General features: G+C 70.4%; 38 protein-coding genes, 1 tRNA gene, 2 pseudogenes and 1 riboswitch. Of the genes and pseudogenes, 10 read left to right on the top strand and 31 right to left on the bottom strand.

The genetic code is table 11. The features are described 5' to 3' along the window. Positions 1 to 68 precede the first annotated feature (68 nt). The gene (locus J7F03_RS39300; protein ID WP_214958005.1) at positions 69 to 452 is read left to right on the top strand and encodes a hypothetical protein; all 384 of its coding nucleotides are present in this window, start codon (positions 69 to 71) and stop codon (positions 450 to 452) included. 392 nt (positions 453 to 844) lie between these two features. On the opposite strand, the gene J7F03_RS39295 is transcribed toward J7F03_RS39300, so the two are convergent. Further along, positions 845 to 2,230, bottom strand: coding sequence for a cystathionine beta-synthase (locus J7F03_RS39295; protein ID WP_214958009.1), 1,386 nt, complete (start codon positions 2,228 to 2,230; stop codon positions 845 to 847). Between the two features lie 157 nt (positions 2,231 to 2,387). Between J7F03_RS39295 and J7F03_RS39290 the strand changes: the two genes are divergently transcribed. The 3 genes from J7F03_RS39290 (at position 2,388) to J7F03_RS39280 (ending at position 5,927) form a co-directional block, all read left to right on the top strand. Then, positions 2,388 to 3,503, top strand: a complete 1,116-nt coding sequence (locus tag J7F03_RS39290) for an SGNH/GDSL hydrolase family protein (RefSeq protein ID WP_214958004.1) — start codon at positions 2,388 to 2,390, stop codon at positions 3,501 to 3,503. A 67-nt stretch (positions 3,504 to 3,570) separates the two neighbouring features. After that, complete coding sequence (locus J7F03_RS39285; protein WP_214958003.1) at positions 3,571 to 4,791, top strand: acetyl-CoA C-acetyltransferase; 1,221 nt, start codon at positions 3,571 to 3,573, stop codon at positions 4,789 to 4,791. Positions 4,792 to 5,105: 314 nt separating this feature from the next. Beyond that, the gene (locus J7F03_RS39280) at positions 5,106 to 5,927 is read left to right on the top strand and encodes a hypothetical protein (RefSeq protein ID WP_214958008.1); all 822 of its coding nucleotides are present in this window, start codon (positions 5,106 to 5,108) and stop codon (positions 5,925 to 5,927) included. Here J7F03_RS39280 and J7F03_RS39275 read toward each other — a convergent pair. Next, on the bottom strand, positions 5,911 to 6,288 hold the full coding sequence (locus J7F03_RS39275) for a hypothetical protein (RefSeq protein ID WP_214958002.1): 378 nt from the start codon (positions 6,286 to 6,288) through the stop codon (positions 5,911 to 5,913). The two genes, J7F03_RS39280 and J7F03_RS39275, sit on opposite strands and share 17 nt — an antisense overlap. 101 nt (positions 6,289 to 6,389) lie before the next feature. Here J7F03_RS39275 and J7F03_RS39270 point away from each other — a divergent pair, with 101 nt between their 5' ends. Beyond that, positions 6,390 to 6,620, top strand: coding sequence for a DUF4287 domain-containing protein (locus tag J7F03_RS39270; RefSeq protein WP_214958001.1), 231 nt, complete (start codon positions 6,390 to 6,392; stop codon positions 6,618 to 6,620). Between the two features lie 165 nt (positions 6,621 to 6,785). Here J7F03_RS39270 and J7F03_RS39265 read toward each other — a convergent pair whose 3' ends face one another. Further along, positions 6,786 to 7,643, bottom strand: coding sequence for a Bax inhibitor-1/YccA family protein (locus J7F03_RS39265; RefSeq protein ID WP_214958000.1), 858 nt, complete (start codon positions 7,641 to 7,643; stop codon positions 6,786 to 6,788). Positions 7,644 to 7,853: 210 nt separating this feature from the next. After that, positions 7,854 to 7,935 (bottom strand) — tRNA-Leu (locus J7F03_RS39260). A gap of 451 nt (positions 7,936 to 8,386) precedes the next feature. On the opposite strand from J7F03_RS39260, the gene J7F03_RS39255 reads away from it, so the two are divergent. Both J7F03_RS39255 and J7F03_RS39250 read left to right on the top strand, forming a co-directional pair. Beyond that, entirely contained in the window at positions 8,387 to 9,151 is a 765-nt protein-coding gene (locus tag J7F03_RS39255; protein ID WP_214958007.1) for an ABC transporter ATP-binding protein, read from the top strand. Between the two features lie 53 nt (positions 9,152 to 9,204). After that, positions 9,205 to 11,757: an ABC transporter permease gene (locus J7F03_RS39250; RefSeq protein WP_214957999.1), complete on the top strand. Its 2,553-nt coding sequence runs from the start codon at positions 9,205 to 9,207 to the stop codon at positions 11,755 to 11,757. 104 nt (positions 11,758 to 11,861) lie between these two features. Here the strand turns inward: J7F03_RS39250 and J7F03_RS39245 are convergent, their stop codons facing one another. The 11 genes and pseudogenes from J7F03_RS39245 to J7F03_RS39195 form a co-directional block, all read right to left on the bottom strand. Beyond that, positions 11,862 to 13,178, bottom strand: coding sequence for a cyclopropane-fatty-acyl-phospholipid synthase family protein (locus tag J7F03_RS39245; RefSeq protein WP_214957998.1), 1,317 nt, complete (start codon positions 13,176 to 13,178; stop codon positions 11,862 to 11,864). Positions 13,179 to 13,358: 180 nt separating this feature from the next. Next, positions 13,359 to 14,744: an NAD(P)/FAD-dependent oxidoreductase gene (locus tag J7F03_RS39240; protein WP_214957997.1), complete on the bottom strand. Its 1,386-nt coding sequence runs from the start codon at positions 14,742 to 14,744 to the stop codon at positions 13,359 to 13,361. A 429-nt stretch (positions 14,745 to 15,173) separates the two neighbouring features. After that, positions 15,174 to 15,299, bottom strand: coding sequence for a DUF397 domain-containing protein (locus J7F03_RS39235; RefSeq protein WP_374104455.1), 126 nt, complete (start codon positions 15,297 to 15,299; stop codon positions 15,174 to 15,176). 65 nt (positions 15,300 to 15,364) lie between these two features. After that, positions 15,365 to 15,796 (bottom strand): annotated as a pseudogene (locus J7F03_RS39230) (DUF5753 domain-containing protein); the annotation flags it as partial. 323 nt (positions 15,797 to 16,119) lie between these two features. Beyond that, a complete protein-coding gene (locus tag J7F03_RS39225; protein ID WP_214957996.1) occupies positions 16,120 to 17,073 on the bottom strand; it encodes a Ppx/GppA phosphatase family protein in 954 nt (317 codons plus the stop codon). Next, entirely contained in the window at positions 17,070 to 17,621 is a 552-nt protein-coding gene (locus J7F03_RS39220) for a DUF501 domain-containing protein (RefSeq protein ID WP_214957995.1), read from the bottom strand. Before J7F03_RS39220 ends, J7F03_RS39225 begins: the two co-directional genes overlap by 4 nt. Before the next feature lie 69 nt (positions 17,622 to 17,690). Continuing rightward, positions 17,691 to 18,179, bottom strand: a complete 489-nt coding sequence (locus J7F03_RS39215; protein WP_214957994.1) for a septum formation initiator family protein — start codon at positions 18,177 to 18,179, stop codon at positions 17,691 to 17,693. 122 nt (positions 18,180 to 18,301) lie between these two features. Beyond that, positions 18,302 to 19,588: a phosphopyruvate hydratase gene (eno, locus tag J7F03_RS39210; RefSeq protein ID WP_214957993.1), complete on the bottom strand. Its 1,287-nt coding sequence runs from the start codon at positions 19,586 to 19,588 to the stop codon at positions 18,302 to 18,304. 296 nt (positions 19,589 to 19,884) lie between these two features. Beyond that, positions 19,885 to 20,577, bottom strand: coding sequence for a transglycosylase family protein (locus J7F03_RS39205; RefSeq protein WP_214957992.1), 693 nt, complete (start codon positions 20,575 to 20,577; stop codon positions 19,885 to 19,887). 2 nt (positions 20,578 to 20,579) lie between these two features. Then, a riboswitch (cyclic di-AMP (ydaO/yuaA leader) is annotated at positions 20,580 to 20,751 on the bottom strand. Between the two features lie 275 nt (positions 20,752 to 21,026). Further along, positions 21,027 to 22,064, bottom strand: a complete 1,038-nt coding sequence (locus tag J7F03_RS39200; RefSeq protein ID WP_308380147.1) for a transglycosylase family protein — start codon at positions 22,062 to 22,064, stop codon at positions 21,027 to 21,029. Positions 22,065 to 22,206: 142 nt separating this feature from the next. Then, entirely contained in the window at positions 22,207 to 23,517 is a 1,311-nt protein-coding gene (locus J7F03_RS39195; RefSeq protein ID WP_214957990.1) for a cytochrome P450, read from the bottom strand. A 121-nt stretch (positions 23,518 to 23,638) separates the two neighbouring features. Here J7F03_RS39195 and J7F03_RS39190 point away from each other — a divergent pair, with 121 nt between their 5' ends. Then, positions 23,639 to 24,850 carry a globin domain-containing protein gene (locus J7F03_RS39190; protein ID WP_308380148.1) on the top strand — a complete coding sequence of 404 codons (1,212 nt, stop codon included), beginning with the start codon at positions 23,639 to 23,641 and terminating at the stop codon, positions 24,848 to 24,850. 36 nt (positions 24,851 to 24,886) lie between these two features. On the opposite strand, the gene J7F03_RS39185 is transcribed toward J7F03_RS39190, so the two are convergent. Both J7F03_RS39185 and J7F03_RS39180 read right to left on the bottom strand, forming a co-directional pair. Further along, positions 24,887 to 25,876, bottom strand: a complete 990-nt coding sequence (locus tag J7F03_RS39185) for a nucleoside triphosphate pyrophosphohydrolase (protein WP_214957988.1) — start codon at positions 25,874 to 25,876, stop codon at positions 24,887 to 24,889. Between the two features lie 28 nt (positions 25,877 to 25,904). Then, on the bottom strand, positions 25,905 to 26,525 hold the full coding sequence (locus J7F03_RS39180) for a SurA N-terminal domain-containing protein (protein WP_214957987.1): 621 nt from the start codon (positions 26,523 to 26,525) through the stop codon (positions 25,905 to 25,907). A 192-nt stretch (positions 26,526 to 26,717) separates the two neighbouring features. Between J7F03_RS39180 and J7F03_RS39175 the strand changes: the two genes are divergently transcribed. Continuing rightward, positions 26,718 to 29,084: a YfhO family protein gene (locus J7F03_RS39175; protein WP_214957986.1), complete on the top strand. Its 2,367-nt coding sequence runs from the start codon at positions 26,718 to 26,720 to the stop codon at positions 29,082 to 29,084. On the opposite strand, the gene J7F03_RS39170 is transcribed toward J7F03_RS39175, so the two are convergent. The 11 genes and pseudogenes from J7F03_RS39170 to J7F03_RS39120 form a co-directional block, all read right to left on the bottom strand. After that, the gene (locus J7F03_RS39170; protein ID WP_251073160.1) at positions 29,077 to 29,523 is read right to left on the bottom strand and encodes a hypothetical protein; all 447 of its coding nucleotides are present in this window, start codon (positions 29,521 to 29,523) and stop codon (positions 29,077 to 29,079) included. The genes J7F03_RS39175 and J7F03_RS39170 overlap by 8 nt on opposite strands. Positions 29,524 to 29,711: 188 nt before the next feature. Further along, positions 29,712 to 31,310 (bottom strand): phosphodiester glycosidase family protein, encoded by a 1,599-nt coding sequence (locus tag J7F03_RS42535; RefSeq protein WP_214957985.1) that lies wholly within the window; start codon positions 31,308 to 31,310, stop codon positions 29,712 to 29,714. Next, entirely contained in the window at positions 31,307 to 32,029 is a 723-nt protein-coding gene (locus J7F03_RS39160; protein ID WP_214957984.1) for a peptidase inhibitor family I36 protein, read from the bottom strand. Before J7F03_RS39160 ends, J7F03_RS42535 begins: the two co-directional genes overlap by 4 nt. A 231-nt stretch (positions 32,030 to 32,260) precedes the next feature. Beyond that, a complete protein-coding gene (locus J7F03_RS39155) occupies positions 32,261 to 32,938 on the bottom strand; it encodes a hypothetical protein (RefSeq protein ID WP_214957983.1) in 678 nt (225 codons plus the stop codon). A 459-nt stretch (positions 32,939 to 33,397) separates the two neighbouring features. Beyond that, entirely contained in the window at positions 33,398 to 33,850 is a 453-nt protein-coding gene (locus J7F03_RS39150; RefSeq protein WP_214957982.1) for an SUKH-3 domain-containing protein, read from the bottom strand. Beyond that, entirely contained in the window at positions 33,847 to 44,457 is a 10,611-nt protein-coding gene (locus J7F03_RS39145) for a LamG-like jellyroll fold domain-containing protein (protein ID WP_251073159.1), read from the bottom strand. Before J7F03_RS39145 ends, J7F03_RS39150 begins: the two co-directional genes overlap by 4 nt. Before the next feature lie 234 nt (positions 44,458 to 44,691). Continuing rightward, positions 44,692 to 45,297: a BMP family ABC transporter substrate-binding protein gene (locus J7F03_RS39140; protein WP_214957980.1), complete on the bottom strand. Its 606-nt coding sequence runs from the start codon at positions 45,295 to 45,297 to the stop codon at positions 44,692 to 44,694. Then, positions 45,294 to 45,551, bottom strand: coding sequence for a hypothetical protein (locus tag J7F03_RS39135; protein ID WP_214957979.1), 258 nt, complete (start codon positions 45,549 to 45,551; stop codon positions 45,294 to 45,296). Before J7F03_RS39135 ends, J7F03_RS39140 begins: the two co-directional genes overlap by 4 nt. Before the next feature lie 278 nt (positions 45,552 to 45,829). After that, positions 45,830 to 47,338, bottom strand: a complete 1,509-nt coding sequence (locus J7F03_RS39130; protein ID WP_214957978.1) for a serine/threonine-protein kinase — start codon at positions 47,336 to 47,338, stop codon at positions 45,830 to 45,832. Continuing rightward, complete coding sequence (locus J7F03_RS39125; RefSeq protein ID WP_214957977.1) at positions 47,335 to 47,964, bottom strand: hypothetical protein; 630 nt, start codon at positions 47,962 to 47,964, stop codon at positions 47,335 to 47,337. The genes J7F03_RS39130 and J7F03_RS39125 overlap by 4 nt, the downstream gene beginning before the upstream one ends. A 189-nt stretch (positions 47,965 to 48,153) precedes the next feature. Then, positions 48,154 to 49,251: pseudogene (locus J7F03_RS39120) on the bottom strand (SAM-dependent methyltransferase); the annotation flags it as partial. On the opposite strand from J7F03_RS39120, the gene J7F03_RS39115 reads away from it, so the two are divergent. Beyond that, the gene (locus tag J7F03_RS39115) at positions 49,232 to 49,705 is read left to right on the top strand and encodes a hypothetical protein (RefSeq protein WP_214957976.1); all 474 of its coding nucleotides are present in this window, start codon (positions 49,232 to 49,234) and stop codon (positions 49,703 to 49,705) included. The pseudogene J7F03_RS39120 and the gene J7F03_RS39115 sit on opposite strands and share 20 nt — an antisense overlap. A gap of 196 nt (positions 49,706 to 49,901) precedes the next feature. On the opposite strand, the gene mfd is transcribed toward J7F03_RS39115, so the two are convergent. The 3 genes from mfd to J7F03_RS39100 all read right to left on the bottom strand — a co-directional run bounded on the left by mfd (position 49,902) and on the right by J7F03_RS39100 (position 57,110). Continuing rightward, entirely contained in the window at positions 49,902 to 53,447 is a 3,546-nt protein-coding gene (gene mfd / locus J7F03_RS39110) for a transcription-repair coupling factor (RefSeq protein ID WP_214957975.1), read from the bottom strand. A 316-nt stretch (positions 53,448 to 53,763) separates the two neighbouring features. Beyond that, positions 53,764 to 56,337 carry an ABC transporter permease gene (locus tag J7F03_RS39105; RefSeq protein WP_214957974.1) on the bottom strand — a complete coding sequence of 858 codons (2,574 nt, stop codon included), beginning with the start codon at positions 56,335 to 56,337 and terminating at the stop codon, positions 53,764 to 53,766. Further along, positions 56,334 to 57,110 (bottom strand): ABC transporter ATP-binding protein, encoded by a 777-nt coding sequence (locus tag J7F03_RS39100; RefSeq protein WP_251073158.1) that lies wholly within the window; start codon positions 57,108 to 57,110, stop codon positions 56,334 to 56,336. The genes J7F03_RS39105 and J7F03_RS39100 overlap by 4 nt, the downstream gene beginning before the upstream one ends. Positions 57,111 to 57,361 lie beyond the last annotated feature (251 nt).

The raw sequence follows: 57,361 nt of genomic DNA, 5'->3' as shown, positions 1-57,361 counted from the left end.
AACCCAATGTCAACGGCATTGGGGCTAGCCCCAGTGCGGCCGCGGGCGGCGGTTCCTAGGGTGGCGGCATGGAGTCCCAGGAGCTGAAGAAGGAACTCGACGCCACGCTCGACGCCCGGCGGGAGCTCGGGCCGGAGTACGAGGACGCGCTGGTGGACTCGTTCGTCGAGAAGGTCGACACGCAGGTCCGCCGCCGCCTCGCGGAGGAACGCCTGTCCGCGGCCCGCGGCGAGGTCCGCGGCACGGCGCGGTCCTCCGAGGACGGCAACTTCGGCGAACGCTTCGGCTTCGCGATCATCACCCTGGTGCTGGCCATCCCGCTCTCCGCGATCGGGGCCGCCCAGGCCCGCCTGAGCGGTCTGGTGGTCGTCTGGCTCGGCATCCTGGGCGTCAACTACGTCCACGCCTCCGGGTTCCCGCGCCGGCGCCGCACCGCGGACCCGCCGGTCTGACCGGTCGGGGTGCGCGGCGGCGCCGCGGAACCGCAGAGCCCCGGAACCGCCGAGCCGCCGCCGAACGCAGAGAATCCCCCCGGACCTGGTCCGGGGGGATTCTCTGCGTTCGGCGCGGGAACCGCCGCACCCCGGTTGCCCGGGGGCGGGACGACGGCGGTCCCCGCGAAGGACACGGGCCGGGTCAGGGCCGTCCGCGCGTCCGTGGCGACCACGCAGTCCGGGAGCCGCTCCGGAGTTGCGTCGACGCCGTTCGTGGTGCCGGCCGGTCCCGGTCTCCCGGGCTTCCCTGCCGACAACCACCACTGTGCCGGAGGCGTGTTAAGCGGGTGCTGCCGCCACGTGACGGGCCCGTACCGTTTGCGCGTCGGCCGCGCGCGGCACCGCAGGGGCTACTTCGCGCTCTTCGCCAGGAACGCCAGCAGGTCCTGACGGCTCACCACACCGGTCGGCTTGCCCTCGACCAGCACGATCGCCGCGTCCGCCTCGCCGAGCACCGCCATCAGCTCGGACACCGGCTCGCCGGAGCCGACCTGCGGCAGCGGCGCGCTCATGTGCTTCTCCAGCGGGTCGCCGAGGGACGCGCGCTGCGCGAACAGCGCCGCCAGCAGCTCCTTCTCGACCACCGAGCCGATGACCTCGGCCGCCATCACGTCGGGGTGACCGGCGCCCGGCTTGACGATCGGCATCTGCGAGACGCCGTACTCGCGCAGCACCTCGATGGCCTCGCCGACGGTCTCCTCGGGGTGCATGTGGACGAGGGACGGGATGCCGCCCGCCTTGTCCGCGAGCACGTCACGGATGCGGGCCGACGGGCCGGCATCCTCCAGGAAGCCGTGTCCGGCCATCCACTCGTCGTTGAAGATCTTGCTGATGTAGCCGCGCCCGCTGTCCGGGAGCAGGACGACGACCACGTCGTCCGGGCCGAGGCCCTCGGCCGCCTTCAGCGCGGCGACGACCGCCATGCCGCAGGAGCCGCCGACGAGCAGGCCCTCCTCCTTCGCGAGGCGGCGGGTCATCTGGAAGGAGTCCTTGTCGGACACCGCGATGATCTCGTCCGTCACGTCGGGGTCGTAGGCCGTCGGCCAGAAGTCCTCGCCGACGCCCTCGACGAGGTACGGGCGCCCCGAACCGCCGGAGTACACCGAGCCCTCGGGGTCGGCGCCGATGATCTTCACGCGGCCGTCGGACTTCTCCTTGAGGTACCGGCCGGTACCGGAGATCGTGCCGCCCGTGCCGACGCCGGCCACGAAGTGGGTGATCTTCCCGGCCGTCTGCTCCCACAGCTCGGGACCGGTGGTCTCGTAGTGCGAGCGGGAGTTGTTCGGGTTGCTGTACTGGTCGGGCTTCCAGGCGCCGGGCGTCTCGCGTACCAGGCGGTCGGACACGTTGTAGTACGAGTCCGGGTGCTCGGGGTCGACGGCGGTCGGGCAGACCACGACCTCCGCGCCGTAGGCGCGCATGACGTTGATCTTGTCCATCGACACCTTGTCAGGGCAGACGAAGATGCACTTGTAGCCCTTCTGCTGGGCCACGATGGCGAGTCCTACACCCGTGTTGCCGCTCGTGGGCTCCACGATGGTGCCGCCGGGCTTGAGCGCTCCGCTCTCTTCGGCGGCCTCGATCATCCGGACCGCGATGCGGTCCTTCACGGAGCCGCCGGGATTGAAGTACTCGACCTTGGCAAGGACGGTGGCCTGCAGGCCTTCGGTCACACGGTTGAGCTTCACCAGCGGGGTGTTGCCGACGAGGCTGATCATCGAGTCGTGGAATTGCACCATGTTCTCCAAGGAGGGGACTCCACGGGTTCTCCGGGAGGCACGGCCAGACTATGCGGAAAGGGATTGGCCGACCGGCAGTACAGGGCAGGTAGGTCGACAGGACCGTGGGACAGCGCAAGGAACCGGCCGTGAGGGCGAGGAGGTGGCTTGAAGGATGTCCAGAGCGAGGACGGCACGCCGGATCGCGGCGGGCGCGGCGTACGGCGGGGGCGGGCTGGGGCTCGTCGGGGCCGCCGCGGTGGGGCTGGTCGTGGCGGAGATGCAGTTCGCGAAGCGGACGGTCGGCACCGGGCTGGCGGACCCGCCGCGCGCGGACGGGCTGTACGGGAGCGAGTTCGGCGGGCCGGAACTGAGTCCGGGTCCGCTGCGGTTCGGCATGCTGGGCGATTCCACGGCCGCCGGGCTGGGGGTGCGGCGGGCTCGTCAGACCCCGGGCGCCCTGCTGGCCTCGGGGCTGGCGGCGGTGGCCGAGCGGCCGGTGGAGCTGCGCAACGTGGCGCTGTCCGGGGCCATGTCGGACGACCTGGACCGGCAGACGGGGCTGCTGCTGGACGGTGACGGGCCGGCCCCCGACGTGTGCGTGATCATGATCGGCGCCAATGACGTGACCCGCCGGATGCCGCCGACCCAGTCGGTGCGGCTGCTGACCTCGGCCGTACGCAGGCTGCGGCTCGCGGGCTCCGAGGTCGTGGTCGGCACCTGCCCGGACCTCGGCACCATCGAGCCGGTCTACCAGCCGCTGCGGTGGCTGGCCCGCCGGGTCTCGCGCCAGCTGGCCGCCGCCCAGACGATCGGGGTGGTCGCGCTGGGCGCCCGTACCGTCTCGATCGGCGACCTGATGGGGACGGAGTTCGCGGCGAACCCGCGCGAGATGTTCGGCCCGGACTCCTACCACCCCTCCGCGGAGGGGTACGCGACCGCCGCGATGGCCGTCCTGCCGACCCTGTGCGCGGCGCTGGGCGTCTGGCCCGAGTCGGACCGGCTGGACGTCTCGCGGGACGAGGACATGCTCCCGGTGGCCAAGGCCGCGTCGGCGGCCGCGGGGCAGGCGGGCACGGAGGTCACGGGCGCGCGCGGGCCGTGGGCCCTGCTCAAGCACCGGCGCAGGCGGCAGGTGCCGGGCGAGGACCTCACCGCCCCCGCGGACCCCGAGCACGCCGCACCGGCCGGCGCGGGCGGGGCCGCGGGGGCCGGGAAGGCGGGAGGTGCCGGCGGGGAGGCCCCCCAAGGGCCGACCAGAGCGACCGGAGTCACATCCCAAGGGCAGTGATTTCGACGGTACGGGGCGGTAACTTCGCATGCGGTCCCGGTACGACACCACCTCCCTTGGAGCCCCGATGCCCGAAGCCGTCATCGTTTCCACCGCCCGGTCGCCGATCGGGCGCGCCTTCAAGGGATCCCTCAAGGACGTCCGCCCGGACGATCTGACCGCCACGGTCATCCAGGCCGCCCTCGCCAAGGTCCCCGGCCTGGACCCCCGCGAGATCGACGACCTGATGCTGGGCTGCGGCCTGCCGGGCGGCGAGCAGGGCCACAACCTCGGCCGGATCGTCGCGGTGCAGATGGGCATGGACCACCTGCCCGCCACCACGATCACCCGCTACTGCGCCTCCTCGCTCCAGACCTCCCGGATGGCGCTGCACGCCATCAAGGCGGGCGAGGGCGACGTCTTCATCTCCGCGGGCGTCGAGATGGTGTCTCGGACCGTCAAGGGCTCCTCCGACGGCCTGCCGGACACGCACAACCCGCTCTTCGCCGACTCCGAGGCCCGTACGGCCTCGGTCGCCCAGAGCACCGGCTCCGCCTGGCACGACCCGCGCGAGGACGGCCAGACCCCCGACGCGTACATCGCGATGGGGCAGACCGCCGAGAACCTGGCCCGCCTCAAGGGCGTGACCCGCGCCGACATGGACGAGTTCGGCGTGCGCTCGCAGAACCTGGCCGAGGAAGCCATCAAGAACGGCTTCTGGGCCCGCGAGATCACCCCGATCACCACCCCGGACGGCACGGTCGTCTCGCTGGACGACGGCCCGCGCGCCGGGGTCACCCTGGACGCCGTCCAGGGCCTCAAGCCGGTCTTCCGCCCCGACGGCCTGATCACCGCCGGCAACTGCTGCCCGCTGAACGACGGCGCCGCCGCGCTGGTCGTCATGAGCGACACCAAGGCCCGCGAGCTGGGTCTGACCCCGCTGGCCCGGATCGTCTCCACCGGCGTCACCGGCCTCTCCCCCGAGATCATGGGCCTGGGCCCGGTCGAGGCCTCCAAGCAGGCGCTGCAGCGGGCGGGCCTGACCGTCGGCGACATCGACCTGTTCGAGATCAACGAGGCCTTCGCGGCCCAGGTGATCCCCTCCTACCGGGACCTCGAGATCCCGCTGGAGAAGCTGAACGTCAACGGCGGGGCCATCGCCATCGGTCACCCCTTCGGGATGACCGGCGCGCGCATCACGGGCACGCTGATCAACAGCCTGCAGTTCCACGACAAGCAGTTCGGCCTCGAAACCATGTGCGTCGGCGGCGGACAGGGCATGGCCATGGTCATCGAGCGCCTGAGCTGAGCCGAGGCCGGCCGGGCCGATCGGGATCAAGGTCCGATGCCAGGCGCCGTACGGGATCCGCTTGGTCCCGTACGCCGTACTGACGTCGAATCTAATCCTGTCGCGGCCATTCTGTAACCAAATGTCCCCCAGGATGTGACCTTAGTCCTGGGGGATCTTCATTTTCGCAGGTCAGGCCGTATTCCAACGGGGGCGTCGGGACGAAAGGCCTGTCCAATTCATGACGTAATGCACTGCAGGCCATTCCCAGGTCGGGACAAGCTGATGTAGGAAGTCGGGGGATCGAATCAATCAGGAGTTAGTCAGTGAGCGCCATGCCTCTTGCCCTACTGCTGACCACGGCCGCTGCCACGGCCGTGGGCGCTGCTGCGCTGCACGCCGTCCACGGCCTGCGCAAGCAGGTCACCGCCCTGCGCGGTGAGCTCGCCGTGTCGCCGCACCCCCGCGGTGTGACCGTCCCGCACGCCCGCAGCGCCGTGGAGTCCCCCGCAGCCGAGATACGAGCCGCGGTCGCCGAGGCCCTGGCCGAGGAGCGCGAGCGCGAGCTCGCCGAGGCGCGGGCCTTCTGGGCCGCGCAGGAGGCCCGTGACGCCGCCGACGCCCCCTCGCTTCTGGGCGGCCTGTCCGGACTCGGCGAGGACGGCCCGGTCTTCCTGCCCCGGCAGGTGGACTTGGTCGGCCTGGAGCCGATCCTGGGCGAGGAGCTCGATGGGGCCGACGAGTACCCGGCCTACCCCGAGGACTCGGCCGAGCTCGCCGCCGCCCGCCGGCGCCACCCCTCGCACCCCGACTTCGTGCCCGCCCAGGCCTCGCACCCCGGCGCCGACCACGAGCGCACGGTCAACCGCCTGGAGGAGCTCGCGGAGGCCCGTACGGCCCTCGCGGACGTCCGCCCCGGCCCGCTGGGCACCCTCGACGTGTACGTCTTCACGGACGGCACCACGCTCTGCATGACCCCGGGACACCGGGAGACCGCCGAGCGGCTGGCCGAGGCCCTGCGCTCGGGCAGCGCGCCCATCCTGCTGGGCGGCTCGGGCATCTCCGGCGCCTACGCCCTGACCTTCTCCTGCGGCGACGCCGAGGACCCGGACAGCAACGTCTACATCCTCGCGGACCGCGTCATCGCATCGCTCTGACTTCCGCCAGCTCCACCAGTCGAACGGCCTCGTCCAGCACCTCGGACGGGGCCTTCGCGCCGTTCGCGCCCGCCTCGGATCCGGCGGCGCGCAGGGCCTCGGCGAGGTCCGCCCCGGCCACGGCCACCTGGTCCCCGACGACGAAGATCCCGGCGTCCGGCATCTCCCGCGCCGGAGCCGCCCCCGCGGCGTCCCCGCCGCCCTCGGCGGCCGCCTCCAGCCGCTGCGCCCGTACGGAGAGCTCCCGGGCCAGCTCCAGCGCCACCTGGGCGGCACCCTGCTGGAGCCGGCTCTGCGGCGCGGCCCGCAGACGGTCGGCGAAACGTTCCACGACGGTGGTCAGGGGTGAGGTATCGAGCACCCGGCCGACCTTACGCGCCGGTCTTGCACCATTGCCAACGGGCGAACTCTCCGGCACGGTGGCGTGAAGAGAACAGCACGGCGATACCTCCGGAGGCGCCCATGTCCGTAGAGTTCTCCGAGCAGACACACCGCAACATGATCGACAGAATCCCCCTGACCACCGGTCGTGAACTCTCCGACTGGCTCCGCACCGTGGACGACGGCCCCTCCCTCGTCCGGTTCGAGGAGAAGGTCAGCTGGCTGCGCGGGGCGCACGAGCTCTCGTACGGCCAGGCGAAGGCGATCATCCACGAGTACGACCTGCGCAGGGCCGCCCGCAAGTTCGGCTGAGCGAGCCCCTGCCCCGTCCCGTCCCGTCTCCGATCACGCCCGTCCGCACACCCCCGATCCCCTGCCGGCCCCCGACATGCGGGAAGGCCCCGCGAGCGCGTGCTCGCGGGGCCTTCCCCGTACGTCTTTCAGGCGGCGGCCGGTGCCGGTGGGCACCGGCCCGTACTAGTCGCCCTTGAGGATGGAGATCAGGCGCAGCATCTCCATGTAGATCCACACCAGGGTCATGGTGAGGCCGAAGGCCGCCAGCCAGGACTCCTCGCGCGGGGCGCCGTAGGCCACGCCGTCCTCGACCATCTTGAAGTCCATGGCGAGGAAGCAGGCACCCAGGATGATGCCGATGACGCCGAAGAGGATGCCGAGACCGCCGCTGCGGAAGCCCAGGCCGTCGCCGCCACCGAAGACGGAGAACAGCAGGTTGACGACCATCAGGAGCATGAAGCCCATGGCGGCGGCCATCACGAAGCCGACGAAGCGCCGGTTGACGTTGATCCAGCGCATCTTGTAGGCGATCAGCACGCCGGCGAAGACGCACATCGTGCCCATCACGGCCTGGACGACCGTGCCGGGGCCGAGCTGGGCGCTGACGGCCGAGCTGATGACGCCGAGGAAGACGCCCTCGAAGGCCGCGTAGGCCAGGATCAGCGCCGGAACCGGCTTGCTCTTGAAGGACTGGATCATCGCGAAGACGAACGCGATGAGCGCGGCGCCGACGGCGATGCCGTACGACTTGTTGATGTTGGCCGGGTCGACCGGAAGCGCGATCCAGGAGATGGCCGCCGTCAGGATGACCGTGCCGAGCGTCAGAGCCGTACGGCTCACGACGTCGTCGATGGTCATCGCGTTGCCGCGGACCGGCGCCTGCGGCATACCCGTGGCCGGGTCGGTCGCGTAGGGGTTGGTCGCGTACGGGTTGGTGGCGGTCCCGGCCTGGGCCTGGGGCTGCTGCGTGCCGAAGCCCGCGTAAGCACCGTTGTCGCGGCTGAACCCCCGTCGCGAGAAGACCGGGTTACTGCTCCTCATCTCACTCCTCCATGGCCACCGTGCGCGGCCTTGGAGTCAAGAGTAATGCGAACGCAAAGGAATCGCCCTACTGCTGGAGGAGGATCTTTGCCCGGTGGTACGGGGCGGGCCCGCGGGACGGCGGGGTGTCGTGGTGGGGCCTGTGGGACGGCGGGGGTGCCCGTGGCGCCCCCGCCGCCCGCGCGTTCCGGTCTGCGCGGAACGCCGTCGTGCCCGAAGCCGGACTTGAACCGGCACGACCCGAAGGTCAGCGAGGTTTAAGCTCGCCGTGTCTGCATTCCACCATCCGGGCAGGGCGTATCGGCCCCCTGGGAAAAGCCTTGAACGCGGTGCCGAGCCTATCGGGAACGTCTGTGCCCCGACCTGGGCATCTCGTCGATGTTGTCTGATTTTATTGGCGATTGATGGGCCGTCAGGGCGCAGAACACACGGTCGGCCCCCTCCGGGCGTCGATCATGGCCGCCGTGGGATTGACGGGATTTCGATGGCCCGCGCCACCCCGTTCGCCACCCCTGGAGCTCCGGCCGCCCCGGGGCCCCGACTGCGGCCTCCCCCTCCTCCGGCCGGACGCCCGTCATACCAAAGGAGGAGGCGGACACCTCCGCGGTCAGCCTCCAGTGGGCCCGAGAACGGGCACCGCGGCTGATCCGGAGCGGGGTGGGGCGCCGCGAGGATGGGGGAGTCCCGCCGATCGCGGACCGTGAGCCCGGTCCGCAGCCCAAGGAGCCGCTCCCGTGACCACCATGAACTACGCCCCGCACACCACTCAGGCCGTCGCCGCCCGCGCCACCGGCCTCTCCAAGGTGTACGGCCAGGGCGAGACCCAGGTGGTCGCCCTCGACAGCGTCACCGTCGACTTCGCGCAGGGCCAGTTCACCGCGATCATGGGCCCCTCGGGCTCCGGCAAGTCCACGCTGATGCACTGCGTCGCCGGCCTGGACACCTTCTCCGCGGGCTCCGTCCGCATAGGCGAGACCGAGCTCTCCACCCTGAAGGACAAGCAGCTCACGCAGCTGCGCCGGGACAAGATCGGCTTCATCTTCCAGGCCTTCAACCTGCTGCCGACGCTGACGGCCCTGGAGAACATCACGCTCCCCATGGACATCGCGGGCCGCAAGCCCGACAAGCAGTGGCTGGACTCGGTGATCTCCATGGTCGGCCTCTCCGACCGCCTCGGCCACCGCCCCACCCAGCTCTCCGGCGGCCAGCAGCAGCGCGTGGCGGTCGCCCGTGCCCTGGCCTCCCGCCCCGAGATCATCTTCGGCGACGAGCCCACCGGAAACCTGGACTCGCGCTCCGGCGCCGAGGTCCTCGGCTTCCTGCGCAACTCCGTGCGCGAGCTCGGCCAGACCGTCGTCATGGTCACCCACGACCCGGCCGCCGCCTCCTACGCGGACCGCGTCATCTTCCTCGCGGACGGCCGCATCGTCGACGAGATGCTGAGCCCGACCGCCGAGGGCGTGCTCGACCGCATGAAGGCCTTCGACGCCAAGGGCCGCACCAGCTGAGGGACGCCCCCTCCCCGTCCCCGCTGACCCCTTACCAACTGGACTCCTCCACCATGTTCCGTACCGCCCTGCGCAACGTGCTCGCGCACAAGGCCAGACTGCTGATGACGGTGCTCGCCGTCGTCCTCGGCGTCGCCTTCGTCTCCGGCACCCTCGTCTTCACCGACACCGTCGGCAAGGCGATGTCGAACCAGTCCGCCAAGAGCTTCGAAGGTGTCGCCGTCTCGGTCACCTCCTACGGCCCCTCCCGCAACGACGAGGGGGTCAGGGAGGGCGAGCCGGGCATCAGCCGGCAGACCCTCGACAAGGTCAAGGCGCTCAACGGCGTGGACGCCGCCTCGGGCCGCGTCCACGGCTTCGCCGCCGTGGGCGACCAGGACGGCAAGCTGATCGGCACCGGCTGGTCCAACACCGGCGCCAACTTCGTCCCGCTGAAGGACGGCAAGGACCCCCGCTACGCCTTCACCGAGGGCAGCGGCCCGGCCACCGCCGACCAGATCGCCCTCGACAAGGAGACGGCCAAGCGCGGCAAGTACCAGGTCGGCGACAAGGTCCGGGTGGCCGACAACGGCCCGGCCAGGGAGTACACCCTCGCCGGCATCTTCACCACCGAGGACGGCGCGGTCAACGCGGGCGGCTCGCTCGTCCTGTTCGACACCCCGACCGCCCAGCAGCTCTACCTGAAGCCCGGCTTCTACGACGAGCTCTCGGTCAGCGCCAAGGCCGGCGCCGACGCCGACAAGCTCCTCGCCGAGATCAAGCCCCTCGTCGGCAAGGACGCCAAGGCCCAGACCGGCGCGGCGCTCGCGGCCGAGCAGGCCGAGCAGATCGAGAAGGGCATGAGCAACATGAACCAGATGCTGCTCGTGTTCGCGCTCATCTCCCTCTTCGTCGGTGTCTTCCTGATCTACAACACCTTCACCATGCTGGTCGCCCAGCGCACGAAGGAGCTGGCCCTGCTGCGCGCCATCGGCGCCAACCGCGGCCAGGTCAAGCGCTCGGTCCTGGCCGAGGCCCTGGTCGTCGGCGTGATCTCCGCCGTCATCGGCCTGGTCGCCGGTATCGGCCTCGCCGTCGCGATGCGCTCCGCGATCGGGGCCTTCGGCGCCAAGATCCCGGCCGGTCCGCTGGTCGTCGCCCCCGGCACCATCGCCGCCGCGATCGGCATCGGTGTCTTCGTCACGATGCTCGCCGCCTGGCTGCCCGCCCGCCGCACCGCGAAGATCGCCCCGGTCGCCGCCATGGGCAGCGCCCACCTGCCGGCCTCCGCGAAGTCCCTGGTGCTGCGCAACAGCATCGGCGGCTCGGTCACCCTGCTCGGTCTGGTCGCCATCCTGGGCGGCGCGCTGACCGGCAAGGACGGCAAGATGATGATCGGCGCCGGCGCCTTCTTCACGATGATCGGCATCATCATCCTGCTGCCGGCGCTCTCCCGCCCGGTCATCGCGGCCGTCCGCCCGCTGCTGGAGAAGGTGTTCGGCGTCGCCGGCAAGCTCGCCGCGCAGAACGCGGTCCGCAACCCGCGCCGCACCGCCGTCACCGCCGCCTCCCTCGCCATCGGCCTGACCCTGGTCACCGCCCTGTCCGTGCTCGGCATCACCATGGGCAAGGCCATCGACCGGATGACGACGGACAACCTCAAGGCCGACTACAAGGTCTCCATGGGCGACACCTTCGGCAACCTGGACCCGTCCGTGATCCCGGCCCTGGAGAAGGCCCCGGGCGTCAAGGCGGTCTCCCCGCAGCAGGCCGGCGACTTGCGGATCGGTGAGGGCGAGGACTACCGCTCCGTGTCCGGCGTCAACCCGGCCACCATCGGGCAGCTCCTCAACTTCGACGTGGTCGGCGGGCAGCTCGACAGCCTCGCCAAGGGCGAGGTGGCGGTCGCCGAGAAGACCGCGAAGGACAGCGGCCTGTCGGTCGGCTCCACCCTGAAGGCCACCTTCGACGACAACCAGCAGGCGGACCTCAAGGTCGGCGCGATCTACAAGGACATGGAGGGCATGCTCTCCCCCTACGTGATCGACTACAACATCCTCAACAAGCACACCGAGGAGCCGTACCTGCGCGAGGTCTACGTCAAGATGGACGGCGGCGCCTCCGAGAAGGCCGAGAAGTCCCTCGTCGACGCCCTCGGCAAGAACCCGGCGATCACCTTCGCCAGCCAGCAGGACATCCGCAACGAGATGGGCGGCCTGATCAACACCGCCCTGAACATCATGTACGGCCTGCTCGCCATGGCCCTGATCATCTCGGTCCTCGGCGTCGTCAACACCCTGGCGATGTCCGTGTACGAGCGGACGCAGGAGATCGGCATGCTCCGGGCGATCGGCCTGGACCGCGGCAAGGTCAAGAACATGATCCGCCTGGAAGCCATCGTGATCTCGCTCTTCGGCGCGGTCATCGGTGTCGCCCTCGGCACCTTCATCGCCTGGGCCGTCGGCGAGACCATCAAGGGCTCGATCCCGAACTACGCCCTGGTCATCCCCTTCGATCGGATCGCGATCTTCATGCTGCTGGCCGGCATCGTCGGCGCCCTGGCGGCCATGTGGCCCGCCCGCAGCGCCGCCCGGCTGAACATGCTGACCGCGATCAAGACGGAGTAGCCGACAAGGCGCCACCCCGCCCCCGTACGAAGGCCAAGGGCCCCGCGACCTCTCCCGTCGCGGGGCCCTTCGCCGTTCCCGGGCCCGTTCCCGGGCCCGTGTGCCTAGCCCTGCGCCGCCCAGTCGCGGGCGCGCAGCGGCATCCCGGAGGCCGACCGGTTCCCGGTGCGCACGGCGAGCACCTGGTTGACCCCGAGCCGGTTGTGCTCGAAGCCGAGCGCCGAGGCCGCCATGTACAGCAGCCAGACGCGGGCCCGCCCGGGCGAGGTCAGCCGGACCGCCTCCTCCCAGTGCTCTTCCAGCCGCGCCACCCAGGCCCGCAGGGTGAGCGCGTAGTGCTCGCGCAGCGCCTCCACGTCGCGGACCTCGAAGCCGGCGCGCTCCAGCTCGCCGACGGTGGTGCCGATCGGGGACAGCTCGCCGTCGGGGAAGACGTAGGCGTCTATGAACTCGTCGATGCGGTACGCCTCCTCGTCCGGCTCGGGGCGGCGCGCGATCTGGTGGTTCAGCAGCCGTCCGCCGGGCCGCAGCAGCCCGTACAGGGTGTGGGCGTAGGTGCGGTAGCGCTCGGCGCCGACGTGCTCGGCCATCCCGATGGAGGAGATGGCGTCGTACGGGCCGTCCTGGACGTCCCGGTAGTCCTGCACCCGGATGTCGACCAGGTCGGCCAGGCCCTCTTCGGCGACCCGCTTGCGGGCGTAGGCGGCCTGCTCGCGCGAGAGCGTGATGCCGGTGACCCTGACCCCGTACTCCCGGGCCGCGTGCAGGGCCATGGAGCCCCAGCCGCAGCCGACCTCCAGGAGCCGGTCGCCGGGGCGCAGGGCGAGCTTGCGGCAGACCAGGTCGAGCTTGTCGCGCTGGGCGTCCTCCAGGCTCCCGCCGGGGGTCCAGTAGGCGCAGGAGTACACCATCGAGGGGCCGAGCACGTGTTCGTAGAACTCGTTGCCCACGTCGTAGTGGTGGCTGATGGCCCGGCGGTCGGTGCCCTTGGTGTGCCGGGGTCCTGCGCGCCGGACGGCCTCCTCCGGCGGCGGGGCGGGCGCCGGCCACGGCCGGGCCATACCCACGAGGGAGCGTACGGCGGCCCGCGCGTCGGGGTCGCGCAGCAGGGCGGCGGGTCCGGCGCCCTTGGCGGCCCGGACGGGTTCGGGGTCCCGCTCCCAGAGCAGCCCGCCGACTCGGTCGAGCAGGTCGAACAGGTCGCCCTCGACGGTCAGGTCCCCGGACACCCAGGCGCGGGCCAGGCCCAGTTCGCCCGGCTTCCACAGGATCCGGCGCAGGGCGCGCCGGTGGTTCAGGACCAGGGTGGGACCGCTGGTCGGGCCGGCCTCGCTGCCGTCCCAGGCCCGTATGCGTACGGGCAGGGGGGCGCCCATCAGGGTTTCGGCTAAGGCAGCCAGCCGCGGCGCGGCGTCGTTCATCGTAGGCACCTCCAGAAAGTTCCGACCGGACGGCCTACCCATTTCCGGTGCCGGTCAAGCCTGCGATGCGCATCCGGGTACGCCAAAGGGGCCGCCCGCACCACGGATGGCGGGCGGCCCCTTCGGGTCACGCTGGGTCCTGCTCTGGGTCGTTCTCTTCGTCCGGCCGGCCGGAGCCGGTCAGGAGGCCTTGGCCTTCTGCGCCGGGGCGCTCGCGGCGACCGGAGCGGGGGCCGGCTTGGCGGCCTCGTAGAACTCCTCGCGGGGGGTCTCCAGCGCGCCGAGGGAGACGACCTCGCGCTTGAGGAACATCGCGAGGGTCCAGTCGGCGAAGACGCGGATCTTGCGGTTCCAGGTCGGCATCGCCAGACCGTGGTAGCCGCGGTGCATGTACCAGGCGAGGCGGCCCTTGAACTTGATCTTCATCTTGCCCATGACGACGATCGCCACGCCCTTGTGCAGGCCGAGGCCCGCCACCGCACCCTTGTTGGCGTGCTCGTACTCCTTCTGCGGGAAGCCGCGCATACCGGAGATGACGTTGTCGCCGAGGACCTTGGCCTGGCGCAGCGCGTGCTGGGCGTTCGGCGGGCACCAGGCGTTCTCCACGCCGGCCTTGCGGGCGGCGAGGTCCGGCACCTGGGCGTTGTCGCCGGCGGTCCAGATGTAGTCCGTGCCCGTGACCTGGAGGGTCGGCGCGGCGTCCACGTGGCCGCGCGGGCCGAGCGGCAGGCCGTAGCGGGCCAGGACCGGGTTGGGCTTGACGCCCGCGGTCCACACGAGGGTGTTGGAGTCGACCTCGAGGCCGTTCTTCAGCACCACGTGGCCGTCGACGCAGGAGTCCATGGAGGTCTGCAGGTAGATCTCGATGCCGCGCGACTCGAGGTGCTCCTTGCCCCAGACGCCGAGCTTGGGCCCGACCTCGGGAAGGATCTTGTCGGCCGCGTCGACCAGGATGAAGCGCATGTCCTCGCGCTTGATGCTGGTGTAGTACTTCGCGGCGTCGCGGGCCATGTCCTCGACCTCGCCGATGGTCTCCGCACCGGCGAAGCCGCCGCCGACGAAGACGAAGGTGAGGGCCTTGCGGCGGACGTCCTCGTCCGTCGTGGACTCGGCCTTGTCGAGCTGCTCGAGTACGTGGTTGCGCAGGCCGATGCCCTCTTCGACGCCCTTCATACCGATGCCCTGTTCGGCGAGGCCGGGGATCGGGAAGGTGCGGGAGATGGCGCCGAGCGCGATCACCAGGTAGTCGAAGGGCAGCTCGTACGCCTCGCCGACGAGCGGCGTGACGACGGCGACCTTGCGGTCCTGGTCGATGCTGGTGACGCGGCCGGTGAGAACCTCAGCCTTGGGCAGCACGCGTCGCAGAGGTACGACGACGTGCCGCGGCGAGATGCTGCCTGCGGCCACTTCGGGGAGGAAGGGCTGGTAGGTCATGTACGAGCGCGGGTCGACGACCGTGACGGTCGCCTCGCCGTAGCGCATCTTCTTCATGATGCGCTTGGCCGCGTACAGGCCTACGTACCCACCTCCTACAACGAGGATCCTGGGACGCTCCGTGGTGCTCATGGAAACGAGTATCCAGCACCCCAAGGGGTGACGCTCGTGAGCCCCTTCACAAGGGTCTGGAGACCCTCTGCTACACTCCGCCGCCCACGTGACCGAGGTCATGGCGCGAGGGGGGAACCAGGGTGTAACGGGAGTCGTTGAACACCCGTCCTGAACTGGGCTCCGACCCCTTAAGCGGCGTAGACCACCCGGTTCGTGGATACCTACCGCCGGAACCTCGCGACGGCCTCCATTCGCACGAACGCGAGCAAAAAGAAGGCCCGAGGGGCTCTCGAGTCGCCCAAAAGGTCCCTCTGGAGCCCTCACGGGCATCTTTTCCTTGTGAAGAACTTCACGAAGTTCATGTGGAGGACGGGACCTAAGGCCTCCGTAAGGCCCTCCGAAGGCCCCAGAAGGCCCCCGCCCACCCTCCAGTCAGGCATTGAAGCCCTAGAGGGCGCCCTGCTTGAGACCATCGACCAGACCACCGAACGCGGCGTACGAGAGCAGCAGCGCGGGACCGGCCGGGACCTTGCTGTCGCGCACCGCGAGGACGCGCTCACCCGCGTCGACAATGCCGCATTCGACGCACTGGGCCCCCGTGTCGCTCCGCGAGGACTTCCACCAGGCCCGGAGGTCAGCGCCTCCGTGTGGACGACATCGAGGTCCTCGTGATCACCGAACCCCAGGATGGAGAAGCTGCCCAGCTGTCCGACGTGCGGCGGCGCCGCCGACGGCAGCACCTGGACGTTGATGTTGGGACGCTTGCCCATCGCCAGCAGGCGGCCGAGCTGCTCTCGCATCACATCCGGATCCTCGGTCCGCGTCCGCAGGGCGCCCTCGGCGATGACCGCCCAGAGCTTCAACGGCTCCTCCCGGGTGAGGATCGCCTGCCGCGCGAGCCGAACTTCGACCAGCGCGTCCACCTTGGCCTCGGCCGCCTCGGACATGGCCGTCGCCTTGATGATCTCCCTCGCGTACTCCGCCGTATGGAGCAGTCCGGGGATCGCGCCGAGGTGCCACGTCTTGGCGGAGTCCGCCTCGGCCTCCAGCGAGATCAGGTCTTCGTACACCGGGCTCAGGACACCGCGATACGAGTGCCACCATCCCCGCTGCGCGCCTTCTTTCGTCAGCGTCAGCAACGCGGCGCGCAGTTCGCCGTCCACATCGCGCCCGATCCCCTCGTAGAGGTCGAGCAGCTCGGTGATGTCCTGCCCCTTGGCCGCGACCTTGGCGGTCTGCCCTCGCCGTCAGCTGGTCCGTCGACCCCCGCCCGTTCGGCAAGGCCGTACGCGCCGAGCTGGTCTGGCAGGGCAGCACCGGCGCTCCATGACACCCGGCAGGGAACCCGAAGAGCCCGGCCCCTCGCGGGACCGGGCTCCGGAAACGACTGAAATTACTCGGCGTCGGCCGCGAGGGACCAGGCGATCCCGTCCAGGATGTCGTGCTCCGAGACCACGACCTCCGACGCGCCGACGCGTTCCATGATCGCCAGCAGGACCAGGGCGCCCGCTCCGATCACGTCGACGCGGCCCGGGTGCATCACCGGGATCGCCGCGCGCTCGGCGTGCGTCAGCGTCAGCATCCGCTCGCTGATCTCGCGGACCTTCCCGTACGGGATCCGGGAGTGGTGGATCGCCGCCGAGTCGTACTCCGTGAGGCCCAGCGCGATCGCGGCGACCGTGGTCACCGAACCGGCCAGCCCGACCAGGGTGCGCGCCTCGCCCAGCGGGACGCTCTCGGCGGCCAGGTCCAGCGCCGCCTCGATGTCGGCCCGTATGGCAGCGACCTGCGCCCCGGTCGGCGGGTCGGTGACGACCCCGTCCACCATCAGGTGGCGCTCGGTCATCCGGACACAGCCCACGTCGACCGAGCGGGCCGCCTGGACGTGCTCGACCCCGACCACGAACTCCGTCGAGCCGCCGCCGATGTCCACCACCAGGAAGGGGCGCTCCAGGTCGGCGCGGCCCGTCAGCTCCCCGGTGGCGCCGGTGAAGGAGAATTCCGCCTCCTGGTCGCCGGAGATCACCTCGGGCTCGACGCCCAGGATGTCCAGGACGCCCCGGACGAACTCGTCCCGGTTCTCGGCGTCCCGGGAGGCCGAGGTCGCCACGAAGCGCACCCGCTCGGCGCCGAGCTCCTTGATGACCGCCGCGTACTCGCGGCAGGCCGCGAAGGTGCGCTCCAGCGCCTCCGGGGCGAGGCGGCCCGTCTTGTCGACGCCCTGGCCGAGGCGGACGACGATCATCCGCCGGTCCAGTTCCTCGAGCTCGCCCGTGGCGGGGTCGCAGTCCGCGACCAGGAGCCGGATGGAGTTCGTACCGCAGTCGATGCCCGCGACCCGGGTCACGCGTCCGACTCCTTCGTGTCGTCCTTCTTCTCCCCGCACGGGGTGACGCAGGCGCCCTTGGCCCACCACTCGGGCAGCATCGCCAGGGCCTCGTCGCCGAAGGGGTTCACGCCCGGGCCCGCGGCCAGCGAGTGGCCGACGAGTACGTGCAGGCACTTGACCCGGTCCGGCATGCCGCCGGCGCTCGGGAAGCCCTGGAGCACCTCGATGGCGTCGCGGCGGGTGATGTAGTCCTCGTGCGCGGCCCGGTAGGCGTCGGCCAGCTCCGGGTCCACGGCGAGCCGGGCCTGCATCTCCTTCATCACGCCGTTGGCTTCCAGCGTGCCGATCGCACCGGCGGCGCGCGGGCAGGTCAGGTAGTACAGCGTCGGGAAGGGCGTGCCGTCGGGGAGCCGCGGGGCGGTCTCCACCACGTCCGGCTGCCCGCAGGGGCAGCGGTGCGCGATGGCGCGCAGCCCGCGCGGCGGGCGGCCGAGCTGCTGCTCGAACGCCTCGATGTCGGCGTCGGTCGGCTCGGTCCGGTCGGTTTGGGGCGGGGGCGTCTGCATGCCTGGAGGAAGTCTTTTCGTTCTCGTGGATGGGCTCGTCGTCGAGTACGTATTCAATCGGGTACGTCCTCAGTCGCCCGGGCGGTCGGCCTTGTCGACGCCGTCCCAGACGTTGGAGTACCAGGGCCGGTCGGTGGCGGCCTGTCCGCTGCGCCGGTGCTCGGCGGCCTCGGCCCCGGGGTCGTTCATGATGTAGCTGATCTCCCCCGGCCGGACGAAGTGCAGGTGCTTGCGCGCCTGCTGCTCCGCGTACGCGTTGTCCTGCCAGCGGGCCTTCTCGTCGCGCAGCCGTTCCAGCCGCTCCCGCGCGGTGGCGGCGGCCTTCTGCTGCTGCGCGATCTCCGAGCGCTGGGAGACGTACTGGCGCATCGGATAGGCGAGGGCGACGACCAGGGTACAGAGGACGAGGACGAGCAGGGCGGCCCGGCCGGTGAGCCGGCTGCGGCGGACCTGGCGGCGGGACTGGGAGCGGTAGACGTGCGCCGCGGTCCGCTCGCCCAGCTGCTTGAGCCTGGTCGCGGTCGAGAACGTGGCGAACCGGTCCCGGTTCCCGGCCATTGATCCGCCTCCCCTTGTACACGCGCTACGCAATACGTCCCCGCACACGGTACGGGACCGAGTGCGGGGACGTAGGGAGGCTAGCGCCCCCGAAGCCTGTTCAGCCGGTGATCAGCCGGTGATCAGCCCTTGAAGCGCGGGAAGGCGGAGCGGCCCGCGTACACCGCGGCGTCGTCGAGGATCTCCTCGATGCGCAGCAGCTGGTTGTACTTGGCGACGCGGTCCGAGCGGGCCGGGGCGCCGGTCTTGATCTGGCCGCAGTTCACGGCGACCGCGAGGTCGGCGATGGTGACGTCCTCGGTCTCGCCGGAGCGGTGCGACATCATGCACTTGAAGCCGTTGCGCTGGGCCATCTCGACGGCGTCGAGGGTCTCGGTCAGCGAACCGATCTGGTTCACCTTGACGAGCAGGGCGTTGGCCGAGCCCTCTTCGATACCGCGGGCCAGACGCTCCGGGTTGGTGACGAAGAGGTCGTCGCCGACGATCTGGACCTTGGAGCCCAGCTTGTCGGTGAGGACCTTCCAGCCCGCCCAGTCGTCTTCGAACAGCGGGTCCTCGATGGAGACCATCGGGTACGCGGAGACGAGCTCCTCGTAGTACTCGGTCATCTCGGCGGCCGAGCGGGACTGGCCCTCGAACTCGTACTTGCCGTCCTTGTAGAACTCGGACGCGGCGACGTCGAGCGCGAGCGCGATGTCGCGGCCCGGGACGTAGCCGGCCTGCTTGATGGCCTCGACGATGAGGTCGAGCGCGGCGCGGTTCGACTCCAGGTTCGGCGCGAAGCCGCCCTCGTCGCCCAGACCGGTGGAGAGGCCCTTGGTGTGCAGGACCTTCTTGAGGGTGTGGTAGACCTCGGCACCCCAGCGAAGGGCCTCGGAGAAGGACTCCGCGCCGATCGGGGCGATCATGAACTCCTGGATGTCGACGTTGGAGTCGGCGTGCGACCCACCGTTGAGGATGTTCATCATCGGAACGGGCAGCAGGTGCGCGTTCGGACCGCCGAGGTAGCGGAAGAGCGGAAGGTCCGAAGCCTCGGCAGCGGCGTGCGCGACGGCCAGGGAGACACCGAGGATGGCGTTGGCGCCGAGGGAGCCCTTGTTCTCGGTGGCGTCCAGGTCGATCATCGCCTGGTCGATCAGGCGCTGCTCGGTGGCGTCGTAGCCCACGAGCTCCGGGCCGAGCTGCTCGATGACGGCGAGGACGGCCTTCTCGACGCCCTTGCCCATGTAACGGTCGGGGTCACCGTCACGGAGCTCTACGGCTTCGAATGCACCGGTGGAGGCGCCGGACGGGACTGCAGCACGGCCGGTGCTGCCATCGTCGAGGCCCACCTCGACCTCGACCGTGGGGTTGCCTCGGGAGTCCAGGATTTCCCGGGCTACGACGACGTCGATGGACGGCACGAGCATCTCCTTCTGGGATGTGACGCTGAGTGTGCGGTGGCGTGTCAGGCCGTGGGATGGCCTTGCCGCTTAGAGCCTATCCGGCTCCGGGCACTCGGCCGGCCGACTGCCCGGGTCCTGGGACGAAAAAGGGACTGAATGCCCCTCTTACGGGACATACGACTCTGGATAATCGCGGTTTCCGGGCAGGTCCGCGGCCGGAAACCGGCACACAGCACCGCCCGGCGCGAGGGGGGTTGCGCGCCGGGCGGTGGGAGTTCTGCGGGGTGCGGACGGCGGTCCTGCCGCCGTTACCGCGGGGTTCAGCTGAGCTTCAGCTTCTGGCCCGGGAAGATCAGGTCAGCGTCCGAGACGATGTCCTTGTTGAGCTCGAAGAGCTTCTCCCAGCCGCCGGAGAGGTTGTTCGCCGCGGCGATGTCGCCCAGCGTGTCGCCGGACTTGACCTCGTAGGAGCCGTTGCCCGTCTTGGGGGCCTCGGTCTTCGGCGCGGCGGCGGCCGGGCGGTCGGAGCGGGTGACCGGGGCCTCGGCGCGCTTGGTCTCCTTCTTCGGCTCGGCCTTCTTCTCCTGCTTCTTCGGCTCGGCCTTCGGCTTGGGGGTTTCGGTGGCGCCGCCCGTGTAGGACGAGTTCGACAGGCCCACGCCACAGGACGGCCAGGCGCCCTTGCCCTGGCCCTTGAGGACCTTCTCGGCGATGGCTATCTGCTGCGACTTGGAGGCCTGGTTGGCCTGCGCGGCGTACGTCTTGCCGCCGTACGCGGCCCACGTGGAGGACGAGAACTGCAGGCCGCCGTAGTAGCCGTTGCCCGTGTTGATGGACCAGTTGCCACCGGACTCGCACGAGGCGACGCGGTCCCACTCGGAAGCGGTCGCGGCGGACGCGGTGCCGGCGGCCATCAGCGGCGCCGCGACGGCGACACCTGCGACACCGGCGAGCGTGACGATGCGGACGGCCTTGGAACCGCGACGGTGCTTGCCCTTGCCGGAAATCAGCATGGAGTTCTCCTCACCGACGCCTACGAGGTGAGCTGTCGGGTTCGGGCGAGTGAGTGCCCGGCCGAGCGACCTAGCGCTCGGCTTAACCCCTAGCCGGTTCCGTGACCGTCTCTCAACGGCCGGTTCCGGCGCCTACCTTGGTTCCCCCGCTCCTGCCTTCGGCGCTTTACGCGACGTGTGTTCCCTCCGTCCGCCGGCAGGATTCGGCGATGCGGTCGAAGGAGCCCGCGGTGGCGAGCGATTCAGAAGGTAGTCAGGTCTCTCCCCGATGTTCAACGAGGGACATCGGGGAGAAACGGGCCTACTTGCGCTCTTCCCGTCGGCGTTTGCGCAGGTGAGGGCGGGGTTTGCGGAACCCTCCGGACCGGACACGCCAGTTGACCGGAAGAGACACATGTCTCACTTACAGAAAACGGACAATCAACTGTTTCCGGACGGTCTAACTGCCCTTATTGGGCGGTTAGATCCAGGTTCTGACCGGGCTTGATCAGGTCGGCGTCCTCGCCGATGACCAGCTCGTTGGCCTCGTAGAGCGCGTTCCAGCCGCCCTTCACACCCTTGGCGTCCGCGATCGCGGCCAGGCTGTCGCCCGCCTGCACCGTGTACGTCGGGTCCGACGCGGCATCAGATGTGACGGGCGCCTCGACCGCGGCCGGGCCGCGGTGCTTGCCGCTCCCCTCGGTCGCGCCGGCCGCCGGCGCGGCCGGGTCGGCGGGCGCGGCGGGAGCGGCGGGGGCCGACGGGTCGGCAGGCGCGACGGGGGCCGTCGGGTCCGCCGGGGTCACCGGAGCCGTCGGGTCCACGGGCACGGTGGGATCCGTGGGCGCCGTCGGGTCCGTGGAGGGAGGCGTGGGGACCGTCGGGTCCCCCGGGCTCACGGGAGCCGTCGGGTCGCCCGGGAGCCCGGGGGGCGCCGTCGGGAGGTCCGGGTCGGGCATGACGGGCAGTCCGCTGGGCGCCCCGAGCGGGTAGTCGGGCAGCAGGAGGGACGGCGAGGGGGCCGGAGCCGGTATCCCGGGCGTCGGGGCCCCGAAGTCCGTGGAGGGCGTGCCCGTACCGAGGTAGGGCACGGAGTCGTCCGGGCGGGAGGGGGCGGGAGCGGGGGACGCGGCGCTCTTGGGCAGGCCCGGGTCCACCTGGGCGGCGGGCGCCTGCTGCGTCAGTCCGGCCGGCGCCCCGCACAGCGGCCACGCCTGGGGGCCCTGGGAGGCCAGCACCCGCTCGGCCACCGCGATCTGCTGGGAGCGGCTGGCGAGGTCGGGGCGCTGGGCGAAGTCGAGCCCGCCGGCGTTCTTCCACTGCTCCTGGGTGAACTGCAGCCCGCCGTAGGACCCGCTGCCGAAGTTCGCGCTCCATGTGCCGCCGCTCTCGCATTCGGCGACCTTGTCCCACGTGGAGGTCTCGGCCGCGCTCGCGCCGGTGGCGGCGAGCAGCGGCAGAGCCAGCGCGGAGCCGGCGACTCCGGCGGTGACGACAAGTGCGGGCACTTGTCGGGGTCGTCTGTGGCGGCCGTTCCCGGAACGCATGAGGCTGCACCTTTCGCATAACGGCGGGGTAACGGCAGAACCTAGCGGCCTTCGAACGCCTGTCACAAGTTGGGGCCTTAACTGACTTCCGGTCAGCCTGTTTTCAGGTGTTTTGGGGGGTGAAACGGACCGGAAGCGTGCGCAAGCCCCGCATGATGAGCCCGCCGCGCCAGCGCAGCTCCCCGGCCGGCACGGCCAGTTCCAGATCGGGCAGCCGCGTCAGCAGGGTCGCGAGCGCGGTCTGCCCTTCGAGGCGGGCGAGCGGGGCGCCCAGGCAGTAGTGGATGCCGTGCCCGTATCCGAGGTGCTGGTTGTCGGTGCGCGAGAGGTCGAGCGTGTCGGGGTCGGCGAACCGCTCGGGGTCGCGGTCGGCGGCCGCGAGGACCACCAGCACCGGGTCGCCGGCCGCGATGTCCTGGCCGCCCAGGACGAAGGGCTCGGTGGCGAACCGCCAGGTGGCCAGCTCCACGGGGCCGTCGTAGCGGAGCAGCTCCTCCACGCCGGTGGCCAGCAGGTCGCTCTCGCCGGCCGCGAGGGAGAGCTGGAGGCGTTCGCGCTGCTCCGGGTTCATGAAGAGGGAGTGGACCCCGTTGCCGATGAGGTTCACGGTGGTCTCGAATCCGGCGAAGAGCAGGATGAAGGCCATCGCGGTGGCCTCGGCCTCCGTCAGGTGGTCGCCGTGGTCGCTGGCCCGGATCAGATCGGAGATCAGGTCGTCGCCCAGGTCGTCGCGCTTGCGGTGGATGAGCTCGCCGAGGTAGGTCCGCATCTGCTTGACCGACCGCGCCACCCCGCCGCGCGGGCCGCCGCCGTGCCGGATCATCATGCCGGCCCAGTCGCGGAAGTCGTCCTGGTCCTCTCGCGGTACTCCGAGCATCTCGCAGATGGCGTAGATGGGGAGCGGGAAGGCGAACTCGTGGATGAGGTCCGCCTCGCCCTTCTCCGCGAAGCGGTCGATGAGCTGGTCGGTCAGCTCCTGCACCCGCGGGGTGAACTCGGCGACCCGGCGCGGGGTGAACGCCTTCGACACCAGCCGCCGCAGCCGGGTGTGGTCCGGCGGGTCGATGTTGAGCAGATGCGTCATCAGCTCCGCCTTGCGCTCCCCCGGGATCCCGGTCTTGCCCTTGGCGTGCGCCGATCCCGCGTGGTGGGCCGGGTTCTTGCTGAGCCGCTGGTCGGCGAGGGCCTGGCGGGCGTCGGCGTACCGGGTGACCAGCCACGCGTCGACCCCGCTGGGGAGCTTGGTGCGGTGCACGGGCGCGTGCTCGCGCAGCCAGGCGTAGGCCGGGTACGGGTCGGTCGCGAACTCCCAGTCGAACAGGGTCGGCCCCTGGTCGGGAACGGGTCGGGCGCAGGGGTCCGCGGCGGACTCGGCCGGGGGCGGGGCGGGGACTTCGGGGGTCTGCTCGTGCACCCGAAGACCGTATCCCGCCCGTCACCTGCCACCCCATATGGGTGGTTCGTCGCGGCTGTCCGTAGATCAGCCCTGGCTTGACCTCACGTTCCCCGGCATTCCTACTTTCGGTTTTGTGGATGTGAGGATCTTGAAAAGCAGCTTCGCGGTGGTGGAGAGACGGGCCGAGCACGCGGTCAAGTTCTTCTACTCCCACCTCTTCTGGCACAACCCCGGAGTCCGTGAGCTCTTCCCGGCCTCCTTCGAGGACATGGAACGGCAACGGGACCGGCTCTTCGCCGCGCTCACCCATGTGATCGCCCAACTGGAGAACGAGACGCTCCTCCCCTATCTACGCGACCTGGGCCGCGACCACCGCAAGTTCCTGGCGGGCCCCGAGCACTATGCGGCTGTCGGCTCCAGCCTGCTCGCCGCGCTCGCCGAGGCCTCCGGGGAAGCCTGGACCCCGACGGTGGAAAAGGCCTGGTCCGAGGCCTACCAGCTGATCGCCGACGCGATGATGGCCGGCGCCGCCGCCAGCGAGGACCCGCCCTGGTGGGACGCCGAGGTCGTGCGCCACCTGCTGTACGGCGAGGACGTAGGCGTCCTGACCCTGCGTCCGCACGCCCCCTTCCCCCACCTCCCCGGCCAGTACGCGAGCGTGAGCAGCGACCGGGTCCCGACGACCTGGCGCACCTACTCCATCGGGAACGCGCCGCGCCCCGACGGGACGGTCGACCTGCACGTCAGCCGGATCGAGCGCGGCCGCCTCAGCACCTGCCTGGTCCGCGGGACACGGCCGGGGGACATGTTCCGGCTCGGCGCGGCCGGCGGGCAGCTGATCTTCCGGCGCGAGGACCGCCCGGTCAGCTTCATAGCCGCCGGCACCGGCTGGGCTCCGATCCGCGCCATGCTGGAGGACCTGGCGGAGCATCCTCCCGATCAGGACGTACGGCTCTTCGTGGTCGCGCGGGACGCCGCACACCTCTACGACCGCCCGCTCATCGACGAGTACGCGGCGGCCTTCGGCTGGCTGAGCGTCACCTACATCACCCCCGCCCCCGGGCAGCACCGCAACCAGGCCACCGACCGCCTCGCGACCGCGCTCAGCAACCGCGGGCTCTGGCCCGACCAGGACGTCTACCTGAGCGGTCCGCCGCAGTTCATCGAGGAGACCTCGTACCTCCTGGAGGAACTGGGCGCCACCGCCGGCCGGATCTTCTACGACTCCGTACCTGCCAGTGGCAAAGGCCACGGCCACGGAGACCGCCCGACGGGCTTCGGGGAGTGGTTCTTGAACCGGCCCGACCCGCACTGGCACAACCCGGCGGGCCGCGCGCCCCGCCGGTACTAGCCCCGCCAGTACCAGTACGCGAACCGCCGCTGAGGGCTACTCGCCGACGCCCTCGGCCTTACGGATCGCGTCACGGTAGGCCCGGGCCGCCGCGCGTAGTGCGGTCTCGGGGTCGGTTCCCGCCGCCTCGGCGCGCGCCGCCAGCTCCAGCAGTTCGTACCCGACGCCCTCGCCGCGCGGGAGGTCCACGGCCACACCGCCCGTCCGGACCCGTCCGGCGAGCTTGGCCGCGAGCGCGAGACCCGGCTGGCCGAGCGGAATCCCGTCGGTCACCGACTCCCGCTGCTTCTCCACCTGCTTGGTGCGCTGCCAGTGCGCGTTGACGTCCTCCGCGGTCTCCGCCGTGGCGTCGCCGAAGACGTGCGGGTGCCGGTTGATCAGCTTCTCGACGAGTGCTCCGGCCACGTCGTCGATCGAGAACGGCTCGTCCTCTTCTCCCGGGCCGCCCTCCTGCGCGATGCGCGCGTGGAAGACCACCTGGAGCAGGACGTCGCCGAGCTCCTCGCGCAGTTCGTCCCGGTCACCGGTCTCGATGGCCTCGACCAGCTCGTACGCCTCCTCGATCGCGTACTTCACCAGCCCCTCGTGCGTCTGCTTCGAGGTCCAGGGGCATTCGCGGCGGACCCGGTCCATCACCTGGACGAGGTCGAGCAGCCGTGCGCCCGGAAGGTCGTACGAGCCGGGCAGCAGTTCCAGGTCCGGCATGGCGACGCGGCCGGAGCCGGCGAAGCGCGCCAGCCCGTCGGTGAGCCGCCGATCGCCCTCGCCGCTCAGGAGGACCACGACCGTCCGCCCGCCGGCGCACTCCTCGATCAGCGCCTGCGCGTCCGGGGACTCGTGGGAGACGACGACGCCGGCCTCGCGCAGGTACGGCAGCTGTACGTGGCCGGGGTCGGCGCACAGCACCCGGTCCGCGGCGTGCAGGGTCTGCCAGGCGGGCCAGGACAGCACGCCGGGGGCGACCCGGTGGCTGGTGGTCAGCAGGACGATGCGGCCGGTGGGCTCGGAGGGAACGTCGTCAGTCACCCTCCGAACCTACCGCTGCGTGCCCGGCTCAGGCCCCGGCGGGGGGCTGCTCGGGCCGGGTGACCTGGGTGATCCAGGGGGTCTCGGCCTCGCCGAGGGTGACCCGCTGGGGGTCCCAGGCGCCGTAGCGCGGGTTGACCTGGATGCCGAGCTTCCCGGCGGCCTTCGAGGCGGGCTCGGCGAGCTTGCCCTCGCCGTACTTGGCGTTGAGCTTGGTGAAGAGCACCTGGTCCCGGACCCACCGCTCGATCTGGTCGGGGGCCATGGCGGCCTTCTGCAGGACCGCTGCCTCGAAGGCCTCGGCGCCGCCGTTGTTCTGGTCGTAGGCCTGGCGCTCCGTCTCCAGCTCCTTGGTCGTGACGGTGAGCCCGGCGTCCTCGGCCATCCGGTCGAGGATGCGGCTCTGGAGCATCGCGCTGAGCTTGACCCGGTCCAGCTGCGGGACGGAGGCGATCAGCTCGGCGGAGTGTTCGGAACGGTTCTGGGCGCTGCGGACGTCGTTCACCTGGGCCTGGACCGCGGAGGTGGTGATCCGTTCGCCGCCGATCACGGCCGCGGTGCCGGGGCGGGCTTCGCCCGAGCACGCGGACAGCAGAGGGGCCGCCAGGAGCAGGGCGGCGGAGACGGAGAGCGCTGTGCGACGGTGCAAAGGAGCCTCCAGGGCCGGGAGATTGTGCGTCGGTGCACAAGGGCCGTGCGATGATCGATGTTATGCAGTCAGGGTGACCAGAGCCACCGGTTCGACCAACGATTCCGGGGGTGTTGGGGTGCTGTGCTGTTCGTGTCGGCGCCACCCGGCGGCCACCCCGCGGCCGCTCGGCGGTGCCAGGGTCGGCCCACCATGTCGACACCGCACCGCTCCGCGCGCCGCCCGAGTCTGCTCGGCTCGGGGCTCGCCGCCCTGATCACGTCGGTGGCCGTGTGCGCGGGGGACGCCGTTGCCCGCGTCTTCCCGTACGGGCCGCGCCATCGCAGCATCAACGACCTCGGCAACCAGTTCGTGCCCTTCCATGCCCATTTGTGGGACCTGCTGCACGGGCGCGCCGAGGGCGGGCTGCTGCTGAACTGGCAGTCCGGCTACGGGACCAGCTTCCTGCCCGACTTCGGGACGTACCTGGCCAGCCCGTTCGCGGTCTTGGTGGGGCTCTTCCCGCGCCAGGACATAGACCTCGCGGTGTACGTGGTCACCGTGCTCAAGACGGCGGCCGCGGCGGCGGCGATGGCCTGGCTGCTGCGCACCCAGCGGCGCGGCCCGTGGTGGGCGGCGGGGCTGCTCGGGGCCTCGTACGCACTGTGCGGCTGGTCGGTGATCGAGGCCTCCTACAACCCGATGTGGCTGGACGGGCTGATCGCGTTCCCGCTCCTGTGTCTGACGGGTGAGTGGGCGCTGCGCTCGCGCCGTCCGGCGGCGGCCGCGCTGGTGGTGGCCCTCTGCTGGACGGCGAACTTCTACACCGCCTACATGGCGACTCTCGGCGCGATCCTGGTGCTGCTGGTGCGGGTGGTGCTCGACCGGGAGGGAGTGGGAGAGCGGCTACGGGTCCTCGCGCGGGCGGCGGTGGCCACCGGGCTGGGCATCGCCCTGTCCGCGCCGGTCCTCCTCCCCCTCTTCATCAGCTCGAAGCAGGCCTACCCGGGGTGGTTCAAGCCGTTCCGGCCGGTGCCGACCCAGGATCTGCTGGCGCGGCTGCTGCCCGCCACGTACTCCTTCTCCTCCCCCGCCCTCTTCGTCGGCACCGGCACCCTGCTGCTGGTGGCGGCTCTCCCCTTCCACCGGGCCGTCGCGGGGCGGACCCGGCTGTGCTGGGCGGGGCTGGTCGCGGTGGTGCTGTTGTCCTTCCAGTGGGCGCCGACGCACTTGGCCTGGCACCTCTTCGCGACTCCGAACGGGAGCCCGTTCCGGCAGACCTTCGTGCTGGCCGGGATCGTCGTGATCGCCGCCTGGGCCGGTCTGGCGCAGGGCCTGCCCGGGCCGAAGGCGCTGGCGGGCGGTGCGGCGGTGCTGGCGGCCGCGGCACTGGCGGCGCGCGGGAGCACCCTGGCGACGGCGTGGGGCCTCGCGCTCTTCGGCGCCGGCCTGGCCCTGTCCGGCGCGGCCTGGTGGGCACTGCGCCGCCGGCGCCTGGTCCTCCCGGCGGCGGGCGTGCTGACGCTGGTACTGCTCGCGCAGGCGACGGCGACGACCGCCTACGGCGAGAAGGGCAAACTGGCGGGCCTGGACGACTACCCCGCCTGGGGCGCGGCCCACACCGCGCGCTCCGGGGCGCTGACGGGTGCCGGGGGCTGGCCCGCGTACCGCACGGACGCGGGACGGCCCGCGCTGACGGGCAACGACCCGATGCTGCTGGGCGGGGAGGGCGGCGCGTACTACAGCAGCCACACCCCGGACGTGTTCACCCGGACCATGGTGGCGCTCGGCGCGGGCTGGACCTCGCGCGGGCGCAACGTGCAGAGCATCGACAACCCGGTGACGGACGCCGTCTTCGCCGTCGGCGCCCGGCTGCGGGCGGACGGCACGATCGCCCGCGCCGAGATCCCGCCGCTGGTCACGGTCCGCGCGCCGGGACCGGCGCCCCGCTACGGCGCCTCGCCCTTCGCCAACCAGGAACTCCTGCTGGGCGCACGGGTCTACGAGGATCCGCTCTCCCCGGGCGTCTGCCGCGCGGGTACGGAGGCCTTCCTGTGGGCCCCGGAGTTCAACGCCACGGCCCGCCTCGCGGACGGCCCGCCCTTCCGCCTCAACGCCAACCCGCCGCGCAACCGGGCCGCCCTCCAGCCGATGGGCGTCTCGCACGGCCCGTCCTCGGAGCTGGTCTTCGACCAGGCCGCCCCGGCGCACTGGCAGCTGTCCTGCCTGGACCGGCCCCGGCTGGCGGCGGCGGTCGCGGCGCTGCGCGCCTCGGCGGCGGTATCCGTGCGGGTCTCCGCCGCGTCCGTCCGCGCCACCCTCCCGCCGGGCAGCACGGGCACGGCGGTGCTCTCGGTGCCCGCCATCGCGGGCTGGACCTGCGACGGCCGCCCGGCGGCCGGCCACCTGGGCCTGGTGGCGATCCCCCTGGACGGCCACACCACCACCGTCAGCTGCGGCTTCCGTCCTCCGGGCCTGACCCCGGGCCTGGCGGCCGCGGGCGCGGCCCTGCTCGTGCTGCTGGCACTGGCGCTGCGGGCCCTCCCGCGCCGGAACGGGAGGGCCAGGGACACTACTTGATCGGGTTCAGGCAGAGGACGAACTTCTCCTGGTCCCACTGCTGCGCGAGGGCGGCCTCGCCGTTCTGCGCGCAGGCCTCGACGTCGAAGGTGTCGTCGATGACCTTGACCACCTTGAAGTTGGCGTCCTTGTCGCCGCACTCCTTGGTCGACACCTGGGGGTCGTTCTCGCTGCCGGTCACCTGGACGCAGTCGCCGGCCTTGGCGTGCACAGGCGAGTTGAAGAAGTAGGAGATACCGAGCTTCACCACGACGGCGACGACGATCAGCGCCACCACCCTGAGGATCTTCATCCCCATCGCGCCCTTCTTCGCGGGCGCTGCGGGCGCGGCGGGCGCACCGAACTCACCGGGCGTGGCGGGCACGCCGGGTGCAGCGGATTCGGCGTGCGGCGGGACCTGCTGGGGGTCTGCGGAGTGCGACGGAGGCGGGGTGGCCATGGGCTGTCCTCAAAGACGGTCGAGTGTTCGAACGCGTGTACGCTACACGTCTCGATATACCCAAATCGGACTACTGCCCACCGATCTCGATGAGTTGCGCACTCGTGACCCGCCCGCCGGCTTCACGCAGCAGGGCCGCGACTCCGAATGAACGGTGTCGCGGCCCTGTTGCCTTTTCGTGGGATTTCTCAGAGGCCGCTGCCCGGAGTGACGGCCGCTCCGCCCACTCCCACGTAGACGGAGTCGAAGACCGGCCGGTGCTTCTGGTCTGTCAGGCCGGTCTGGCGCGTGTAGTTGTTCGGGTTGGACGGATCGCGGGTGAGCAGCATCGTCGAGCCGCCCCCGTCGAGGTTGATGGCGTCCGTGACCTTGAGCTGCGTGAACACGGCCGTGACCTCCGAGAGGAAGGAGCCGTCGAACGTGGCGAGGGCCTCGGCGCCGTCCTCGGGCTCGTCGCGCGTGCCGGTGATCGTCACGATGACCGTGCGCCCCTGGTCATCGGCTCCCAGTGTCGTGCGCGCGTCCTTGCAGATGATGTCGCTCCCGGTGAGCTCGGCCGCCGGGTCGGCGCCCTCCTTCGTCACGATGCGGGCGCACGAGGTCAGTACCGGCTTGCCGTCCACGTACTTCGTCGTGCCGTCCCCGTTCTTCGCGTAGATGGCGGGAGCCCAGTTCGTGCCGTCGCCCATCAGGCGGGTACCGCCGGAGAGGATGTCCACGGACTCGTCAAGCGGGATGTCGCGGTTGTCGGCGAGGTCGGTCACCTTCTGGTCGATGGTGAGCTTGGCCTTCGTGTCGAACATCCCCTGGAGCCAGGCGGTGGGCTCGGTGCCGATGGCCTGGAGGATCTGCTTGCCCTGGGGGACCAGGTGTCCGCCGCGCGTGGTCCAGTCGGCCGGGCGGGTGAGGGTGCCGTCCGCCTCGACCAGGACCTCGAAGCCTGCCTGGTTGTCCGAGCCGATCTTGGGGTTCATGCCGGGGGTCGGGGTGGGCATCCCGTAGCGGTCGTTGAAGAGGACGATCTCCTGCGGGTCCTGGAAGACGGTCATCTCCTTGCCGTGGGCGTCCGTGTACTCGATCCCGCGGACCCCGTCCACCGCCCCGTCGGCGACACCGTCCTCGTCGTCCCGCGGGCAGGCCAGGGCGCCTCCGGGATTGCGGTTGACGTCGTCGATCGTGTGCGACGCCGAGCCTCCGCCGGACGGTACGACGCTGCTGGTCACGGAGAGCGTCGTCGACAGCCTGGTCACGTACGGAATGCCGTGCTGGAGGACGACCGAGCGCCGGGCCGTCGTGGTCGGGTCGCAGGCCGCGCCCAGCAGGACGCCGTCGCGGGCCGTGACGCCGAAGCTCTGTACGGTTTCGGGCGTGGCCGGCTGCGCGGCGTGCTCACCCTCCCTCATGAAGTAGCTCGCGTTGATCCCGGCCAGCGGGAGCTGGGCGTACTGGTTCAGCTGATCGCGGACTATCTCGCTTTCGCCCGCCTTCTTGCCGTAGGTGCTCTCGATCCTCACCGCGCTGATGGCCGGGTCGATGCGCATCACGTTCAGCTCGCGCGGCTTGCCCGCGCGCAGCGGGCCGGGGGACGTCTCCTTGTAGCGGAAGAGGTCCACTCCCGGGTCCAATTGCTGGTGCTGGGCGTCCAGCGGCGTCCAGCCCGTGATGGCGGGGGCGTTCACGGCGGCCGAGACGCTGGACGCGCCCGGGTTGACGAGCAGCAGTACCGAGGTCAGGGCGGTGCCGGCGGCGAGTGCTCCGCGGCGGCGCCCGGTGGTCGTGAGGGTCACGAGCAGTCCGCCTTGTCGCGCAGCTTGTGGGAAACGAAAGTGTCGGCGTAGGCGCCGGCGACGGTGGTGGAGTCACCGGGCAGGACGCGGAACGGCTTGTCCGCTGCCGTGATCGCCGAGGACGCCTTGTCGTAGAAGCAGGCCGACTTCTCGGTGCGGTTGTAGACCGACTCGATCTTCTTGGCCCAGTAGTCCGGGTGGTAGGCGTTGTAGTCGATCTGGGTCTGGAACATCGCGCCGCGACCGCTGGGCTGCTGGAAGAAGCAGAGGTTGCCGTCTTCGCAGCGCTCGTAGCCGGTGAAGCAGTGGCCCTGGGACTTCGCGAGCTTGTGGGAGGACAGCTTGCCTCCGAGGTTGCCGGCCAGGGTGGCGAGGTTGCCCTGGGTGGGGGCCTTCGAGGTCTTGGGCGCAATCGCCTTGACCTGGCCCCCGTAGCGGGTCTCCACGTACATGCAGGCCCAGTAGGAGGAGTTGTTCGAGACCGACTCGGCTTGGTCGTTCCAGGTCTCGTACGACTCGGACTCGCTGTTCTTGGCCAGGTCGAAGGCGTGCACGGAGTCGCCCTCGTCGTTGGTGCCGTTGGGCCCGCTGTAGAGGCAGAGGTTGTCGGTCGGGCAGGCTTCGTAGCCGGCGGCACTCGCGGGGAGCGCCATGAGCACTCCCCCGAGGAGCGCCAGGACGCCCGTGATCAGGGCGCCTCGCAGGATGGTGGTCTTCACAAGATCAGAATCGCACATCCGTACCCAGCTGGACCCGAGAGTAAACGCTCCCACCGCAAATCGTGACCTTCATGGTTGGTGGACTGCTCGGCGCTGGTAGTGGACCGGCACCACCTCGGGGTGGTGTCCTCGCACCAGTCGTCGGCGGGTCACGCCCTGGACGGGCCGATACACATGAAAAGACCGGACCGGCCGCGATGCGGCCGGACCGGTCTGAGCACACGGCTCGCTTCAGAGCTCCTGGCTAGGGCTTTCCGGAGGTTCGGTGTCGACGAGGTACTCCACTGCCGAGACCAGGAAGTCACCGTATCCGTAGATCGCGCCCTGCCTGTCCATTTCGCCATAAATATGAGCGGGGATGGATCCGTTGGAGCTCAGCAGGCACCGGACGGCAACGCGCAGCGCCAGCTCCGGGCAGACGGTCTCGGCGATCTCGTGCCACGCGGCGGAGAAATCGGGACCCGAAACCCCCTCCTGTACGAGACCGCCGGACAGCGCCGCCTCCTTGATCCACCGTTCGAAAACACCGGGAAGCGGAGCGTGCCGACAACCCGAAACCCCGCAGTCGAACCCGGGGCGCTCGGCAAGCCAGGTACGAGCGATATCTTCGACCTGAAGCAGCCAGCCCCTGCCGCCCCCTCCGAAAAGCCCGGATGGGCATGCGGAGGGGGCGCAGGCGTTCCAGAGAACTTCCAGGGAAGCCCCCGAAAGGGCTGACCCGAGAATCCTCCGGACATCCTCAAGGAGGAGGGACACCTTCTCCGTGCGCGGCTCGCCGAGTTCACTGATCCACACATGAACCATACCGCTAGGCGTGTCCGCATAGTTGCGCCAGTCCTGGTGAAATTCACCGGCTAGTCGAGTGATACCGAAATCGAACTCGGCTACATTGACAATGTGATCACTCACGGCTTCAGGTGCCCCATTCAGTGTGGGCGAGGTGGGGGTAAGCAGCCTCGCCCCCAGCCAGATCACCCCAATTGCGGACGAGGACCGGCGTGGCCCTCGCCGGCACATAGAACGTGCGCCCACCAGGGCCCTCTCATCTGTATTTATACAGATGAGTGACGGTTCAGGGTTTCGCTGGTGTCCGTGGTCGTGTGCCTGAATCCGTGGTTGTTGCCGTAATTACTGCCACCAGACGCCCCCAGCACACACGAGCGGCCCCACCAGAATCCGGTGGGGCCGCTCGCTTTTCATCTCTGTTCAGCATCATGCAGCTGACGCCACACCACGGCAGTAATCAGCGGCTTGCTTCAGCGTGAAGGTCAGCAGACCTTCAGAGGGACGCTGCCGAGTTGCCTCTTCGTAGGCTCGCCACGTGTCATCAAACCGGCGGACCCTCATACGGGATTGCAACTACGCCCTTCAGAAGAAGGTCTTGTCCCAAGTTCCAGAAATCAGAGCCTGCATGGATTGCATAAACCCATTCCCGACGTACTGCATTCCGGCATCTCCAGCGAGATATACGTCTCCATCGGTCGCGATCAATACCACTTCTTCGGTGGCGAACGCAGAGCCGACGGGGATCAAAGGGCGCCCCACCCTCTGGGAAAATATACGAATGTTACCGGGGTAGAAAGAAAGGGCTTCCTCAGCGTCAATTTGCACGCCCACCTCAATTTCGCGGTACATCCAAGAGATGGAGAACTCTCGATACTCTTCGAGAAATCCACGCAACTCCGCCCCTACGTCATAACCAGCCCCTTCGTAGAGCCTGGACACATGATCGATAGAAGCTGAACCCAGGTCTACTCGGGTTGCGTCGGGGAATGCATCACGCAATCTCTGCTGCCGGGAAGTGTCATTGAATCCGCTCATCCGGTGAGCACCTTCCTGACCGAGCCCGGCACCCAGACTTGACAGTTGGGGCACATTTTGAACTTCTTTCCCTTCTGATTGAGGGTGATGATATCCAAGTTATCCAACGACGCTCCATCATTCAGGGCGTTAGTGCACATGCGTGCTTCTGCGCACACGCCTGGCGGGCGGCCGTTGGGGAGCTGGGATTCTCCAGGCAGCCGGGAGGTCACGCCGGTGTGATGTCCAGTGGCGGGTCCACTCTCACCGTGGTACGTCCTTCCGGTGGTTCGGTCACGCCCTACGCTGAACGCGCCCGGCAGGATTTCACCTTCGGAAAGGCTGCTCGTGACCTGTTCGATCCGAGCTCTGCCGAGCTGGGTCAGCTCACTCTGAAGTTCGGCGTCGCCACAGTTGTGGACCAGGACCGGAGTCGCCCCCGCCAGCACATAGTACGTGTGCAGGTCCTCGACGCTGAGGTCGTAAGTGACGCGCTCCGCCGTGTACGACGTGACCTCGACAATGGCGGTCAGCGCACCGTCACCGTTCTGGAGCTGCTGACCGGCCTTGAGGTCGCCGGCCTGGGTCCAGGCGTTCTGAGTGGCCTCGTAGAACTGGTGGTGCTTGGTGGTCTGGATGGTCTTCGGACCGTCCTTCGTGGCTACGACGACATCGACGTAATCACGGTCGGTCTTGGTGACGACCACCTCCTTGACCCGGTGCTTCTCCTTCTCCTTCTTGCCGGGCTCGGCCGTCAGGACGTAGTCCCCGGCCTTGACCTCCGCGATCGGCTTCGTCGAGCCGTTCGCCAGCAGGACGGCCGTCGCGCCGGTGAAGCTGTGCGGAGTCCGCACTCGGCAGCCTCCCGAAGCGCTCGGCTCCGAACCGGCCTTCGACTTCGGGCCGCGCGCGCTTCCCGCCGCGCCGAAGACGCCGCCCATGGCCGCGCCGATCGCCGTGGCCTTCGCCGCGCCGCCGACGCTGCAGCCCTCCCTGCTACTGATGCAGGAGGTGCCGTATTCGACCGCGCCGGTCGCCGCACCTTCCGTCGCGCCGCTGGCCGCGCCGGAGAGGATCCGGCCGGCAGTGCCCGAGATCAGACGCCCGGCCGCGCCGGCGGCGAAGCCGCCCGCCACGCCGCCGATGACTCCGGTCAGAGCGCCCACGCCGACCGCCATGGCGAATCCGCCCAGCGTCTTGGGGCCGTCGCTCATCATGTAGCCGACGCCATTGGCCGCCGCGCCCGCGAGGGCCGCGCAGCCGATCGCGCCGACACCGGCCGTGATGGCCGTGCAGCCCGCGAAGACCGCGACACCGACCGCCACCGCGGCGATGGTCGAGGCGTGTTGCTTGACGAAGTTGGCTGTTGCCTTGGCTGCCTTCTTGACGGCTGTGCCGACCTTCTTGGCTGCCTTGACCACCTTCTTCGCCACGTGCTTGACGGCCTTGGCGACCTTACGGACCTGCTTCTTTACGTGCTTGACGACCTTGTGGGCGACCTTCTTTACGGCCTTGTAGGTCCGTTTGACGTATCTCTTGACCTTCCGGACGCTGTCGTTGACGTAGCGCACGGTCTTCTTGACCGCCCGGTACGTCCGATACACGGTCTTCTTGACGGCCTGCTTGACCTGCCGCGCGGCCTGCTTGACCACCACGGCGGCCTTCTGGACGGTCGCGACCGTCGCGTGCCAGGCCGTCGTGACGGTCTGCGTGACCTTCTGCGTGACCTTCTTGGCGATCTTCTTGAACCAGTCACCCCAGTGACCCGTCGGGTCGGTGACGGTCATCGGGTTGGCGTTGGCATACGCGTAGCTGTTCGCGGTCACCGAACTCGGGAGCGGGTTCTGGGCGACCGTGTCACGGCTGTTGAACTGGCCCGTCTGCGGCGAGTACCACCGCGCGGCCATGTTGACCTTCGCCGTCTCCGGGTCCGTCCAGCCCGACTGGTAGCCCAGCTGGCCCACCATGCCCTGGGTCGAGACGACCTTGCCGAACGGCGAGTACGTCGTCGAACCGGCCAGCGCCTCACCCGTGGCGGTGAACTGCCCCACCACGTCGGTGTGGAGGTCCGTCAGTGCCAGCACCGACGCGACGCCCGTCTTGATTCCGACCAGCGAACCGTCCGTGTCACGGCTGTACGTCGCCATGCCGTCCGATGCGACGTCGTTGCCCGTACCGCTGTACTGGAACGAGAACAGCGGACCCGAGGTCGGAGTGCTCGCGCTCAGCACCCGGTCGAGGCCGTCGTACGCGTACGTACGGTCGCCCTCGTTGATCACGCGGTTGAAGGCGTCGGCCTTGAGCGAGGTCGTCTTGCCGCCCTCGTCCGTGACCGAGCTCATCGTGCCGCGCGTGGTGTACGCGTACGAACTGTGCCCGTCCGAGGTGAGACGGTTGCGGGCGTCGTAGGTGTACGTGTCACCACCGACGCGCGTGCGGTTGCCCGCCCCGTCGTAGCCGTAGGCCTCCGTCGTGGTCCCGTTGTTCCAGGAGGACAGACGGTTCGCCCAGTCGTACGTGTAGGTGTTCGCGGACGAACCCGCGAGACCGGCCGTCGTCTTCGACGTCTCGTTGCCGTTCTCGTCCCAGCCGTAGGTGATGGACGACTGCTGCGCGCCCGAAGGCGAGGTCAGCTTGTCGTTCGTGACCCGCTGCAGGGCGTCGTACGTGTACGAGCGCTTCGCCTTGCCGGTGCCGTAGTCGATCGACGTGACGTCACTGTTGACGTTGTAGCCGTAGGTCAGTGTGCCACCGGTGACGGCGTCGTTGACCGTCTTCAGACGGCCGGCGGTGTCGTAGCCGAAGCTCGACGTGCCGGATGCGTCCGTCCTCGAGGTCATCGCCCCGTCGCCGTTCCAGGCGAAGGAGGAGGCACCCGAAGGCCCTGCCGCGGACAACAGCAGACCGCGGTCGTCATACGAGAAGGTGTTCTTGTCCGTACCCGTTCCCGCGACGGCCGTGACCCGGTCGTCGGCGTCGTAGTCGTACGTGCGGGAGATCGTGGCGACTTCCGCGCCCGTACCGGCCTGCGTGATCAGCCGGCCCTTGACGTCGTACTCATTGGTGGCGACCACACCACCCGGGGAGCGCTGCTCCTTGGGTCGTCCCGCACCGTCGTACACCGTGGTGAAGGTGCGGTCCGCCGCATTCGGGTGGGTCGGAGTGGAGGGCTCGATGACCGATTCCGGCATCCCCCACGTGTTGTAGGTCGTCAGGAAGGGGTTACCCCGGCCGTCGGTGAAGCGCGTCCGGTTGCCCGCCGCGTCGTAGCCGAAGGTCGTGGTGATCGACTCCGTCGCAGAGACCGGCTGGACCGCCTTGGTGATCAGGCCGGTCGCATCGTTCGTGAAGGTGGTGGTGTGTCCCCGGGCGTCGGTGAGAGTCACCGGGTTGCCCGCCCGGTCGTACGAGGAGCTGCTGCTGCGCAGCACCGTTCCGTTCGTGTCCAGGTCGCTCGTGGTGGTGGCCTGACCGAAGCCGTCGTAGGTGTTCTTGGTGCTGGTGCCGTCCGGGTCCGTCGCGGTGAGGACCTGGCCGTCCATGTTGTAGGTGAAGGTGGACTTGCTGCCCGCAGAGTCGGTCACCTCGGTGACCTCGCCCACGTTGTTGTACTTGTAGGACTGCGCGATACCGGTCGGGCTCACGGTCCGGGACAGGTTGCCGCCCGGCGCGTCGTACTCGTTGATCGCCGTGTAGGCACGCTGCGTCGGCTGACGCACGATGTCCGTGCTGGTCAGCGGGCGTTCCAGGTAGTCCCAGGTGGTCTCTTCGCGGGCGCCGTTCGGCCGGGTGGCCGACAGCTGGTCGCCGTTGGTGTCGTAGACGTACTTCGTCGTACCGCCGCCCGGGTCGGTGACCGAAGCCAGGTCGCCGAGCTGGGTGTACGTGTAGGTCTTGCGGGCACCGAGCGGGTCGACCTCCGCCGTGACCTGGCCGAGCTTGTTGTACTCGTTCCAGCTCGTGGCAGTGATCGGGGTCGAGGATCCCGGCGCCAAGTAGTTCGGCGAGGTGGTAGAGGACTCCTGGCCCTCGGCGTCGTACGCGGTGACCACGACGTTGCCGAGCGGATCGGAGGACTCGGTCGACTCGCCGAAGGTGTTGTAGCCGGTCATCGACACGGGGCGGACGGAGACCGGGGTCCCGCCGTTCTGCTCCGCGTTGACGGTCGGCTCGGTGACCGTGGTCTGCTGGCCCGCCTCGTCGTAGCCGTAGTCGGTGGTGTCGCCGTTGGCATCGGTCACCGACAGCGGCAGACCGCGCTGGTCCAGCCTCCAGGTGTTGCTGTGGACGGAGCTGCCCGCTGCCGGGAGCGTGCCGTCCTTCACCGCGGAGACCTGCGCCGCGGTCAGTGCCTCGCCGTAGACCTGGACGTCGTCGAGACCGCCCTTGTGGCCGCCGCTGTAGCCCCCGGCCGTCTTGTTGCGGCCGATCTGCAGCGGGCCCGTGGACTCCCACGGCGAGGTGAAGGCCACCTCTTGGGCGAGCACGCCGTTGACGTAGAGGCGGATCTTCCCGGCCTCCAGGTCATAGACGCCCGTGAGGTGGGTCCAGGTCCCGGCGGTCACCGGGCCCAGGCCGGACAGCGCCCGCACCAGGGTGTTGGGCTGGACGTCCTGCGTCGGCAGGGCGAAGGTCCAGCCGCCGCTGGTGGAGAAGTACAGCGCGAAGCCGTACGCGGACTTGCCGTCCTGGGAGAGCACGGTGCGGCTGGTCGTGAGGTCGTCCAGCTTGGCCCAGGTGGAGACCGTGAAGCTGCCGCTCGTGTTGACGGCCGGCCCCGAGGACTGCCCGTAGGAGTTGGCGTCGCCGTCGAAGACCGCGCTGCCGCCCCTGTCGGTGCTCACGCGCATTCCGGTGCCACGGGTGACGGTGTTGTTGGCGCCCGAGGAGTCGGCGGCGGAGCTTCCCGTCGTCTCGTCCATCTTGTACCGGGCCACCGGGGCCGTCGTCCCGTCGTGGACGGTCTTGCCCGTGATGTTGCCGAGCTGGTCGTACCGGGTGTCCGTCGTGCTGACGTCACCCGTCGCCGGGTCCGTCTCGGTCTCCGACACGACGTTGTCGTCCGGGTCGTAGGAGACCTTCGTCGTCCGGGCGAGCCCGGCCGGGTCGAGTACCGACTTCGTCGTACGGTCGGCCGCGTCCACCGTGAAGGCGGTCGTGGTCCGGCCGTCGTTGGTCACCTGCTGGAGCAGGTTACCGGCGGCGTCGTAGGTGTTGGCCTGCTGCGTGAAGGACTTGCCGGACTGCGGGTCCTTGCGGACCACGGTGGCCGACAGGCCGTCGTCGGTGTAGGTGTACGCCGTCACCCAGCCCATCGAGTCGGTGATCGACGCGAGGCGGCCGGCGGGGTCGTACGCCCGCGACTCCTGGACCAGGGTGGCCGGTGCCGACGGGTTGTTCGGGTCGCCGGTGTGGTTCAGCAGGCTGGTGGTGAGCGGGCGGTTCTCGCCGTCGAAGGTGAAGGTGTTGACGTTCCCCGCGGGGTCCGTCTCCTTGACCTTGTTGCCGTAGCCGTCGTACTCGAACGACGTGGTGTCGCCGCCCGGGTCCGTTCGGCCCGCCAGCCGGTTGTACGGGTCGTACGTCATGGTCGTCGTACGCGCCGCGTCGCCGCCGGTCACGTCGGAGACCGTCTGGGACAGGATGTTGCCGTCCGCGTCGAACCCGGTGGTCGTCCTGGCCTGGTGCACCGCGCCGGTGACACGGTTGGTGACCGCGGGGCCCGTCTCGGTGACGACCTGGTCGTTCTTGTCGTACGTCTGCGACGTGACGAGACCGGCCGGGTTGGCATCGGATATCTCGGTCCGGGTCAGCTGCCGGCCGAGGTTGTCGTACGTGACCTTGGCCTTGGCTCCGTTGGCGTCGGTGATCTCCGCGAGGTCACCGTTGACGAAGTACGTGTACGAGGTCTTCTTGCCCCCGGCCGTCGTCACCTGGTTCACCAGACCGGCCGGCGCCACCGCGGCGCCGCCCTCGGCCGCCGGGGTGGCGGCCGTGGTGTAGGTGGTGGTGGCGGTGCGGCCGTTCGGGAAGCCGGGCACCGGCGGGGTCGTCACCGCGGTGAGCTTGCCGCCCGTGTCGTAGGTGTTGGTGGTCAGGTAGGTGTTGTCCGTCGGACCCGAGGAACGGCCGTCCCGCTCGGTGAGGAGCAGGTCGTTGCGCAGGTCCATCGGCGGGAACGCCGTGGTGGCGTCCGGGTAGTAGGTGTAGTACGAGGTGGAGCACTTGTTGGCGGCCGTGTCCTGGCAGACGGACTGGGAGACCGTGTTGCCCCGGATGTCGTGGCCGGTGACGCTGCGGTTGCCGTTGGCGTCGGTCACGGTGTGCAGGAAGCCCGCCGTGTCGTAGCCGTAGGTGGTCCGCTTGCCCTCGGTGTCGACGGCGGCGAGCAACCGGTTGCCCAGCTCCGCGTCGTACACGTAGGTCAGCGTCTTGTTGGCGGGGTCGGTGAGCGTGACGGTGCGCACGGGAGCGACACCGGAGGACGCCTTGTACGCGGACCAGTGGCGCGCGACCTCGTCGTCGGTCAGGCCCTTGGGATGGACGGCGACCTCGGCGATGGAACCGGTGAAGAAGCTGACGTCAGCCGGTGAGCTGGTCCACTTGCTGAAGCCGGCTCCGACGAACGTCCGGGACGTCGCCTGGTCGTCCGGCGCGCCCGTGCAGGTGCTCTGCTTGGCGCCGTCGAGGTAGAGCGTCTGCGTGGTGCCGGCGGCCGAGAGGACCGCGTGGTGCCAGCCGTTGTCGGTGACGGACGCCGTGGAGGCGACGTTCGCGTTGCCGTTGCAGGTGCTGCTCCACCAGTGGCCGCGCAGCTTGCCGTCCGCGCCGACGTAGAGCAGGTCGCTCCAGTCGCCGCTCACGCCCGCCGGGTCGTTGGGCGCCTTGGACTGATCGCTCATGATCACGCCGGGCTTGGTGGTCTTGAACCACAGCTCGACCGAGCGGTCGGCCTTCGTGTGCAGCGGTCCGTAGGGCACTTCCACGAAGGAGCTGGTGCCGTTGAACTGCGCCGCGGTCACGTCACCCGCGCCGAACGGTCCCGCCACGCCCTGCGTGACGGTGTTGTACGTACCGAAGCCGGTGTGCAGCTCGTTGGCCGCCTGCGCGGCGCCCTGCGTGTCGTCCATCCGCCAGTAGCCGGACGGGGCGGAGCCCATCACGGCCGAGCGGTAGACCTGCGAGGAGCCGGTGACGGTGGCCGGGTTGAGCTTCCAGGTGCCGCCGTTGCCGTCGGTGGCCTGCTGGACCAGGTCGTCGGTGGTGCCGTAGGTGACCGACGCCTGGGTCTTGCCGGCCGGGGTGGTGATCTTGTTCAGCAGCCCGGCGGACCGCTTGGCGGCCTGGTACTGGGCGCCGATGACGTCCGCGGTGAGCGGCTCGGTGTAGATGGCGGCCTCGGCCAGCTGGCCGGAGAAGTGGCCGAGCTGGTCGCCGGCGTTCATGGCGGGCCAGTTGTGGGTGTTCACGCCCGCGCCCAGCGTGATGTACGGGGTGTTCCAGTCCTTGATCTGGCCGGTCTTGCTGCCCTGCGAGGCGCCGTCCAGGTAGAGGGTCTGGGTGTTGCCCGCGCCGGTGAGGGTCGCCTGGTGCCACTGGCCGTCGTTGACGGAGGCGGCGGAGGTGATCGTGGTGCTGCAGACACCCGTGGCGAGGCAGCCGCGCAGCTTGCCGTCGGTGCCGACGTACAGCGCCGGGGTGTTGAACTGGGTGGTGCCGACGGGGTCGGAAGCACTCAGCGGCTTGTCGCCGTAGTAGAAGAGGACACCGCCGGCCTGAGTGGTCTTGAACCACAGCGAGATCGTCGTGTACGAGGGCGTGGCGCCGGGGGCGCTCGGCATCTCGACGTACGACGTGGTGCCGTTGAAGGTGGCCGTCTTCTGGGTGGAGCCGGCCAGCAGGCTGCTGCTGCCCAGGGTCACGTTGCGGTAGAGGCCGTTGTACTTGCCCTGGTTGTTGTCGACGGTGTCCTTGGTGACCGTCGCACCCGAGGCCTCGCCGAGCCGCCAGTACGCGTACGGGTCGGCGTCCAGCACCGTCGTGCGGTGGTGGTTGCCGGTGGCGTACGTGTAGACCTGGCACTTGGCCCAGTCGGCGGGCGGGCACACCTTGGTGAGCTGGTCACCGGTGTAGGTGTACTGCCACGTCTGGGCGCTGCTCGGGTCGGCGAGCACCGACGGGTCCGTGTACACGGTCGCCACGTGCGGGGCGGTGGCGCCGGCCGGCGTGTCCCAGGTCAGCCCCAGCGAGCGGCCGGCCGTGGTGCTGGCGATCTTCGTCAGCTGCTTGGAGGCGTTGTAGGTGAACGTCTCCGCCCGGCCGGCGAAGTCCACGATGCCGGCTATCGCGTAGACGCCGGTCTTCGCGGTCGCCTGCGTGAAGGAGTAGGCCGTGAAGTCCTTGTCGGTCAGCTTGTATCCGCCGCTCACCGTCTCCAGGCGGGCGTAGCGGCCCAGCGGGGGCACGAAGGTGCCGTCGGTGTTGCGGCCGAAGGCGACCTGCTCACCGCCCGGATAGGTGATCGCGACACTGGTGACCGTACCGGCACCGTCCTTGGTCTCGGCCGCCTTCATGTCGACGACCGTGGACCAGGCGGCGCCGAAGGCGCTGTCGATCCGCGGGTCGATGCTGTTGTACGAGCGGTCGATCTGGAGCGACGGGCCGACGACGGGTACGTCCGCGTCGGTGTCGTCGGTGGTGTAGTTGCCGTCGGACGGGTCGAACTCGTGGCCGTCGTTGTTCTGGGCCAGGCCCGAGGTGACGGGCGGCTGCGGCACCGTGGTGGAGAAACGGCTCGCCGAGTACAGCACCGAGGCGTATCCGTCGGTGACGCTCACGTACCAGGAGTAGTTCTTGCTCCAGCTCAGCTTGCCCGCGGGGACCTTCCAGGCACGGTCGGCCGTGAGGCCGGACGTGGCGACGGGGGTCGTGCTCCCGCTGTCGGCGTCGTACACCTCGAAGGAGTACGTCAGCGCCCCGGGCCAGTTGTCGGCGTCGCTCGCGTAGACGAGCAGCTCCGGCTGCAGGGTGTTGGCCTGGAAGTTCTCCGGCGGGTACTGGGCGTCGACCTGCGGCTTGGTGTTGGCCGTGTAGGTCAGGTCCAGGGCGGGCCGCCAGGCGGAGGTCGCCGAGTTGTCGGAGTGGAACTTCTTCCAGTGCAGCGCGTCGCCGGTCGGCGCGGTCAGGGCGAGACCGAAGTTGGAGCCGCCGAGGGCCACCTGGTCGAACCAGGCGGTCTGGAGCGACACCGGCATCTTCACGCCGACGTTGGTGGCGCCGGTGGTGTTGGTGCAGGACGCGCCCGGCGCGGGCGTGGTCGACCCGATGGCCGTGCCGAAGCTCGGACCCGGGTAGCCGGTGACGCCCGAGGGGGTCCACGCCTGCGTGATGTGGTTGACGGAGAACGACTCCGGGGTGCAGGTCGAGGACCAGAGCGCGTACACGTTCAGGGTGGCGGCGGTGACCCGCTGCCCCGCGAGCGTGGTGCCCAGCGAGGAGAACTGCAGGAAGGAGTTCGCCTTGTTGGTTCCGGAGTCGTACGAGCCGACCTTGATCTGGTTCTCGGTGGAGTGGTCACCGGAGATCGTGTTCTGGCTGTACGTGGAGTTGCTGGAGGTGACGGTCGGGTCGACGGTCACCGGGTAGACCCGCTCGGGGGCGTCCAGCCAGGCACGGTCCGCGGTCATCCGCAGCGCCGGCTTGCCGTCCACGCTGGTCAGCTCGTAGGTGACGGCCCGGGACTGCGCGGCGTCGCCGGAGCGCGGGTCGATCTTGGAGTCTTCCATGAACGCGTGCGGGATGGTGGCGGTCACCTTGCCGTCGGCGTCGGTGAACTCCACGTCGCCGTCGGCCGCGATCCGCGGGGTCAGTCCCTTGCCGTCCAGGAGGAAGGTCCAGGAGTTCGCCGCCTTCGCGGAGCGCAGGACGAGGTTCTCTTTGAAGCCCTCGGCGAGCGGCACGAGCTGCACGTCGGTGTCGGGCAGCACGCCGGCGTAGGTCGCGGTGCCGTTGGCCGCCACGGTGGGCGCGGCCTTCGAGGCACCCTTCAGCGCGTACGCGAGGGAGCGCCCGGAACCGAAGTCGATGGAGGCGAGCTGCTGGTCGGCGGCGTTCGGAGCGAACTCGACGTCGAGCGAGTTGGAGCGCTCCTGGAGCCGGCCGTCCGTGTCCGCGACCAGACCGGTGTCGATCTGCTTCCAGGTTCCGTCGTCGGCCTTGAAGTTGGTGCGGCTGGCGAAGTGACGGACGGTGGTGGAGCCGTCGGCATTGACGTAGAGGTCCGAGGTCGCCGTGGACTTCTTGGCGTCCCGCTTGCTGGTGCGGGCGTCGAAGCTCTGCGCCGTCCCCTTGGCCGTGCCGGTCGTGGCCGTGCCGGGCTGATCGGTGTGCCGCTTGTACGAGTCGAGTTCGCCCTTGCCCTTACCGGGCTCGCGGCCGGCGCCGCCCTCGGCGCTGGTGTCCTCGGCCGAGGCCTTGTGGCCCTTGCCGCGGGCGGTGCCGCCCTGCTGGTCGGGGGTGTCCAGCGGGGACTTGCTGACCCAGCCCATCAGGCTGGATATGGAGAGTTCGGGCATGCTCAGCGACGGCAGCGTGGCGCCACTGGCCGCCGCCGTCTCGGTGGTGAGCATGCAGGAGAAGGAAATCAGGACAGAAAGAGCAGTAGCCCTCGCTCTTCGCCTGCCGGTACGACCCGGCGGGAAGAGGCGAGGGCTACGGACCCAACGAACGCGCATGGGTGAGCCTTTACTTACACGTTGCCGACAAAAGCTCCGTGAGCGTGCCCGATCGACGAGCGCGAACGCCAACCCAGATCCGCAATTTTGCGGGATCTTTACCCGACACGTGGAACCGATGCTTGTCCGTTACACTCCCGAGCTGTCGACGGCCCGTCTGATCGCTTCCGCCACGGTCTCCTTGAGGCTGTCACCGGACTTCGCAACCATGACATTTCCGGCGGTTGCCGCACCGTCGACCACGACGAACCGCGCTCGCGGATACTGCTTGGCCCCCGCCTCCGTGACCTCCACCTGGGCGGCGCCGACCGCCAGCACCACGTCGCACTTGCGCTGCATCAGGCTGTTGAAGAGCGGGCGGGCGTTCTCGGCCGACGGCTCCCCGACGACCGGGACGTACGTCACCCGGGCGCGGGTCTCCAGCGAGGCCTTCTGCATCCCCTCCCACACCGGAGCGGCGGCCGCGCCGGTCACGATGCCCTTCTCGTCCGTCAGCAGACAGGCGTCGAACTCCTTGTACTGGCGCGCCCTCGGATCGGGGGGTCCGTCCTGCCCGCCGGTGAACAACCAGCCGCCCACCAGGCAGAGGGCCAGCACGGCGGCGCCGCCCGCCACCCATCCCGCACGGCCGCGCAGCGCACCGGCCGCACCGGCCAGCACCCGGCCGAGTACCGCCCCCCTGCTACCGGATTCGGGGCGATCAGCCTGGTTTCGCCAGGTACGTCTGGTTTTCATCTGGACTCCGCCGCCTGCTGCTTGACGGTCAGGCAGTGCACTGCGGCTCCGGCCGTGGAGACGGCCAGCAGCAGGAAGTCGAGGCCGGCCTGCCAGCCCTCGGTGTCCACCGGCGTGAGCGCGGCCTGGAACCACCAGCCGACCATGGCGAAGCCGAAGGCGAGCGCGGTCACCCAGTCGGCGCGCGTGCCCCGGCGCCACGCGATGACCAGCGAAGGCACCGCGCCCAGCACTCCGAGGCTCAGTACCGGCACGGCCGCCAGCAAGACCCTGGGAAGCAGCCCGGGAACGGACCCTCCCCCCGACGGGGCCACACTCTCGACGGCGACGGGATCCTTCACGATCGGCTACCTCTCGGGAACACGTTTGACGAACACGGATGCGGACAGGACGCCGTACGGTACACCGCACTGCGGAATCTGCCATTCCCGGGGCCCCCGGCCGCGAGCAGGCGTCAGCGCGCCCGGCCGCGAGCAGGCGTCAGCGCACCCGGTCGCGGGCCGACGTCAGCGCACCCGGTCGCGGGCCGACGTCAGCGCACCCGGCCGAGCCACTGGAGGGTGCGCCGGACCTCCGCCGAGAAGGGGTGCGCGGGTCCGTGCAGGCGCTCCGCGTCGAAGAGGAGGCGGGCCAGGGTGTCGTGGGCCGCCGGGCGGTCGCCGAGGGCGAGCAGCAGCTGCGCTATGCGGCGGCGGACCTCCAGCGGGAGGCCCGGGTCCGGGTTCGCGTAGTGGTTCTCGAAGAGCGGGAGCAGCGAGCGGTACTCGGCGAGGGCCGCCGCGGGTTCGCCGAGCTGTTCCAGGCACTGGGCCGCGTCGTAGCGGAAGCGCAGGGACTGCGGGTCGCCGGCCGGGAACTCGTCCGCGAGGCGTCGCAGTTCGGGCAGGGCACGGCGGTACTGGCCGTCGTCCATCAGCGTGGCCGCGTACTGCTTGCGCAGGGAGCGGACCACCGTCGAGTGCTCGCCGTGCTGCTCGGCCGCCGCCGGGAGGATGCCGCCGAGGATGTCCACCGCCTGGGTCAGCCGCCCCTGGTCCAGGAGCTTTTTGGCCTCCTCCACGGCCGCCGGGACATCGGGCCGGGCCGGGCCGGGCGGGGTGGAGGGCCGCGGCGGGATCACCATGGCGCGGTCGGGCCAGGGGGCCTGCGGGCGCAGGAAGGGGCGGGTCGGATCGAGCGGCCCGGTCGGGGCTCCCGAGCCGTGGTGGGGCAGCAGCGGCGCGAGGGCCGCGTACACCTCCTGCGCGGAGGCGGGCCGGTCCTGCGGGTCCTTGGCCAGGAGGCGCAGCAGGACCGCTTCGAGCTGCTGCGGGACCTCGGGGCGCAACTGGCGGACCGGGAGAGGGGGTTCGTACAGGTGACGGTGGAGCACCCCGAGGGCGGTGGATCCGGCGAAGGGCACGTTGCCGGACAGGAGCTCGTACAGCACCACGCCCAGGGCGTAGAGGTCGGTGTGCGGGCCGACGGCTCCGCCCATGGCCTGTTCGGGGGCCATGTACGCGGGGCTGCCGATCGGGGAACCGGTGCTGGTGAGGCGGGTGGTGTCGGTGTCCATCACCGAGGCGACACCGAGGTCCAGGACCAGGACGGTTCCGTCGGGGCGGACCATCACGTTGCGCGGCTTGAGGTCCCGGTGCACGATCGGCACCGCGTGCACGGCCGACAGCACCGAACACAGCTGCGCGATCACCGAGACCGCCCACGGCCACGGGTACGGATCGTGCTCGGCCAGGTGGTCGGCCAGGTCGGAGCCCTCGACGTACCCCATGACGAGGTACAGCTCGTCGCCGTCGCTGCCCGCGTCGTGCACGGTGACCAGCCCGGGGTGGTCCACCTGCGCCGTGACCCGGCATTCGCGCACGAAGCGGCGGCGCAGCTCGTCGGCCACGGAACCGGGGCCGGCCACCTTGTCGGGGCGCAGCAGTTTGACCGCGACGCGGCGGTCGAGGCGGCGGTCGTACGCCGTCCAGACCTGGCCCATGCCGCCCTGGCCCAGGATGGTGGCGAGCTGGTAGCGGTCTCCGATGAGGCGGTCCGTCACCGGCGCGGGCCGTCGCCGTGGGGGCCGTCACCGTAAGGGCCGCCGTGGTGCGGTGGCTGCGGGGGCTGCTTGCGGAGCAGTTCGCTGAGCTCGTCGAGTTCGGCGCGGACCTGCCCGATGCGCGGCGGGGCGGGGGCCTGAGCCGGGGCGGACTCGGGGGCCGGCTGCGCGACGGGCGTCGGGGACTGCCGGGGCGCGTACGGGTACCCGTACGCGGGAGCCTGCTGCGGCGGTACGTACGGAGCGGGCGGCGCCGGGTACCAGGGCGCGGGCGGCGCCGCCCTGCCCACCGATTGGTGGCGGATGTCGGCCACGAGGAAGTACGCCGTGACGGCGACACCGGTGGCGATCGTGCAGGCGGCACCGAGGTTCGCCTGCCAGCCGCTGTTGTCGGGGGTCGGGTCGAGCCCGCTCAGCAGCACCCAGAGGAACTCCGCGGCGACAGAGGCACCCAGCAGCCACCAGTCCCGGGACTTGCGGGTCACCAGGGCGAGCCGCAGCATCGTGCCCCACGCGAGGAGCCCGCAGCTCAGGACGGGCAGCAGCGCGAACAGCACGCGCAGCCCCACCGCGCCTCCGGTGCTGGGCTGGTGACCGTGCTGCGGCGGGATGCCGGGGCCTTGCATCGATGCTCCTGACGGGCCGTACGAACGGGGGTTCCGGGCCTGAGCGTATACAGCGTTTCCGGCCGGAGTGAGCTGATGCGCCCAACCGTTGCACGGTCGCAGCCGGGCCCTTACACGGGCCTCCGCGCGGGCCCCGCGCAGACCTCGCCCAGCCCCCCGCGCGGGCCCTGCCCGGACGTCACGCCGGCCTCACCGCGGCCTCACCGTGCCGTCCGACAGCCCGTCGTACAACCCCTGTACGAGCTGCTCCCCGAGCCTCGCCGCCAACCGCAGCGCGTCCTCGAACTCGGCGAGCTCCCGGAAGCGCGCCCCGTAGACCTCCTGCTCGGCCAGCGGCAGCCGGGGCAGCCGGAGCCTGCGCACGTCGAGCCGCGTCGTGGTGGAGGCGTGGCTGCTGGCGCGGCGGTTGTTGGCGGTGCCGCGCAGGAATCCGGCCAGGAACCAGGGGTCGAGCGCGGCCGGGTCGGGCCGCAGCAGGTGCAGGCCCTTGCCGAGCGCCGCCCCGGCGGTGGCCGCGTCGACGACACGGGCGACGCCCGCGCCGCCGGCGAGCGGGACGACCACGTCGCCGGGCGCGGTGAGCAGGGGTACCTCCGCGGCGGCGGCCAGGGTCCCGGAGGGCCCGGTCCCCGCGGCCACGTCGTGCTCGGTGAGTACGGGGGCCGGGCCGGCCCCGCTGCCGGTGCCCGCGTGCAGCAGCAGGGCTCCGGCGCGGGCGAGTTCGCCGATGGTGGTGAGCGGCAGCCGGGCCGGGGGTTCGCCGGCCCGGGCCGGCGGGCCGGCGGGGGGCGGGGGCGGCGGGGTGAGCCGGGCCGCGCGGTTCAGCGTCGCGTCGAGCCGTTCCCGTACGGCGGCCAGCTCGGCCACGCCGCCGCCGGCGGTGGGCGGCGGCAGGTGGCGGGCCGGGGTCAGGTCCACGTCGTCGTCGAGCAGGTCGATGACGGGGACGACCCGGCTGACGCCGGGGACCTCCGGAACCGCGCCGGCGCGGTCGTACGCCGCCCAGGTCCCCTCCACCACCTCGTGCACGGCGGGCCACTCGGCCCGGGTCTGCCCTTCGGCGGCGAGTCCGGCGGTGTCCACGAGGAGCAGCCCGGAGGGCGGCGCCCCGTGTGCGGCGGGCCGCCGCAGCACCCACAGGTGCAGCGGGATCCCGTACGGCGGCGCGGCCCCCGCCGGCAGGGCTACGACGGCGCGCAGCGCGCCCCGGCGCAGCAGGTCGGCGCGGATGCGGCGGCCGGAGCGGCGGGCGGCGACGGCGGGCGGCATGAGGAACGACGTCCAGCCCGGCACCTACCGCTCGACCGGCAACGGCGAGAAGGCCAACTGCTACTGGGAGCGGGCCAAGGACTCCTCGGGCGAGGTCGACTCGCTCCTCGACAACGAGAACGCGGTCGGGTCCACGTACGTGACCATCGAGGCCTCCGACAAGATCTTCAAGTCCCAGGACTGCAAGGACTGGGAAGCCGTGGACCCCAAGGCGGCCGGAACCCCGAAGGCGGAGGCCGCGGGCAAGGCCGGGATGCTGAAGGTCGGCGTGGACATCGCCCCCGGCACCTACAAGTCCGCCGGCTCCACCGAGGACGGCACCGGCTGCTACTGGGAGCGCACCAAGGACGCCTCGGGCAGCACCGATTCGATCACCGCGAACGAGAACCCCACCGGGCAGGCCGTCGTGACGATCGCCGCCGGCGACGGCTACTTCAAGACCACCGACTGCCAGGACTGGAAGAAGGCGTAGCCGACGGCGGGTGAGGACACCTTGCCGGCGAACGAGGGGACCTCGAAGACCGCCGCCCCAAGGGCGCCGGGCCCCTGCCGCGACTCCCAGCGAGCGAATGCCGCGAAACCCGCGTAGCGTCGCAAACGGGCGGGCCGGGAGCCGGGCTACGAGCGCAGGCCGGGAGCCGGGCTACGAGCGCAGGCCGGGAGCCGGGCTACGAGCCGAGGATCGTGGCGAGGAACTCCCCCGTCCAGCCCAGCAGTTCCCGCCCGACGAGCGGCTTCCCGCCCACCCTGGCCGTCTTGGGCCGCGGGATCAGCACCTGCGAGGTGGCCGGCTTGAGCACCGAGCCCGGGTAGAGCCGCTTCAGGCGCAGCTCCTGCGACTCGCGCAATCCCACCGGTCCGAAGCGGATGTTGGGCCCCTGCAGGGTGATGTCGCCGACCCCGCAGGCGCGGGCGAGCATCCGCAGTCCGGCCACCAGCAGCAGGTTCTCCACCGGCTCCGGCAGCTTGCCGTAGCGGTCGGTGAGCTCCTCGCGCACGGCCTTGACGTCCTCTTCGGAGTTGGCGGCCGCGATCGACCGGTACGCCTGCAGGCGCAGCCGCTCGCCCGGCGCGTAGTCGTGCGGGACGTGCGCGTCCACCGGCAGCTCGATCTTCACCTCCAGCGGCGGCTCCTCCTCCACCCCGCCCTCGATGGCGGCCCGGTAGTCGGCCACGGCCTCGCCGACCATGCGGATGTAGAGGTCGAAGCCGACGCCCGCGATGTGGCCCGACTGCTCGCCGCCGAGCAGGTTGCCCGCGCCGCGGATCTCCAGGTCCTTCATCGCCACGTACATGCCGGCGCCCATCTCGGTGTGCTGGGCGATCGTCGCGAGCCGCTCGTGGGCGGTCTCGGTCAGCGGCTTCTCCGGCGGGTAGAGGAAGTACGCGTACCCGCGCTCACGGCCCCGGCCCACGCGGCCGCGCAGCTGGTGGAGTTGGGAGAGGCCGAAGTTGTCGCCGCGCTCGACGATGAGGGTGTTGGCATTGGAGATGTCGATGCCGGACTCGACGATCGTCGTCGAGACGAGGACGTCGAACTTCCTCTCCCAGAAGTCCACCACGACCTGTTCCAGGGCCTGTTCGGACATCTGCCCGTGCGCCGTCGCGATGCGCGCCTCGGGCACGATCTCGCGCAGCTTGGCGGCCGCCCGGTCGATGGACTCGACCCGGTTGTGGATGTAGAAGCACTGGCCCTCGCGCAGCAGTTCGCGGCGGATGGCCGCGCCGATCTGCTTCTCCTCGTAGGGGCCGACGAAGGTCAGGACCGGGTGGCGCTCCTCGGGCGGGGTGGTGATCGTGGACATCTCGCGGATGCCGGTGACCGCCATCTCCAGGGTGCGCGGGATCGGCGTCGCGGACATGGTCAGCACGTCGACGTTGGCGCGCAGCTTCTTCAGCTGCTCCTTGTGCTCGACGCCGAACCGCTGCTCCTCGTCGACGATGACCAGGCCCAGGTCCTTGAACTTGGTCTCCTGCGAGAAGAGCCGGTGCGTGCCGATGACGATGTCCACCGCGCCCTCGCGCATGCCCTCCAGCGTCGCCTTGGACTCGGAATCGCTCTGGAAGCGGGACAGCGCCCGCACCTTGACGGGGAACTGCGCGTACCGCTCGGAGAAGGTCCCGAAGTGCTGCTGCACCAGCAGCGTGGTCGGCACGAGGACGGCCACCTGCTTGCCGTCCTGGACCGCCTTGAAGGCGGCGCGCACCGCGATCTCGGTCTTGCCGTATCCGACGTCGCCGCAGATCAGGCGGTCCATGGGGACCGACTTCTCCATGTCCTCCTTGACCTCGGCGATCGTGGTGAGCTGGTCGGGGGTCTCCGCGTACGGGAAGGCGTCCTCCAGCTCGCGCTGCCAGGGGGTGTCGGGGCCGAAGGTGTGGCCGGGGGCCGCCATACGGGCGCTGTAGAGCTTGATGAGGTCGGCGGCGATCTCCTTGACCGCCTTCTTCGCGCGCGCCTTGGTCTTGGTCCAGTCGGCGCCGCCGAGCCGGTGCAGGGTCGGGGCCTCGCCGCCGACGTACTTGGTGACCTGCTCCAGCTGGTCGGTGGGGATGTAGAGCCGGTCGCCGGGCTGGCCGCGCTTGGCGGGCGCGTACTCGACGAGGAGGTATTCGCGGGTGGCGCCCTGCACGGTGCGCTGCACCATCTCGACGTAGCGGCCGACGCCGTGCTGCTCGTGGACGATGTAGTCGCCGGCCTCCAGGGTGAGGGGGTCGATCGTCTTGCGGCGCCGGGTGGGCATCCGGCCCAGGTCCTTGGTGGCGGTGCGCTGGCCGGTCAGGTCGGTCTCGGTGAGGACGGCGAGCTTGAGGACCGGGTCGACGAATCCGTTGTCGAGGGAGCCGCACGAGACGTGGACCAGGGACGGTTCCAGTGAGGCGAGGTCGGCCTCCAGGCGGGCCGGGATGCCCTCGCCGCCGAGTACCTCCACGGTGCGGGCGGCCGGGCCGTGCCCCTCGGTGAGGTAGACGGTGTGCCAGCCGTCGGCGATCCAGGCCTTGGTGTCGGCGAGCGCGCGGGCGGTGTCGCCGCGGTAGGCCTCGGGGGCGCGCATGCCGAGCTTGAGAGTGTCACCGCCGGTCAGGTCCCCCTCGTCGGCGGCGAAGGGGGACACGGACCACCACATCATGCCGAGCTCGCGCGCGTGCTCCCGTACGTCGGCGATGCCCCGCAGCGAGGCCGCGCCGACGTCGATGGGTGCCACGCCGCCGCCGGCGGTGGCCGCCCAGGAGGCCATCAGGAACTCCTGCGAGGTCGCCACCAGGTCGGAGGCCCGCGTCCGCACCCGCTCCGGATCGCACACGACGGCCATCGATCCGGCGGGCAGTACGTCGATCAGCAGCTCCATGTCGTCGACCAGGACCGGGGCGAGGGACTCCATGCCCTCCACCGCGATCCCCTCGGCGATCTTGTGCAGCAGCTCGCCGAGCTCGGGGTGGAGCTCGGCGAGGGCCGCGGCGCGTTCGCGCACCTGGTCGGTGAGGAGCAGCTCCCGGCAGGGCGGTGCCCACAGACCGTGCTCGGCGATCTCCAGGGACCGCTGGTCGGCGACCTTGAAGTAACGGATCTCCTCGACCTCGTCGCCCCAGAACTCCACGCGCAGCGGGTGCTCCTCGGTGGGCGGGAACACATCGAGGATGCCGCCGCGCACGGCGAACTCGCCGCGCTTCTCGACGAGCTCGACGCGCGCGTACGCGGCGGCCGCGAGCGCCGAGGTGACCTCCCCCAGGTCGACGCTCTCGCCATGGCGCAGGCTCACCGGTACGAGGTCCCCGAGCCCCTTGACCTGCGGCTGGAGCACGGAGCGGATCGGTGCGACCACGACGGAGACGGGACCCGCGGCGGGGTCGTCCTTGCTCGGGTGCGCGAGCCGGCGCAGCACGGCGATCCGGCGGCCCACGGTGTCGCTGCGCGGCGAGAGCCGCTCGTGCGGCAGCGTCTCCCAGGACGGGTAGTCCACCACCTCGGCCTGCCGGCCCGGGGGCATCATCGAGCGCAGCGCGGCGGCCAGGTCCTCGGCCTCCCGGCCGGTGGCCGTGACCGCGAGCACGGTCCGCTCGGTACGGGTGGCCAGCGCGGCGATGGCCAAGGGCCGCGCGGCGGCCGGGCCGACGAGGTCCACGTGCATGCGGTTGCCGTCCCCGGCCGCGGTGACCGCTTCGGCGAGAGCGGGGTCCCGGGTGACGGCGTCGAGCAGTCCGTGCAGGCTCATGAAGCGGCTTTCCGTCCGGTGAGGTGCCGTGGGGCGGCAACGCGAAGGGCCCGACACGTCTCACGGGCCGGGGGCTCCCACCCTACGACGCGGGGGTGACACCCGCGCGAGGGATCGGCGCCGTGGCGGAGGGCGGGGTGTCGCCACCCTCGTGAGGGATCGGTGCCGCCGGGAAACGGGAGCCCGCCCGCGCCGGGGCGGCGCGGCGCCGGGCGGGGCGGCCGCCGCTCGGGCCCCGCCCAACGCAGACCGGCCCCGGTCCGCCCGAAGGGGTGGACCGGGGCCGGGGTGTTCCCCCGTACGACCGAGCGGGCGGCTACTCGCTGGCGATCGCGTTCAGCACATTCATCCGGCCCGCCCGGAAGGCCGGGAAGAGCGCGGCCAGCAGGCCGACCAGGGCGGAGCCGGCGAAGACTCCGAGGATCGTCGGCCACGGGATCTCCAGGACCTTCATGCCCTGCAGCGCGAGGAGCTGGTGGGCGGTGGCGCCCCAGCCCATGCCCAGGCCGAGTCCCAGCAGGGCTCCGAAGAGGGCGATGACCACCGACTCCAGGCGGATCATGCGGCGCAGCTGGCGGCGGGAGAGGCCGATGGCGCGCATCAGGCCGATCTCGCGGGTCCGCTCGACCACCGAGAGGGCCAGCGTGTTCACCACGCCCAGGATCGCGACGATGATCGCGAGCGCGAGCAGGGCGTAGACCACGTTGAGCAGCTGGCCGACCTGGTCCTTCAGCGCCTGCTTGTAGTCGGTCTGGTTGAGCACCTGGTACTGCGGGTACTGCGCCAGCTCGTCCTTGAGCGCCTTGTACGCGGCGCTCTCCTGGCCGTCCTTCGCGGTGGCCAGCACCATGAACGGCCTCGGCAGCTTGTCGGCCGGGACGTTCGCCTCGGCGACGGCGGTGCTGACGTACTTCATGCCCTTGTCGAGGTTGCCCTCGTCGCTGGTGATCGCCGCGACCTTGAGCTTGGCGGTCTTGCCGCCGGTGAAGGCGACCGTCAGCTCGTCGCCGAGCTTGACGTGGTGCTTGGCGGCGTACTCCGAGCCGACCGACATCGACTGCGGACCGTAGGCCGCGGCGTGCTCGCCGGCGGTCATCTTGCGGCGGATGTCCTTGGCGTACGTGGGGTCCTGGGCGCCGAGGCCGTCCGACTCGGTGGTGCCGTCGGGGGCGGTGATCTTCGCGTCCAGCTCCCGGTACGCCGTGACGTGCGCCAGGCCCTGCGTCTTGCGGAGCGCCTCCTCGGCCTGCGGTACGACCGGCTGCCCGGTCTGCGACTGGACGATGAAGTCCGCGCCGACCGACTTGTCGAGCTCGTCGGTGGCGGAGGCCACCATCGAGGAACCGACCACCGACAGGCAGGCGACCAGCGCGAGGCCGATCATCAGCGCGGCGGCGGTGGCGCCGGTGCGGCGCGGGTTGCGCAGCGCGTTGCGCTCGGCGAGCCGGCCGATGGACCCGAAGGGCCGCAGCACCGGGGCGGACAGCGCACGCACCACGACACCGGCGAGCAGCGGGCCGATCACGATGAAGCCGATCAGGGTGAACAGGACGCCCAGGCCCAGCCACAGGGATCCGGTGCCGGCCTTGTCGGCCGTCGCGGCGAGGAACAGGCCCGCGGCGCCGACGCCCGTGAGGACCAGGCCGATGGCGGCGCGGATCCGGCCGGCCTTCTTGTCGCCGGGGGTGCCGACCTCGCGCAGGGCGGCCATCGGGGAGACCTTGCCGGCCCGGCGGGCCGGTATGTAGGCGGAGACGACGGTGACGACGATGCCGAGGAAGACGCCGATGGCCGGGGTGGTCCAGGCGATCGTCAGATCGTCGGTGGACAGGCTCATGCCCATCTGGCCCATGAGCTTCATCAGGCCGACGGCCAGGCCGATGCCCGCGCCGACGCCGAGGAGCGAGCCGACGACACCGAGCAGGAAGGCCTCGACCACGACGGACTTGAGCACCTGGCCGCTGTCGGCTCCGATGGCGCGCATCAGGCCGATCTCGCGGGTGCGCTGGGCGACCAGCATCGAGAAGGTGTTGAAGATCAGGAAGATGCCGACGAGGAAGGCGATCGCGGCGAAGCCGAGCATCACCCACTTCATGATGTTCAGGAAGGACATGTCCTTGCGGTTGGCGTCCGCGGCTTCCTTCGCGGTCTGCAGCTTGTAGGTGTCGGCGCCGACGGCGGTGGCGACGTTCTGCTTGAGCTGCGCGTCGCTCACCCCGTCCTTGGCGGTGACGTTGACGTGCGTGAAGACGTCCGGGGCGCCGAGCAGCTTCTGCTGCGCGGTGGCGGTGTCGAAGTAGACGACGGTCGCACCCGGGTTGGTCACGGTGAAGGCGGCGATTCCGGTGATCTTGGAGCGTATGTCGCCGGTGACGGCGATGGTGCGGATGTCGTCACCGAGCTTCAGGTGGTGCTTCTTCGCGGTGTCACCGTCGATCATCGCCTCGGTGGGGCCCCGCGGGGCCTGACCCTCGATGATCTTCATCGACTTGAGTTCGTTCTCGGTCCAGTTGCCCGCGAAGGTCGGGGCGCCGGTGGTCGAGCCGAGGTTCTCGTTCTTGGAGTTGACGACGGTGACGGCCATCGAGGCGACGCCGCCCTCGACGGAGTTCACGCCCTCCGCCTGCCGCACCCGCTCGACGACCGAGGCGGCCAGCGACTCGGGCTTGCCGGTGTCGGGGGTCTCCCCGCTGCTCTCGGCCTTCTTCGGGCTGACCGTGACATCGGAGTTGGTGACCGCGAACAGCTTGTCGAAGGTCGTGTTCATGGTGTCGGTGAACACCAGGGTGCCGCAGACGAAGGCGACGGAGAGCATGACGGCGACGGCGGAGAGCGCCATCCGCCCCTTGTGCGCGAAGAAATTGCGACGCGCGGTCTTCATGACGGTCATGACGTCCGCCCGCGCGCGTCGAAGTCCTTCATCCGGTCCAGGACCTGCTCGGCGGTGGGCGCGTACATCTCGTCCACGATCCGGCCGTCGGCCAGGAAGATGACGCGGTCCGCGTAGGAGGCGGCGACCGGGTCGTGGGTGACCATCACGATCGTCTGGCCCAGCTCGTCCACCGAGCGGCGCAGGAAGCCGAGCACCTCGGCGCCGGCCCGGGAGTCGAGGTTTCCGGTCGGCTCGTCGCCGAAGATGATCTGCGGACGGGCCGCGAGGGCGCGGGCGACCGCCACGCGCTGCTGCTGGCCACCGGAGAGCTCCGTCGGACGGTGCTTGAGACGGCCCGCCAGACCCACCGTCTCCACGACCCGGTTCAGCCACTCCGCATCGGCCTTGCGGCCGGCGATGTCCATGGGGAGCGTGATGTTCTCCAGGGCGTTGAGCGTCGGCAGCAGGTTGAAGGCCTGGAAGATGAAGCCGATCCGGTCGCGGCGCAGCTGGGTCAGCTTCTTGTCCTTGAGACCGGTGATCTCCGTCTCGTCCAGGTGGATCCGGCCGCTGCTCACCGTGTCCAGGCCGGCCAGGCAGTGCATCAGCGTGGACTTGCCGGAGCCCGAGGGGCCCATGATCGCGGTGAACTGGCCTCGGTGGATGTCCACGTCGACCGAGTCGAGGGCGACGACGCGCGTCTCTCCGGAGCCGTAGGCCTTGACGACCTGCCGCGCTCGCGCCGCGACGGCTCCATGCCCTCCAGTGCCCCCGTGCCTGGTTTCGGTCATAGCCGTTGTCACGGTGTTTCCCCTCGCTCGATTCATACGGTCCGTCGGTTCACTCGAAAGTCTCTTGGGCGGGGGGCTCCGGCGCGCTGGTGCCAAGCGCCGTATCCATACGGGTGCTAGCCCTACCCCCCCTGCTTCCCGCCCTGTAGTAACCAGTTAAAGACCGCCGCGGCCCGACTTCCTCCTCCGCCGGGACGAAGCGTCCCTGGATCCTTATGAGGAGCAACCCCTAGCTTGGTCTTTAACGTCCG

Source organism: Streptomyces sp. ISL-43 (assembly GCF_018614195.1).
GTDB lineage: Bacteria > Actinomycetota > Actinomycetes > Streptomycetales > Streptomycetaceae > Streptomyces.
Note: the sequence above shows the minus strand (reverse complement) of the source record. Positions and strands in the feature narration are given on the sequence as shown.

Bases quoted from the DNA above. Each gene is read 5' to 3' on its own strand.
- J7F03_RS39255 (WP_214958007.1), top strand. From the start codon at position 8,387: ATGAACTACGCCCCGCACACCACTCAGGCCGTCGCCGCCCGCGCCACC.
- J7F03_RS39280 (WP_214958008.1), top strand. From the start codon at position 5,106: ATGCCTCTTGCCCTACTGCTGACCACGGCCGCTGCCACGGCCGTGGGC.
- J7F03_RS39240 (WP_214957997.1), bottom strand. From the start codon at position 14,744: ATGAGCACCACGGAGCGTCCCAGGATCCTCGTTGTAGGAGGTGGGTAC.
- J7F03_RS39100 (WP_251073158.1), bottom strand. From the start codon at position 57,110: ATGACCGAAACCAGGCACGGGGGCACTGGAGGGCATGGAGCCGTCGCG.
- mfd (WP_214957975.1), bottom strand. From the start codon at position 53,447: ATGAGCCTGCACGGACTGCTCGACGCCGTCACCCGGGACCCCGCTCTC.
- J7F03_RS39115 (WP_214957976.1), top strand. From the start codon at position 49,232: ATGAGGAACGACGTCCAGCCCGGCACCTACCGCTCGACCGGCAACGGC.
- J7F03_RS39125 (WP_214957977.1), bottom strand. From the start codon at position 47,964: ATGCAAGGCCCCGGCATCCCGCCGCAGCACGGTCACCAGCCCAGCACC.
- J7F03_RS39150 (WP_214957982.1), bottom strand. From the start codon at position 33,850: ATGAGCGGATTCAATGACACTTCCCGGCAGCAGAGATTGCGTGATGCA.
- J7F03_RS39175 (WP_214957986.1), top strand. From the start codon at position 26,718: ATGTCGACACCGCACCGCTCCGCGCGCCGCCCGAGTCTGCTCGGCTCG.
- J7F03_RS39250 (WP_214957999.1), top strand. From the start codon at position 9,205: ATGTTCCGTACCGCCCTGCGCAACGTGCTCGCGCACAAGGCCAGACTG.
- J7F03_RS39300 (WP_214958005.1), top strand. From the start codon at position 69: ATGGAGTCCCAGGAGCTGAAGAAGGAACTCGACGCCACGCTCGACGCC.
- J7F03_RS39220 (WP_214957995.1), bottom strand. From the start codon at position 17,621: ATGCAGACGCCCCCGCCCCAAACCGACCGGACCGAGCCGACCGACGCC.
- J7F03_RS39105 (WP_214957974.1), bottom strand. From the start codon at position 56,337: ATGACCGTCATGAAGACCGCGCGTCGCAATTTCTTCGCGCACAAGGGG.
- J7F03_RS39245 (WP_214957998.1), bottom strand. From the start codon at position 13,178: ATGAACGACGCCGCGCCGCGGCTGGCTGCCTTAGCCGAAACCCTGATG.
- J7F03_RS39285 (WP_214958003.1), top strand. From the start codon at position 3,571: ATGCCCGAAGCCGTCATCGTTTCCACCGCCCGGTCGCCGATCGGGCGC.
- J7F03_RS39205 (WP_214957992.1), bottom strand. From the start codon at position 20,577: ATGCTGATTTCCGGCAAGGGCAAGCACCGTCGCGGTTCCAAGGCCGTC.
- J7F03_RS39215 (WP_214957994.1), bottom strand. From the start codon at position 18,179: ATGGCCGGGAACCGGGACCGGTTCGCCACGTTCTCGACCGCGACCAGG.
- eno (WP_214957993.1), bottom strand. From the start codon at position 19,588: ATGCTCGTGCCGTCCATCGACGTCGTCGTAGCCCGGGAAATCCTGGAC.
- J7F03_RS39270 (WP_214958001.1), top strand. From the start codon at position 6,390: ATGTCCGTAGAGTTCTCCGAGCAGACACACCGCAACATGATCGACAGA.
- J7F03_RS39140 (WP_214957980.1), bottom strand. From the start codon at position 45,297: ATGAAAACCAGACGTACCTGGCGAAACCAGGCTGATCGCCCCGAATCC.
- J7F03_RS39265 (WP_214958000.1), bottom strand. From the start codon at position 7,643: ATGAGGAGCAGTAACCCGGTCTTCTCGCGACGGGGGTTCAGCCGCGAC.
- J7F03_RS39145 (WP_251073159.1), bottom strand. From the start codon at position 44,457: ATGCTCACCACCGAGACGGCGGCGGCCAGTGGCGCCACGCTGCCGTCG.
- J7F03_RS39290 (WP_214958004.1), top strand. From the start codon at position 2,388: ATGTCCAGAGCGAGGACGGCACGCCGGATCGCGGCGGGCGCGGCGTAC.
- J7F03_RS39170 (WP_251073160.1), bottom strand. From the start codon at position 29,523: ATGGCCACCCCGCCTCCGTCGCACTCCGCAGACCCCCAGCAGGTCCCG.